Below are 55920 nucleotides of genomic sequence, written 5' to 3' on the forward strand. Positions count from 1 at the left end.
GAAAGACAATCGATGTACGTCTCAAGCAGTCAATCTTTACGTAACAGTTATGAACAATTATTGTTTGAACTGACGAATGCGGTTCGTGTTCGCGAAGGGAAAAGCATTTTGCGCTTTCATGATGCGTTAGCTTCCACAGCGCGAAAACATAGTATCGATATGGCGAAAAATGATTATTTCAACCATACGAATTTACAAGGAGAATCTCCTTTCGAACGCATGCGAAAAGATCGCATTCATTATACGCAAGCAGGAGAAAACTTAGCTTACGGACAGTTTAGTCCCATTTTCGCTCATGAAGGACTGATGAACTCTTACGATCACCGTATGAATACGTTAACACCGAAATATACGACTGCTGGCATCGGTGTCGCCTTTAATGATGATGAAATCCCCTATTTCACACAACTATTTTTGAAAGAATAAAAAGACGAGTTTCCTTTCGATGAGCTGCTCTAAAAACAGCTTAGAAAGAATTCTCGTCTTTTTTTAACGGATTTCCGAAAGAAGTCTCCCATCCTCAAGGAGTGTGAAGGTGCGAATAGCACCAATGAATAGGTGGGAGATGAATTTCGGTTGGCTTTAGCCAAAGAATTTGGTAAAATATAGACATAATGTTCTTTGACAACTGGATATATGGAGTTGCATACGGAAATAAGAGCGAAAACCAAGCCCCTCGTATGCGTAAAATATCCAAGGTACTCAAAACATTGCGTATCAGTAGGGTTGGAATGCCCCGAATTCACGCTCGTGGAGAACACATAAGACTTGCTTGCAAGCTATGTTCGTGGAAGCGAGAAGCCCCCACTTCAAGTAGACCGTAAGGTTAACTAAGTGGTGGGTAGTTCACTGATTAAGCTAACATTAGTTTTTCGAGTTGGAGTGGCTCGACATAACCGTCTTTTCCGTAAGCGCGCATATTTCCACCAGAAATTTCATCGATGAGCATGAGCGCTCCTTCTGAATCACGACCGAATTCCAATTTAATATCGTACAATTCGAGCTGACGCTTCGCTAATTCTTCTTTGACGATTCCGGAAATTTGTTTCGTCATTTGTTCTAGTTCATCATATTCTTCCGCTGTTAAAAGTCCGAGCATGACGAGTCCATCTTTTGAAATCGGTGGGTCATTGCGCTCGTCATCTTTTAAAGTCACTTCTACGAAAGCGTCGAGTGTTTGGCCTTCTTCGCAGTATTGACCGTAACGACGGTAGAAACTTCCGACTGCGCGATAACGACAAATCACTTCGAGTCCGTTGCCAAACATCGTCGCTTTTTTCACCGTCATCGTCGCTTCTTCAATATTCGAAGATACGAAATGTGTCGCTACCCCGTGCTCCGCCATTTTCTCGAAGAAAAATGTCGTCATACGTAAACCAGATTGACCCATCCCATCGATTGTCAAACCGACTGTATTCGCTCCTGGATCAAAGACACCGTCCGTTCCTGTCACATCATCTTTAAATTTCAAAACGACTGTGTCGCCTTCTCCTTCATACACGTCTTTCGTTTTTCCAGCGTACAATAAGTTCATCTTCACTCGTGCTCCTTTTTCGACTTTTCTTCAGTATAAGCTATATTTGACGTGATAAAAAGAGATATCGTTCGTTTTTTATGAATATTTTATAAAGTTTTTTTAGGAATGTACGTTTTTAAAAACTAAGGAGGCACTCCGCTCTTCAATTTTCGATAACATATGCTATGCTTAAATGAGCAAATTGTATAGATTCACATAACCATTAGGGGAATCCTTTATAAAGGACTGAGAGAAAAGTGAAACTTTGATACCCTTATCACCTGAACAAGTTCGAACTTGCGGAGGGAAGTGGCTTATTTTCTGCATGCTTTTTTTGAAAATAGACCGTACCTCGAAATTCGAGGTGCGGTTTTTTTACGATTAAGTAAAGGATGAAATGATGATGAAATTAATTGCTGTAACGACCGACACATATGATTTTAGTCAATTAGGTGTAACAATTGTTGCCCTTGCTCCTTTTGTGGACGAATTCGTCATTCGTGAAAAATCGAAGACAGCTGCCGAGCTTTGTGAGTTATTTGATTTTATTTTAGAAAATGGTGTAAAACCTGAACAACTCGTCGTTCATGAACGCGTTGATTTAGCGCATGCTTATAAAATCCCAACGGTTCAATTACCGTATTACAGTATGCCTTTACACTATGCGACGGATGTGTTTCCACATATTCATTTTCGCAAGTCTGTTCATAGTTTAGAAGAAGCAGTTGAAGCGGAAAGAGCAGGTGCGCATTCCGTCACATTCGGACATCTCTTTGCGACACAAAGTAAAGACACACCGCCTCGAGGATTACAATCTATTGAAAAAATAAAAGAACAACTTACAATTCCACTCTATGTCATCGGTGGCATTCGAGTGGAACATGTTGAGACACTACATGAGCTACAAGTAGATGGCATCGCAGTCATGTCTTCCATTTTCCATGCACCTTCGCCTGTCGACTGTGCGATACAATTTGCAACTACGATTAAAGGAGAGACGAATATGAAATCAATTCAACTAAACGGTCAATTGTATGAACTTCCAGAGACAGTGACGACAATCGACCAACTCATTCAACATTTGCAGCTCGAACAACGTATTTTCGTCGTTGAGCACAATGAGGAAATCGTCGATCAAGAAGCTTTTAATACACCTATTTTAGACCGCGACAAAATTGAAATCATTCATTTCGTCGGAGGAGGATAATATGTTAAAAGTCGGAAATCACACATTCCAATCACGTTTATTTTTAGGTACAGGAAAATATCCATCGTTTGAAATTCAAAAAGAAGCGGTCGCGGTTTCAGAAGCGGAAGTACTAACATTCGCTGTACGTCGTATGAATATTTTTGAAGCGAGTCAGCCGAACTTTTTGGAACAATTGGATTTAACGAAATATACATTACTCCCAAACACAGCGGGTGCGAAAACAGCTGAAGAAGCAGTGCGCATTGCGAAACTAGCGAAAGCTTCAGGTCTATGCGACATGGTTAAAGTTGAAATTATCGGGTGCGACCGCTCTCTCTTACCTGACCCGGTGGAAACATTACGCGCCACTGAAATGTTGTTAGCGGAAGGTTTTACTGTTCTTCCTTACACGTCTGACGATGTCGTCTTAGCACGTCGACTAGAAGAACTCGGCGCACATGCGATCATGCCTGGCGCTTCACCGATCGGCTCAGGTCGAGGCATTTTAAATGAATTAAATTTGAAATTTATCATCGAACAATCAAAAATACCCGTCATTATCGATGCGGGAATCGGTTCACCTGCAGATGCGGCACTCGCAATGGAGCTTGGAGCAGATGGGGTTCTTTTAAATACAGCCGTTTCAGGTGCGAAAGATCCTGTAAAAATGGCAAAAGCGATGAAGCTCGCAATCGAAGCAGGTCGACTCGGATTTGAAGCAGGACGCATCGAGAAAAAAGATTATGCGGTCGCAAGCAGTCCGATAGAAGGGTTGTTCGTCGAGTGATTCACCGCTATGACCGCCAACAACGATTCGAACCGTTCGGCAAAATTGGACAAGAGAAATTGCGAAATGTTCGCATTTTCATATTAGGAGCAGGTGCTCTCGGATCTGCATCGAGCGATTTACTCGTACGAGCAGGCGTCGGACACGTAACGATTGTCGACCGCGATGTGATCGAATGGACGAATTTGCATCGCCAAACATTGTATACGGAAGAAGACGTCATTCAACAAATGCCGAAAGCAATCGCGGCGAAACAACATTTAGAAAAAGTGAATCGCGATGTGACGATTGATGCACACGTCGTCGACATTACGAAACATAATATCGAAACACTCATCGAAGGGCACGACGCTGTACTCGATGCGACTGATAATTTAGAGACGCGCTTACTGGCGAACGATTGTTGTCATAAGCTCGGCATTCCTTTCTTTATGGGAGCTTGTGTCGGCAGTTACGGTCTCACTTTTCCAATCGGTGTTCAAGAAGACGAGCCTTGCCTTCATTGCTTACTTGAAACACTACCTCCTGAGTCCGCAACTTGTGACACAGTAGGCGTCATCAGTCCAATTGTGACGACTGTCGCTGCAAGGCAAACAGCGCAATTGTTAAAATGGCTGCGAGAAGGAACGTTGACACCGAAATTACAATCGACAAACTTATGGACAGATGAACATGCGTCGATTCGAGCGACTGCGCTTCGAAAAGAAAATTGTCCATGTTGTGGGACGAAAAACTATCCGTATTTACACGCAGGACGTGAAACAGACGGTGCCGTACTGTGTGGACGCGAAACGGTACAATTGTTCATGCCAAAACAACGGACACTCGAACTCGAACAATTACAAACGCTCGGTGAACGACTGAAAGCACCGACTGTCGCTAATCCATTTCTCGTCTCGATTGAGTGGGACGAATATCGAGTCGTCTTTTTTAAAGATCGACGTATTTTTGTCCATGGGACGAATGATATTGTAAAAGCACGTGCTGTCGTTGCGAATATGATCGGTTAATTTAAAAAACAGCTTGAGCAAATGCTTAAGCTGTTTTTCGTTTAGTTTTTCAATTGTAAAATTAACACTTTTAAATAATCGAATTCACGGAATGAACGAGGCGTTCTAAAATCACTCGGTAAATGGAACTCTTCTACAATTTTATAATTGCGCCCTGCTTTTCGCATGCCTTCTTCTATTAGCTTTTTAAACTTTTTCATATCTAAGCTCGCCGTGTTTGTTGAAGCGATAATTGTCCCTTTACGCGCTGTCACATTCGCTGCGCGTTCTATCAACATATCATAATCTTTCGACGTGCTAAAACTCATTTTTTTAGAACGTGCAAAACTCGGTGGATCTAAGACGACGACGTCCCATTTCATCTGGTGACGTTCCGCATAATTAAAGTAATTAAACACATCCATAACACGAATTTCTTGAGCTTCAAAATCGATCCCGTTAATGCTCATCTGTTCGATCGTTTTCGCTTCACTACGTTTCGCTAAGTCAACGCTCGTCGTACTTTTTGCACCCCCTAATAGTGCAGCGACCGAAAATGCTCCCGTGTAAGAAAACGTATTTAAAACCGTTTTTTCTTCTGCAAGCTCGTCGCGTAAATAGCGACGCACCTCTCTTTGATCTAAGAAAACACCCGTCATTGGTCCGTCATTTAAATCAATCGCATATTGAATCCCATCTTGCTTCACCATTTGTGGGAATGTCGTCGTTTCACCCATGACGAAATCGTCTTGTTCGATATACTCGCCTCCACGGTCAAAACGCTTCTTTTCATAAACTGAACGTGGTTGCACTACTTCCATTAACACATCGTAAATGATGCGGCGGAATGAATAAGCACCTTCGCTATACCATTGCAACAATAATTGATCATTGTACAAGTCTACCGTCAAACCACCAAAATGGTCGCCTTCGCCATTCATAATACGATATGCATTCGTATTCGGGTCATCGTGTAAATCTTGGCGTAACTGATATGCCTTTTTAAATAACTTCATAAAATACGCACGGTCTAATTGAGTGACTGGATCTTTTGATACGATCCAACCGATTCCTTTATTTTGCACTCCATAATAAGCGGTTCCGTAATAAGTGCCTTGCGCACCTACTAAATCGAAGAGCTCCCCTTCTTGTAATTCGGGTAATCTCTCAATATAATCTTGAAGAATGAGCGGGTATCCCTTTTGGAATCGCTTCTCTTCTGACATGCGGAGACGTACTTGTTGATTCGTCATCTAACTCTCTCCTTCACGCAATACATTGCGTTTTCTTCGCTGTTCGTAATCCTTTTAAGTAAGCTTCTATTGTACCACAATATTCACGTTTAAACGAAGGGACGTGACAAAAGTGTTGTGGTTGTACGAAGAGTGGTTTCACTTTGAATAATCGAGATCCCCCTTCTTCAAATACTGTGGCAACAAACTGTGAACAAAAATAAGCATTTTTTCGTTCGATCTCAATATTGAAAGCTACGCCAAACAAACCTATGAAATTGTAGCGATAATGCGGAGCATTTTGTTCAAAATAACGAATCTTCTCGCGCATCGTATAGTATTGTTCTTCGGATACTTCAACAGAATAAATGAGACATTGCGCTTTTTGTAATAGTTTATGTGTCGTATTTTCCTTTACGAAACCACCGATAAAAGGATTATACATTTGTTTACGTCCGAAACTATACATCTCTTGTAGTTCGGAATCGAAAGCAATCGAAATATGATTGTATGTAGAGCGAGTGTAATAGCGAATCGCACGCGATAACATCGTATTCGTATTCGTGAGCACAATATAAATCGTCCGACTGTTCATTTCCATCACCCCTTTTTCATTAAAAAAGGCATTCTACGAGATTCATAGAATGCCTACGCTCTTTTCTCGTCTAATTGTATACGTTCTGACGAGAAGAAAGGTTTCTTATTTAATTGAAGTTGGTGCTAATTTTGCACGACGAGCATTTTGATTCATATAAATGACTGAATACGGCAATACGATTGTTGCAATCGCTGCCAATCCCAATCCGAAGCCTTCTGCTGTTAAGTGTCCTGTCGCCCAACCTAAACTCGTTCCGAACAAAATTCCCGTCATCATAGCTACGATAATTAAACGAATCATGTTACTCCACTCCTTCTCCGATTTCTTTCCTTATCTCCATCTTAATTGATAAGGATTATCAATGTCAATGATAAACTGGAGAATAATGTTTAAAGTTTCTGAAAAAGGTTACGTATAACAATACATATTAACGAAGGAGGAAGTATGATGACATATTATTCAATTCCAAATGTCATCGTTTTTTCAAACACGAAGGCTGTGCCAATTATGAAAGGACAAGAAAAATTAATTGGACATCTCACCCGTCCACAACAAACTCCTTTCGAAAGGTATGCCTCTTTTCAATTCGAACGTTTCGATCAAACGGTGACACGTACGATGGGCATTATGGAAAATGGTTGGAAACGTCTTTGGATTACAGAGTATGGTATTCAAACAGCGAAACAACGAGTTCATTTAAAAGAAAAAGCAGGTCACCATTTACTTTATTTTTGTGTAGAAGGCCAACTTGGTAACGATACGATTCAAATTTCTGAAAACTGGTCTGGGCAATTACATGTCACATTCAATCAAACGAAAATTGCGTACGTTGAGTTAAGTGACGATAAAAAACATATCGTGTTTTACTTTCATCAACCGATTAACGAAAACCATCCCTTTTTTGCATTCATTTTATGCGCACCTTATTTTTACCGCATTTATAAAAAAGAACATGACTTTATAGAAGAATGGGCAGATGAACGCTCTTTCTCTTAAAAAAACACGAACTCTCACTTTGAGAATTCGTGTTTTTTATTATTTGTTTTTTCTTCTTCCCCATAAACTTCCGAGAACGAACGCTCCTGCCACTGTTGCGAGTACTGTGTTCGTTTTTTTATTAAATACTTTTTTCGTAATATTTTGAGGACGTTCTGCTAAGCGATTCATAAAATAACTGTACCATTCTTCACCATACGGCACGTAAACCGAACAAGCATATCCCTCTCCGACGAGTTGTTCTTGAAGTTGTTGATCGAATCCATAAAGAAATTGAAATTCGAAAGCATCTAAAGGAATTTCTCGTTGTTGTACGAACTGCTTCACTTCTGCGATGATTTCTTGATCATGTGTCGCAATTGAAGTGAAAATACCGTTTTGTAATTGTTCAAACAATAATTTTTTATAGTTCGTATAAATTTCCTCTTTCGTTTGATAAGCGACAGAAATCGGTTCGTCATATGCCCCTTTCACTAAGCGAATCGGAACATCTTTATACTTTTTAATATCTTCTTCTGCACGATAAAAATACGCTTGAATGACCGTTCCTACATTATCGTATTCTTCTTTTAATTGTTCTAACATAAGAAATGACGGTTGGACATGCCCGTAATCTTCCATTTCAATCGTCACTTGCACACCGTAATTATACGCTTCTGAGACAATTTCCTTTACGTTTTCATAACAAAAATCAAAATCGATATCGAGACCGAGTTGTGTTAATTGTAAAGTGACCGTTGCATCGAGCGCCTTTTCTTGAATGAGGTGGATGAGGTCGAGATACTGTTCTTTCACATCTAGCGCTCCCGCTTTCTCATACAATCCATCTCCTAAATAAACGATCGTCGTACTTAACCCTGCATAGTTTAATTTTTGAACGACGGGGGTTAGTTCTGTCATTGTCGTTCCTGCTGTAATCGCACGGGCTCCAATTTTCGTTCCCCAACGCTTCGCATTTTCATTTAGCCAATCATTTTCAGCTAAATACGTGATCACATCTTTTCCTACACTCATGATATTATTCCTCCAATATCTTTCTTATCGTTCATTCCTATCTCTATTTATAATAACCGATATTCAAAAACTTGTATATGTACGATATTTTGACAAAAAGTAAAAGAGCTAGCTCAAACTCCATTTTGATATGGGTTTTAACTAGCTTTTTTCACTCTATTATTCTTTTGATGCTGGAGCATGGCGATGGACGACTTCAAATTTCGTCAACTTCGCACCGAGCATCGGGCTATCTTCTTGTTGTTTTTTTGCAGTTGGACTTTCATCATGCATTTTGCGTGTCGCACGGCTATTCGCCCAATTTTGGAAGGCATCTTCATTTTCCCATGTCGTACACACTTTAATTTCGTCATACTCTTCTTCGTTTAAACTTTTTAATACTTCCATCCAAACGAATCCTTCATACGTATGAACGGCTTTCGGTTGTGCGAAGCGCGCAAGCACCTCATCTGCACGTCCTTTTTTAATTTTAATTGTGTTTACTGCCATAATCATCATAAATCTCCTCCTTTCTTGTCATTATGCCACAAAATTTCAAACAATCGTTACATTCTGTTTTTACGTAAACGCACATCTCGTCGTCATTTTCGTCGGTGTGAAAAATGTCGTTCCCGCTTCTTCATAAATGGAAGCATCAATTTCAAAAATTTTTTGGAACATTTCTCGACAAAGGACGCATTGAGGTGTGCCATCATATTGAACTTTCCCTTTTTTCATGACGATGAGACGATCGCTGTAACGCGCCGCTTGATTAATGTCATGTAACACCATCACGATTGTCATACCGAGCTGTGCATTTAACGCTTTTACAAGTTCCATCACTTCTAACTGATGGGATATGTCTAGGTACGTCGTCGGTTCATCTAAAAGTAACACTTTCGGACGTTGAGCGATCGCCATCGCAATCCAAGCACGTTGACGTTCCCCTCCAGACAAGGAAGGTAAGACTCGGTCGCGATATTTTGTTAAATTCGTCACTTCTAACGCCCATTCCACGATGTCATAATCTTCTTCTTTCATACGTCCATACTTGTTCACATGAGGACTACGCCCAAATTCAATTAATTCACCGACCGTCAAGTCGAGTTGATGGTCATTCATTTGCGGAAGCATCGCTAATTGTTGAGCGAGCTTTTTTCGTTCAATCGATTGAATCGACTGTCCTTCCAATAAAACGGTTCCAGCATCTGGCTTTAGCAAGCGAGCAATTAAACGTAAAAAAGTCGACTTCCCCGAACCATTTGGACCGATTAAACTAACAATTTCACCTTTTTCAATCGTTAAATCAATCGCATCAATTTCAAAATGAGTAGAGTGTTGAAATTGTAAATTAGTCGTTTTGAGCAATAGGACCTCTCCCTTTCTGAATAATGTATAAGAAAAATGGACCTCCTAAAAAGGCGAGTAGTATACCGACAGGAAGTTCAAGCGGGGCAAATGCCGTTCTCGCGACCATGTCCGCAATGACGACGAGCACGCCTCCGCCGAGTGCAGAGGCAGGCAATAAATATCGATAGTCTCCGCCGATCATCATGCGTAAAATATGCGGCACGACGAGTCCGACAAACCCGATTAATCCTGCTACGCTAACCGCAATTCCAGCGAGTAACGTACTTAAAACGATGAGTAAAAAACGACTTCGTTCCACATTGTGACCGAGCAATTGAGCCATTTCATCTCCGAGGCGTAAAATTCGAATATGTCGAATGAAAAACAAAGATAAAATGAGTGCGATCATCGCATACGGGGCAATCATTTTAAACTGAACCCAACCGACTCCTACAATGCCGCCACTTAACCACGGGAGCGCCGCTTGAACACGGTCGCTATACAATAACATGAGCGCACTTAAAAAAGCTCCTAAAATTGCATTGATCGCGACACCGACTAAAATAATGCGTACGGGCGATGTTCCGGATTTCCATGACATCGCATAAATAATCATTGCGGTAATAAATGCTCCTGCAAAAGCTGCGAAAGGCAAAAATGCAATGTAGGCAGGCATGACGATCATAATAAATGTAGCCGCAAGCCCCGCTCCAGACGTGACTCCGATAATGCCTGGGTCCGCAAGAGGGTTGCGCATGACACCTTGTAAAATAGCCCCTGCAACAGCTAAACACATTCCGACAATCGCACCGATGAGCATTCGAGGCAGTCGCAATTCCCAAACGATGCGACGGCCGAGTGTATCTTCTTCTGAAATTAAACTTTGCCACACTTCTGAGATTGAAAATGGCACAGGACCGACCATTAAACTCGTAATACCACCTACAATAAGAATTGCAATTAAGCTAATCATCGTCCATTTTCTTTTACGCGCATAAGGGTGTTCATGTCTTTTACGCTTCGTTGCAACTGGTACTGAAAGGTCCATCTCACTGAACCTCTTGCAGTTGATTTTTCATTTCTTCTAAAGCATCGACAATTTTCGTACCTGGATTCGTTCCGAATAGATGAGAAGGCAATACTGTAACATTTCCTGCTTTTACAGCATCTAAGTTTTTCCATGCAGGATTTTTCATCATTTCGTTTTCAAAAGCGCCCCGAACCGCTTCTGGGTCTCCGTGCGTAATGAGCATGACAGCTTCTGGGTTACGTTCGATAATTTTTTCAACACTTAAACTCGCATATTGCGGATATTGATCTTCTTTCGGGAAATCGGCTGCGATATTTTCACCGCCTACTTTTTCTAAAATATCTCCAGAAAGAGAGGTCGGCAATGCTGCTAAATACGTACCTGGTGCACCGTATACGAGCAATGTACGAACTGGTTGAACTTTCTCAATCGCTGCGATATCCGCATCGATTCGATCGATTATTTTTTGCGCCTCCTCTACTTTATTCAACATGACACCATAATTTTTTAATGTCTTTTGAATATCTGCAACACTATTCGCTTCTGTATAGACAACTTTCATTCCTTGATTTTGCAAGTTGTTCGCACATTGTTGAAAGCTTGGTGGAACGATTAAAACATCCGGATTCGCTTCCGCAATTTTTTCGAAGTTCGGATTGTGTGGATTTCCTAATTCATGGGCTTCTTCCGTACCTGGAATAGCAGGTCCATGAGTTGTCGGGCGTCCGACAACATTCGCTCCTAATGCAACGAGCATTTCGATTTCTCCTGGATTTAAAGCCGCGAATGATTCCGGTGTTTTTTCAAAAGTGATTTCATTTCCTAACGCATCTGTTATCTTATTCGTTTGCTCGATTTCTGCTGTTGCATCTTCTTTCTCTTCCTCTTGCTTCGATACATCTGAACTTTCAGCACTGCACCCTACGATGATGAAGACGGTCAATAAAGCGAGCACTAGCATTAAACGATTCCATTTCATAATTCCCTCTCCTTTGCGAGCTCTTTTCTTTATTGTTCATATTAATTGATAATCGTTATCACTGTACATTACATTTTCCACTATCATTCTTCCGGCATTCGGGAAGAAATGCATTTTCAAAATGAAAAAAGACGCCCTACTGGACGTCTTTTATCCTTTATATTGTTGCATCGCATCACGCATAAATTGCGCTACTCCATCTCCTAATTGATCGAGATTTGCTTTAAATCGTTCATCTTGTACGTACATTTCTCCGAGTGCATGAAATGTCGAGAGCGGATAATCACCGAGCGTGTTTAATAATTCATACCATTCTTTCGTCACTGCTTGCGCTTCTTCTCCTTGTGGCTCTGTTCCAACGAGGGACGCATAACGTTTAAAAATCGCTTGCATTTGTCCTTTCACTTCTTGTTCTCGTCCTGCTACGGACTGGCGAGCCCAATCGACTGCGCTCTTTCCCCATTTTTGTTCCGCCTCTTCTCGATACGGGTCGTCGCTGAAGTTCATTCCTTCAAAACGTTCTTCATTTGTCATCGTATTCTCTCCTTCATATGTTTCAATCGTCTTTTCAATCGTCGCAATTAATTCATCATACGCATCGCGTTGCTTGATCAATTTCTCGCGTTGTTGTTGTAATGTTTCTAACTCGTTTTGTTCCTCATTTAACAATCGTTGAATTTGTTCAAGTGGCACGTGAAGTGCTCTGTAAAACAAAATTCTTTGCAGACGTGCGATATGTTTATCATCATAATGGCGATATCCATTCGCTAAACGATTCGGACGAAGCAAACCGATCTCGTCATAATGATGCAATGTGCGCACGCTCACATTCGCTAATGCGGCTACTTGTTGAATATACATCATGTTCTCCTTTCTATTATACTGTAAAGGATGACGTAGCGTGAACGTCAACCGTTTTGTTAAAAAGTTTTCACGTGAAACATATTAAGTGAATCTTTTATCATCGTTCGAACGTATAGAGGATAACGAAGAAAAGGAGTGATTGTATGTTAGTAACAACAACGCCAACAATTCAAGGACGCGAAATTACTGATTATCTCGGCGTCGTCTCGGGTGAAACGATTATGGGAGCCAATATCGTACGCGACATTTTCGCAAGCTTTACAGATGTCGTCGGAGGTCGCAGCGGTGCATATGAAGAAAAATTGACTGAAGCTCGAGAAACAGCACTCGCTGAAATGGAAGCTCACGCTAAAGCGCTCGGTGCGAATGCAGTCGTCGGAGTCGATCTCGACTTTGAAACATTGCGTGAAGGTATGCTCATGTGTGTCGCAACAGGCACAGCGGTTATTTACCGTTAATTTATACAAAAAAAGCTATGACCACTCACAAATGTGAATTGTCATAGCTTTTCGTTTTTAAACTTCTGGCACAGGATGTGCTTTTTCGTATTGCGACACATCTTCTTCTAACGGAATTTCTTTTTGACGCGCTTGTTTCGCTCCGACGAAGAATACCGCTGTCAATGTAATCGTTGTAATGATTGCTCCGATGTACGAAATGTTCATCGGTAAGTTAAAGCCGATTTTCGCATTTAAAATGTACGTCGTCGTTGCCATTAACATAAATATTCCCGGTATGAGCGCAATCCAGTAGTTTTTCTTACTAATGAATAAATACATCGCGCCGACATAAAGTGCGATGACCGCTGTCGATTGGTTCGCCCATGAGAAGTAACGCCATAAAATATTGAAGTCAATTTGTGTTAAAGCGATTGAAATAACGAACATCGGTAAAGCGATCATTAAACGTTTGCCAATTTTCACTTGTCCAATTTTGAAATAATCTGCGATGATCATACGCGCACTACGGAATGCTGTATCTCCTGAAGTGATTGGTAAAATGATAACTCCTAAAATCGCGATCGTTCCTCCAACTGCCCCTAACATCGTTGTCGCTACTTCACTAACGACTACCGCTGGTCCGCCTGCTGCTAACAATTCATTTAACTTATCTCCTGAGAATAAACTCATTCCTGCTGCTGCCCAAATCATTGCGATAATACCTTCTGCGATCATCATACCGTAGAAAATTTTACGACCTTGTCCTTCTTTTTCAGTCGTACGTGAAATGATTGGTGACTGCGTTGCGTGGAATCCTGAAAGAGCTCCACATGAAATCGTTAAGAATAATAATGGAAAAATCGGAATATTGTCCGGGTGTAAATTTTGAAGTGTTAACTCTGGAATCGGCGCTCCTTTTAAAATGAGTCCGCCTCCGATTCCGATTGCACTAATGACGAGTAACATTCCAAAAATAGGATAAAAACGTCCGATAATTTTATCGATCGGTAACAATGTCGCTAAAATATAATAAGCAAAAATAAGTACTAAAATAATTGTTAAAGCGACTTTTCCGTCCATTAAATTGTAAAGTAAATCAGCTGGTGCTGAAACGAATACCGTTCCGACTAACACTAATAATAAAAGTGAAAATGCGTTGACGACGTGCTTCATCACATTCCCTAAAAACTTCCCTGCTAATTCTGGTAAGTGAGCACCACGGTTACGAATCGAAATCATCCCCGTTAAATAGTCGTGTACGCCCCCTGCGAAAATTGCCCCAAGTACGATCCAAATGAATGCGACTGGACCGTAAAGCGCTCCCATAATTGGACCGAAAATAGGCCCAACTCCTGCGATATTTAATAATTGAATTAATGAGTTCTTTTTCGTATCCATCGGCACGTAATCGACGCCATCACTGCTCGTATAAGCTGGTGTTGGGCGATCTTTCGGACCGAAGACACGCTCGACATATTTACCATATGTTAAATAACCTACTACTAATAAAATAATACTGACGATAAATGTAATCATGCCATACTCCCCTTTCGAACGTCTTATTGTAGCTTTATTATAAAAGACTTTTTATGAAAAGAGAGCGTTTTCATGCATCATGTCGTTTCTGAACATTAAGATGTCGTTTTAAAGCGTTTACTTACAATGCTAGTCGCTCTTTTAGCTGCTTGACGTAGTTGCGACTGACAGGTAACTGTTCGCTGCGCCCCGTCACTTCTAGTTGAAATGCCCCGTTAAACCAAGGGGTTAGTTTCGTCACCTCATTTAAATTGACGAGATAACTTTTATGAATGCGGAAAAAAGGATACGCTTCTAAACGCTCTTCTAATTGCTTCAATGACATTTTCACTTCGTATGTCGCCTGTGACGTTACAATCATTGTCGCTTGCTCTTCTCGAAAAGCGTATAAAATGGTCGAAATGGAAATGTATTTAATTTCACCTTCGTTTTCAATCGCTAATTTATGAAGTGCACGTTTCGATTCGACTGGTGTCATTTTGCTTTTCACTTTCGAAATCGCTCGTGTTACCTCTTCGATGTTATACGGCTTTAATAAATAGTCTGTCGCTTGAACGCGAAAGGCATCGACGGCATATTGCGCGTATGCCGTCGCAAACACAATTTGCGGTGGATTTTTCAACGCTTGAATCGCTTCAGCCGTTTCGATTCCACCCATCTTTCCCATAGAAACATCTAAAAATAAAACATCTGGTTCATGTTGGACAGCTTGCACAATCGCCTCTTCGCCACTGCTCGCTTCAGCGACGACATCGACATGTAATTGTTCCGTTAATAAATATACTAACTCTTCTCGAGCATATCGTTCATCATCGACGACAATCGCTCGTACTTTCTCTGTTAACATGTTGTTCCCCCTATGCATCAATGACAAATTGTACTTTCGTTCCTTGATCAAGTTCACTGTGAAACTGTAAAGCTGCCGTCGGACCATACGTCATCATTAAGCGACGATTAACATTGTACAAACCAACGCCTGTACTTTCTGTCTCTTTATCTTTTTGTTGTCCGACTTTTTGTAATTTTTCTTCCGTCATTCCTAAGCCGTTGTCTGAAACTTCTACTTTCACTTTATCTCCTAAACAGTCAATCGCAATCGTCACATAACAATGGCCTTCACATCCTTGCATCCCATAGCGAATCGCATTTTCAACGAGTGGCTGAATCGACAGTGGCGGTATTTTCGTTTCTAATGCCGCTTCATCAATTTGTTGGACGACCGTTAATTGGTCGACAAAACGCGCTTCTTCAATCGCGACATACGCTTGTACATGGGCGAGCTCTTCTCGAATCGTAATGAAAGGCGCTTTCGTTCGCTCGACATTTTGTCTTAAAAAATAAGAAAGCGACGTCAATAAAGAGCGCGCTTCATCCGGTCTCGTCCGAATGAGTGAGATGATGACATTCAACGAGTTAAATAAAAAGTGTGGGCTAATTTGCGCTTGCAACGCTTGAATTTCCGCTTCTTTCGCTAACTGGTGAAGTCGCTCTGCATCCGCCAGTTCCAATTGATCATTTAATAAGCTCGCAAGTCCACGAATCATTTGAATCGTCACTTCATTAATATCTTTTTTAGACGGGTAATACAATTTCAACGTTCCTACTGCTTCACCGCGAAGTTTTAGTGGCGTGATGACTGCAGCTTGGAGCGGACAGTCGGGGCGTTGACAATGAATCCGTGGCCCATCTGCGACGACTAATTCCCCTTGCTGCAACACTTCTCGCGTTAAATGTGTTTGAATTTCACTAAGTGGCTGATGGTGATCGCTCGCGATGCCGACATGGGCTAAAATTCGCGACTCATCCGTAATCGCAACAGCGACCGGATTTAATTCTTTATATAAAATGTGACACACTTGCTCTGCCGTATGCGGTGTCATCCCTTGGCGCATGTACCCAATCGTTTGATTGGCGATGCGCAACGTTTTCTCCGCTTGCATAGCACTCGCTTTCTCCTCTTCATCAGACACGCTATAAATGATCAACATGAATAAAGCCGTACCGATTCCGTTTGCGATAATCATCGGCAATCCGATGACAGAAACGAGTGCCCATGCTTGATCGAACGGTTTCGAAATGAGTAAGATGAACGACATTTGGAACGCTTCCGCGAGAGCTCCTACTAAAAAAGCAATCGGTGTCGATATGCGTTTATTTTTTCGATGTAGACGACTTGCGACTCCTCCTGAAATAACGGTCGACACACTACAAGCGACTGCAGTAAATCCTCCGAGCATAAACCGGTGCGCCCCTGCGATTAATCCCGCTCCGATTCCGAGTCGCGAGCCCCCGAGAAGCCCTGCCACGACGACCCCAATGACGCGCGAATTCGCAATCGCTTCTTCTTGCGCTAAATTGTTGGACACACTTTCGAAGTGAGCAGTCGACGTATTGAACGATACCCCAAAATACGTACCGATAATGCCGAATAAACCGAATAAAATAATGGCGGATATATTTTGTTTCCGACTCAATTTATGATGTTGCGTCATCATTTTAAAAAAGCGAAAACGTGTTAAAACGAAAGCCATCGCCACAATAATGCTCACGCGTTCTAGCATAATAATAAATAAATCGGCCATGCGCTCACCTCTTTCATTGCATTTAAAAAACGTGTTAGTCTCTACTAAGACTAACACGTTTTGCGAATGACTAAAATCGTTTTGTAAATTTATTACGGATGATAATCGCAGATGAATTTAACACGAGTAACGCGACGAGTAAGACGATGATCGTCGCTGCCGCTAAGTTCGCATATTCCGCTACGAGTGACGAATCGAGCGTCCAGTAATAAATTTGCATCGGCAACACAGTAAACTTATCGAAAATACTTCCTGGGAACGGAATGAGCAATGCTGGAATTCCGATGACGACGAGTGGTGCGGTCTCTCCGATCGCACGAGATAATGCTAAAATCGCCCCTGTTAAAATTCCAGGTAATGCGACAGGTAAAACGACGGCACGAATCGTTTGCCACTTCGTCGCTCCCATTCCGAGTGAACCTTCTTCTAAAAATTTAGGGACGGCTCGCAACGCTTCTTGACTTGCGACGATGACGATTGGCAAAATGAGCAATGACATCGTCAGTCCTCCAGCGAGAACGATATTTCCTAAATTCATCGCTCGGACGAATACTGTTAAGCCTAAAATTCCGTAAACGATCGAAGGAACTCCCGCTAAGTTTGCAATATTCGTCTGAATAAATTCAGTAAATTTATTTTTCTTCGCATACATTTCTAAATAAATAGCAGTTGCGACACCGAGAAACATCGTTACAGGCGCCACGACAATCATGAGCCAAAACGTACCGAGAATCGCTCCCATAATGCCTGCACGCTCTGGATTTGTAGACAATTTCCCCGTCAAAAAGTTCCAGTTAATGTAGGAGATCCCTTCAGATAAAACACGATAAAGTAAAACAGCTAATACGACAAGTCCGAACAAAGTAGAAAGAAAGAAGATGCCTTTCGACACTTTATTCAATAATAAACGACCATTTAATTTACGTTCAAATTGTTGTGCTTCTTGAACATGTTCCATCTTAATACACCTCTCTAAACTTGCGTGATACGTAGCGTGCTAACACGTTCATAAGCAATGTAAAAATGAACAATGTCATCGCGACAGCATACAAACTGTAATAAACCGTTGAGCCTGCTGGTGCATCTCCACCTGTTACTTCGACAATATACGCTGTCATCGTCTGCATCGATTGTGTCACATCGACTGTGAAGTTTTTCGTACTACCGCTCGCAATCGTCACGATCATCGTTTCACCAATCGCGCGTGAAATCCCGAGTACGAACGATGCGATAATTCCAGAAAGCGCTGCAGGAATGACCACTTTACGCGTCACTTCCAATTTCGTCGCTCCTAAACCGAGCGCTCCTTCACGCATCGATTGTGGCACAGAGCTCATCGCATCTTCTGATAAAGAAGCGATCATCGGGATGATCATCACTCCCATGACGAGACCTGGACTTAAAATATTCGTCGCTTCTAGGCCTGGAATTAAATTTTTCAAAATCGGTGTGACGAATGTGAAAGCGAAAAATCCGTAAACGATTGTCGGAATCCCTGCGAGCAGTTCCAACATCGGTTTTAAACGTTTGCGCACTTTCTCAGACGCATATTCACTTAAATAAATCGCCGTCATTAAACCGATTGGCACAGCGACGAACATCGCGATCAATGATGACAACATCGTACCCATGACGAGTGGTAACACACCGAACTCCGGGTTTTGACTCAGCGGTTTCAACACTGTGCCTGTAACGAACTCTACAATAGGGACCCGTTTAAAAAATTCTACGGTTTCCGTCAGTAACGTAATGACAATTCCAATTGTCGTCAATACCGAAATACTCGCAATGACAAAAAGTAAAGACGGAATTGATTTTTCGAAATAGTCTCGAAATGTTTTTTTCTTTTTACGTTCTTCAATCAATTGCCGTATATTTTTTTCCTGTTGTTCTTCCATCTGTTCCCACTCCTCATGGACAAAATGAGATGAGCATAAAGGGCGCTCATCTCACTTTATATCATTCTTACTTATTTTAAGCCTTCTAAAAATGTAATGTTCTCTTGTGCTTCAGCGTCTGGAATTGGAGCGAATCCAGTTTCACCAGCGAACGTGTTAACGTTATTCATCGCATAAATTGCGAAGTCTAATACTTGTGGTTTTGCTTTCGCATTGTCGACGTTTAAGTATGTGAATACAGGACGTGTGAAGTCTGCATAGTCACCATCTTCTGCGATTGTTTCTAATTTCGGTTCTACTGGACCGTTTCCGAAATCAACATGCACTGCTTGTAATTGATCTGTGTTGTTCACGTAGTAACCGAAACCGAAAAATGCGATACCGTTTTTATCTTCTGATACTAATTTTACTAATGTTGAATATTCTTGCTGTAAGTTCACATTGTCTGCTAAGTCTTGTTTATCGAGAATTTTTTCATAGAAGAATTCGTACGTTCCGTGGTTTTCGTTCGGTCCCATCGGTGCGATATCTTCTGCTGGCCATTCTGGATTAATGTCTGACCATTGTTTCACTTCACCTTTGAAAATAGAGATTAATTGTTCTGGTGTCATTTCATTTGCCCAATCGTTATCTTTATTAATAACGAATGTTAAACCGTCCAATGCGACTTTCAATTCTTTCACTTCGATCCCTAATTTATCTGCTTCTTCTTTTTCTTCATCTTTAATTTCGCGTGATGCGTCGTTAAAGTCTGTTCCATTTTCTACGAGGAACTTTTTAAATCCTGCGCTCGTTCCTGCACGGCTCACTTCAACTGAAACGCCTTCTTGTTCGTTTAACATATATTCTTCTGCAACGCGTGACATTAATGGGAATACTGTACCTGATCCATCGATGACGACACTTCCTTCTAACTCTTCTGCTGAAGGTTTGTCTCCTTCGTCTCCGCCTGTTGCGCCTTCATTATCTTCTTTCTTGTCATCGCCTCCACAAGCAACGAGTACGACTGCTAATGCTGCCATGACGACTGTAAGTAACCATTTTTTAAAATTCATTCGAATTGTCCTCCCTTGAACATTCATCTTCTTTTTGAAGTAAGTATGTATCAACTTCACTTATGAGTATACGAGTGAATTATTAATGTGATTTGCGATATTTGTAAACTATAAGTAAATTTAGGTTATTTTAGAAAATAAAAAAGCTACATCCTATTAAAGATGTAGCTTTTTACAATTAACCGAATCGGCCATTAATATAGTCATGCGTTAGTTGATCGGCTGGTTCATTAAAGATTGTTGACGTACGGTCATATTCAATCACTTCTCCATTTAAGAAAAATGCCGTGCGGTCTGAAATTCGTGCCGCCTGTTGCATATTGTGTGTGACGATAACAATCGTTACGTCATTTTTAATTTCTTTAATCAGTTCTTCTACTTTATTCGTCGAAACAGGGTCGAGCGCTGATGTTGGCTCATCCATTAAAATAACTTCAGGTTCAACAGCTAGTGCGCGAGCGATACAGAGACGTTGCTGTTGTCCTCCCGATAAGCCGTATGCATTTTCATGGAGACGGTCTTTCACTTCATCCCATAACGCCGCTTTTTTCAAGCTATTTTCAACGACTTGCTCTAAAATTGCTCTGTTTTTAATTCCGTGAATTTTCGGTCCGAATGCGACGTTTTCGTAGATTGATTTTGGGAATGGGTTCGGCTTTTGGAACACCATTCCGACTTTTGAACGCAACATTTCAACCGGCATCGAACGATCTAAAATATTATCTCCTTGAAACGTGACATTTCCTGAGATTGAAACGTTCCCTGCAAGTTCTACCATGCGATTCAACGTTTTTAAATACGTTGACTTCCCGCATCCAGATGGTCCGATAATCGCCGTCACTTCTTTTTCATGAATTGTTAAATTAATATTTTTTAACGCATGTGACGTTCCGTACCATAAGTTTAATCCATTCGTTTCGTATACTGGCTTATTCCACTGAGCATTTTCCATGACGCGCAACTTCACTGCTTCTGTTCGTTCAATGACTTGTGTCATTTATAAGTCCCCTCTCATCGATTCATCAACCGTTACATTTTACTTACGATAAGCGTATCAAATGAATGTTGAGAGACTATCAAGACTATGTAAAGAAAACGTAAAAAAGTGGAACGCTTTAAACGTTCCACTTTTTAGGATTAATCGATTCCCATTTCAGCACGTACCACTTCTGCGATACGCTCGACTTGACGATTACATTCGTCTTCGCTCGGCGCTTCTACCATGACGCGTACAAGTGGCTCAGTTCCCGAAGGACGTACGAGTACACGCCCATTTTTACCGAGTTCTTCTTCCACTGTACGAATGACTTCTGCTACTGCTTCATTGTCTGTCACATGATGTTTATCCGCAACACGAATGTTGACGAGACGCTGTGGATACACCGTCATTTCTGAAGCGAGTTCTGATAATGGTAAACCTGTTTCTTTCATAATATTGACGAGTTGAACAGCTGTTAACAAGCCGTCGCCTGTCGTATTGTAATCGAGGAATACGATATGACCGGATTGTTCTCCACCGAAGTTTAACGTTTGTTCACGCATCGCCTCGACGACGTAACGGTCACCTACTGCTGTTTGAACACTTTCAATACCTTGTTGTTCCAACGCTTTGTAGAAACCGATATTGCTCATCACAGTTGATACGACAGTCGATTTCGCTAATTTTCCTTTTTCATTCAAGTACTTTGCGATGATGAACATAATTTGGTCACCGTCGACGATTTTACCGTTTTCGTCTACTGCGATTAAACGATCGCCGTCGCCATCAAATGCTAAACCAAGTGCCGCTTCTTTCTCTACGACGAATTGTGCAAGTGCTTCTGGATGTGTCGAGCCGACGCCTTCGTTAATGTTCAAACCGTCCGGTGATGCACCCATCGTCGATAAATCAGCTTCTAAATCGGCGAATACGTGAGTCGCAAGAGATGACGTTGCACCGTGTGCACAGTCAATCGCAACGTGAATATCCATAAAGTCTGAGTCTACCGTTTGTTTCAAGTATTGAATATATTTCTGTCCGCCTTCGAAGTACTCGGTAATCGTACCAATATTGCCTCCGACTGGACGTGGCAATTCATCTTGCTCTGCATTTAATAAACGTTCGATTTCATCTTCTTGCTCGTCTGTCAGTTTGAAACCATCTCCAGCAAAAAACTTAATGCCATTATCTTGAACAGGGTTATGTGACGCTGAAATCATGACACCTGCTTGGGCATTCATCGCACGTGTTAAGTAAGAGACACCCGGTGTACTAATGACACCTAATGTCATCACTTCAACGCCGACTGATAGTAAGCCAGCAATGAGGGCACTCTCTAACATCGGCCCTGAAATACGCGTATCGCGACCTACAAGTACTTGTGGTTTTGTCGTTGCATCTTTCGTCAACACGTAACCACCTATACGCCCTAATTGAAATGCTAATTCTGGCGTTAACTCCTTGTTCGCTACACCGCGAACTCCATCGGTTCCGAAATATTTCGTCATATCATTTTCTCCCTTTCAAACTTTTCATCTCGTTTTAAGATACATTTGTTTCTTCTACAGTGATCATGAGCTCTTGTACATCAAGTGCCCATTTCACATCATTCGGTCCTTGTACTTGGACAGGTAAGCGAGATTGTCCAACTCTATGGATGCTAGATGCATCAACATATAATTTAAAATTTGAATTGTTTAAACGATCCAGTTTTGACTTTTGACCTGTTATCGTTAATGTTGCCGTAGATGGCGAAATCACATTTGCTTCATAGTGCTCATCTAACCCTTCGATTTGAACGGGTAATTGTGAGAGTTTTTTGGATGTTTCTTGTTCCTTATCTGACTCTACATCACTTTCTACTTCAGCCTCTACTTCTTCATTTGTTTCAGGTTCCATGATCGTCTCATTGACATCCACTTGAACATTCACTTGTACAGTTTCAGGATCTACGCGTGATGCTCCTTCTGGTATGCGAATTGGCATTTTCACAGCACCTGAATTTTTCACTTTACTCAAATCAACTTCCACTAACAATTCATTTAAACGCTCAAGATCTTTTTTAGAACCAAACACAGTAGCAGATGCCGCATCTAGCGTCATCGAACGAATCATCACGCCTGGTACAGCCTCGCCCACTTGTGTCATTTTCAAAGGTAAACTTTTACTAAATTGTTCGATTTCTACTTGCACTGATACTTCTTGTGGCTCAATGGAAACATCTAATTTATTTAAGTCTTTATCTAATACACGAACTCTCGCTTTTTGTTCGAATGATTTTGTTACACCTTTTTCTACGTCGATACTTACTTTCACATATTCAATCGATTCAATGATGCTTTTCGCGCCTGTCACTTGAACTTGTTTCGGATTGACATCAATTGTAGATACATAATGCTCTTCGCCAATCGATTGTTCATTTAGTTCTGCTTCTACCGAAAACGTCGCGGTAATCATTTCTTCAATCTTCACTTTAATGCGACTTGGGTCAGAACGAACAGACAATTTGTCAGAAATATTTTCATATTGAATCATGACATAATGTTCACCGAGTGGCAAGTTCGTCAAGTCAACAAGCGCTGTGAAATCCTTTGAAAGTCTCGTCGATTGGACGATATTTTGGGGTCCTTCAATCTCGACATCTATCGTTTCTGGAACTCCCGTAACGACTAAGTTTTGTTGATCATAAAACACTTCAACAGGCACGTCTCGAATGACGTCAATCGTCTCTCCGCTTGCTGAACGCATTTTCTTTTCTTGCTCTGCTTGTACTGAGAAAAATAAGATGAGAGCGAGAACGAGCGCAGTGAGGCGAAGAAACCATGGACTATCCATAAATTTATCCATCTTTCTTCTTCCCCCATTTCCATACATTTGACTCAACGAGAGCAGTTTCATCCGCTCCGAACCACAATTCAGTCAAACGCTCTTCAAATTCATCAATTGTTAAGTTTCGCATAATATCGCCCGCTACCGTTAAACTAATAGCTCCTGTTTCTTCAGACACGATGATTGTGACGGCATCTGTCTCTTCACTAATCCCTAATGCAGCACGATGTCGTGTTCCTAAGTCTTTTGAAATGAACGGACTTTCAGACAAAGGTAAATAACAACTCGCCGCCGCAATTTTATTTTTTTGAACGATGACCGCTCCGTCATGTAACGGTGTGTTCGGGATGAATATATTAATAATTAGCTCTGACGTAATCGTCGCATCAAGCGGTGTTCCTGTTTCGATGTATTCGCTTAATCCCGTTTCTTTTTCAATCGAAATAAGAGCTCCAATTCGACGCTTCGCCATATAGCTAACTGACTTTTTCATCGCTTCAATTAAACGTTTTTGCTCTTCATCTTCTTGAAGAGAAGAACGTGTGAAAATCTTTCCTCGCCCTAATTGTTCAAGCGCTCGGCGCAATTCTGGTTGGAAAATAATAATGACAGCTAAAAATCCAAAGGTTAATACTTGCTCCATCATCCAACCGAGCGTGCTCAAGCCGAAAACTTCCGTTAGGAAACGCACGATTAAAATAACAAAAATTCCTTTTAACAATTGGACAGCTTTCGTCCCTTTAATAATAGTAATTAATTTATAAAATACGAACCAAACGAGCAAAATATCAATGATGTTTCGAATCCATTCACTCGCTTTCATCGTCATTAAGAAATCTAAATTACTCATGCGCTTCACCTCAATTCCATTCCGAAATAGTATCTATTTATTATAGCATACACTGTAACAGATTCCTTCTATTTTCAGACGTCCTATCGCTGAAGAGGTTTCCATTTCCAGTAAAAGATAAAACGAAATTTAAATATTTTTTGGCTTATTTGAAAAATATTTAAAAGAAACTCATTGACACATATTCATTCAAAAAAAAACTGCGCTTCCTTTATTGAATAGTGACAACAAAGGAAGTGCAGTTCATCAATTTTACTTTTAATTATTCTTCAGAAGAAGAGAATATATTTTGAACAGTCGTTTTAATTTTGTACCATAACCAATCAAACGCTTGATCAATTTCTTCTACTTCACCTGTAATGACAGCTGTAGAAGCCATATATTTCGTACCTTTAATGACGGTGACATCACCTTGAACTTCTCCTTCGATGCGCAAGTCCCCATTTTTTACGACGAGGTTACCATCGACAACAGTTCCTGCTGGCACGATGACCGTATTCCCATCGACAACTAAATTAGGTTGTTTCGTATACGATAACTGCTGATCGTTTCCGTAAGAAGAAAACAATGTCACACTCATTAAGACGAGGAACATCGCCGCAGCTGTTAACATCGGATACTTTCTTAAAAATTTTCCGATATGCAGCTTACGCTTTTGCTTTGGCAATTGTGCCATCACATTTGCTGTGAAATTCGCTGACGGTGCGACCGGCTCTAATTGTGAAAAAAGAAAGACGGTTTCTTTTAATTCGTTCATATGTTTTCGACACTCTTCGCATGATGACAAATGTTCACGCAAATTTGCTTCTTCTTCAATAGTAATATCGCCATCTAAATAGTTATGCATTTGTTCTACGATATGTTCTGGACAACGTTTCATTTGCTTCACCCTCCTACCAATTTCCCATCATTTGTTGTCGAAGAGCTTCTCTTCCTCTATGCAACCTCGTCTTGACAGTTCCGAGAGGTAAATCTAAAATTTCCGCAATATCTTTCAATGATAATTCCTCCATATAACGTAGAACGATCACTGGCCGATACGTTTCAGATAGTCGACTAATTTCATATTGAACGCGCTCTTGCGTCTCCATTTTTTCTAATTCTTCTTCCGGTAAATCTTCCGCTGACTCCAACTGAGAATACATGTCTAACCCTTCTGTTCCAGGCACTTCCGCATCTAATGAATAATCTGGCTTCTTCTTTCTTAATCGATCGATACATAAATTCGTCGCAATTCGAAATATCCAAGTGGAAAACTTTCGTTTTTGGTCAAACTTATGTAAATTCGTATAAGCCCGAACGAACGCTTCTTGAGCGATATCCTCAGACTCTTCGCGGCTCCCTAACATCCGGTAGCAAACATAATACACTCGATTTTGATATAGCATAACGATCTCTTCAAATGCTTCTTGTTTACCGTCTAATACTTCGTTTATTCGTTTATTTACTAATTCATCCACGTGCGCCTCACCCTCCGCTCTGTGCGGCTGTCTCTACTTTACGTTCGACAATGCATTAAGTTTCATTTACAGTGAATTTTTGTCGACTCGATCAAATCGCAGTTGTGAATGGGAGCTACGATTTCTCGTTTAGAACATTAAATGAGTGTTTCTCCTAATAAAGAACCCATTAATGTGACAGCGACATCGGCTGTTTTATTTTTTTCGTCTAAAATTGGATTCACTTCTACAAATTCTGCTGACGTAATACATTCGGCTTCTTGTAACATTTCTAATGCTAAATGACTTTCACGATACGTCATTCCTCCATCGACCGGTGTCCCTACTCCTGGTGTGTATAGAGGATCTAAACCATCTAAATCTAATGAAAGGTGCACACCGTCCACTGCACGTTCTTTCAAATGGTCGAGCGTCTTCTCCATGACAGCCGTCATCCCATACTTATCAATTTCATGCATCGTAAATACAGTAATGCCTAACTTTTGGATTAATTCACGTTCCCCTGGATCAACCGAGCGCGCACCGATAATAATTAAATTTTCAGGTTGGATGAAGTTTCCATTATGAAACAATGTCGTTAAACGTTCATGTCCATATCCCATACTGACAGCGAGGGGCATGCCATGAATGTTTCCAGATGGTGATGTTTCAGCTGTGTTCATGTCCGCATGTGCATCGAACCAAATGACACCTAAATTGCGATACGTTTGAGTTAAACCTGCTAAAGTTCCGATAGCGATACTATGATCTCCCCCTAAGACGAGTGGAAATCGCCCTGCTTTTACAATATCGGCAACTTTTTGCGCAAGTGCTTCATTCGCTTCTACTACTTCGTCTAAATTTTTCAAACGTTCAGCTGGATTTGGCTTCTTTTCAACCGCGCTTACTTGTATATCCCCTTCATCACATACTTCATGTCCTAAAGCCTTTAAACGTTCTACCGCTCCCGCATAACGGATTGCACTCGGCCCCATATCTACCCCACGCCGACTTTGTCCGTAATCTAATGGAACCCCTACGATTGAAATATTTAATTCTCTCATTCACCATTTCCCCTTTTTTCTTCATTGTAGCTTGAATAGAGAAACTTTTTCAATATGAAAAACCGAACTGCATGATTACAGTTCGGTTCGCATTCATTTATTGAATACCGACGATGCGATTTTCCAAAAAGAACACACATTCTACTGGTGCAATCGGACGACTGTAATAATAGCCTTGCCCTTCATGACAACCGAGCGATGCTAATATTTCTCCATGTTGCTTCGTCTCTACCCCTTCAGCAACGATGTTTAAACCGACCGTATTTGCCAATGTGACAATCGCACTAACAATCGCCTTACTATCTTCATTTTCATCAAGATCTTGAATGAAAGCACGATCAATTTTTACTGTGTCAACAGGAAGTTCTTTAATGTAACTAAATGAGCTGTATCCTGTTCCGAAATCATCGATTGCTACTGTCGCACCTAAATCTCGAATTTGTTGAATTTTTTTGCTCATCTCATCTTTATTCACAAATGTGCTTTCGGTCAATTCCACTTCTAATTGAGTAGGGGAAATATGATGACATTGTAGTGCTTGCTGAATCATTTCTACAATATTCTCTTCTTCGATTTGAATCGTTGAGAAGTTCACAGCCATACGTAAATTAGTATGCCCCATCTCTTCCCACTCACGCAATTGTGCGAGCGCTTCGTTCAAAATCCACTCTCCAAGGGGAACGATAACTTTTGTCTCTTCTGCCAATGGAATGAACCGATCTGGTGGAATGCGTCCGAGATCTGGATGATTCCATCGAACGAGTGCTTCAAAGCCAGTCAATTCTAATGTTTTTAAATCAACTTTCGGTTGATATTCTAATTGGAAATACTCTTGCTCAACACTGCGTTTTAACTCGTTTTCCAGTAAGATACGCTCCAAAGTTTTAGATACCGTTCCCAGTTCATATAGCGCTAAAGAGCCGCCACCTTCTACTTTGACTTTCTGCAATGCTTTTTCAGCTCGAGTTACTAAGTCCGATGCTTTCGTAGCGTGCTCAGGGAATAAAGACATCCCGCTACTAACGGATAACTCGTACTCTTTATCATCAATTGCGATTGGCTCTTGTAGATAAAGGCGAATTCCCTCAGCTAATTGCATCGCATCTTCTTCATTCTGAATACGACTTAAAGTGAAAGCAAACTCATCGCCAGAAATACGACCGATAATATCTTCTTCTCCAAGCACTTCTTTTAAACGATTGGCGACGACTGATAATAAATAGTCACCCGCTTGATGTCCTAAAGAATCATTTACATAGCGAAAACGATCAATATTTAAATGAACGAGTGCTAAGCATTGTTCATTCGCAATCGTATGTTCTAATTTTTTATATAAATGACGACGAAAAGCGGTGCGATTCAATAAAGTCGTTAACTGATCATTCGATGCTAAATCTAAAATGCGTTGCTCGGAAATTTTCTGTTCTGTAATATCGTGCATGACGATAATATGATCTCCTAAATATTTTCCTTCATCTTGGATTTGATACATATTTGCACGCATATAGGCTACGGTCTGATCACTTTTTAACACACGAAACTGTAAGACTCGTTGTGACTTTGCATACTGCACGACATTACGCAAAGTGCTCGTCCGATCACTTTCATAAATAATATCGCTAAAGTCTGTACGCTCTAATTGCTCTGACGGATACCCTAACAATTTTCTAAATGAAGGAGATGCATATTTAAATTTAGATTCATTATCAATGACAGCGATAAACTCTGATGCATTTTCTGTAATGAGACGATACAACTCCGCATTATCGCGAATCGATTCTTCCATCTGCTTCTTTTCAGTAATATCCCAACGAATTGAAATATATTGAATCGGCTTACCTTTCTCATTTAAAAATGGCACGATTACTGTATCTACCCAATAATAAGTTCCATCTTTCGCTCTATTTTTAACTTCACCACGCCAAATCTTTCCTTGTCCAATTGTGCGCCACATTTCTTTAAAGTATTCTTTTGAGTGATGTCCCGAATTAACAATATTATGATTTTTCCCAATTAATTCATGAGGTTCATATTTAGACATGCTGACAAAATGCTCGTTCGCATATATCACTTTTCCTGTTGGGTCAGTAATTGCTAAAATAGCTGATTGATTAACGGCGGAAGCCACATCTTTCGCCATTTTCTCTGGGTCTCGATCGCCACTTTCACCTATTACTTCTGTTATATTATCTATCAAACTTTTCACGAGACGATCCCTTCCTCTCAACAGTCATTCGATTGATTAGACATTCTGCCTAAATCGAACACTAACTATCCCTTTATAATTACGTTCTATTTTCCTAGTGTAAATATTGTAAACTATTCTTCTCTCTTCATTTTATCATTTTTTTAACATTGTATAAATAGCTTTACTTCATTTCTCTTGGAAAGTCAGTTATATTTATTCACAATTACATCTGAATGTCACGATTATATTTTATTTTATTACAAATTACAAAAAAGTTGCAGAACAAGTATATTCTGCAACTTTTTTAAGTATTATAAGGACTGGGGTAGCTGGATTCGAACCAACGAATGACGGAGTCAAAGTCCGTTGCCTTACCGCTTGGCTATACCCCATAATGGTGGTGGGGGACGGATTCGAACCGCCGAACCCTGAGGGAGCGGATTTACAGTCCGCCGCGTTTAGCCACTTCGCTACCCCACCTTAGGTTATTTGATTTTAAACATAAAAATGGTGACCCCTACGGGACTCGAACCCGTGTTACCGCCGTGAAAGGGCGGTGTCTTAACCGCTTGACCAAGGGGCCACATAAAATATTATTTTGACATCCATTTAGTACTTTAACAAATCTCTTACAATATTGCAAGCTTTTATTAAATATATAGTAAAGCTTCCAGCCGGGATCGAACCGACGACCTCATCCTTACCATGGATGCACTCTACCTACTGAGCTATGGAAGCAAAGTAGACATAAAAATGGCTCCGCAGGCAAGGCTCGAACTTGCGACCGATCGGTTAACAGCCGATTGCTCTACCACTGAGCTACTGCGGATTCATCCTAGTTGTCTTCCTCAAGACAAAATTAATTATAGCATAAGTAAAACAGTTGTCAACGTTATTTATAAAAAATCTTTTAAAACGAAGAAAAGATGCCGAACCTCTTCTTATCCCGAAGTTTCTCAACATCTTTTCTTTTATTATGCTTTTTTCTTTTCTTGTTTCTTCGCTTTTCTTTCTTCGCGACGAGCTTCTAACTTCGCTTGGTCTTCATCTGACTGGCGATTGTATTTCGGCAAAATTAACAATTGATAACTGTTAACCGCAACGAGCGGGAAAAGTAAAATTGTCGACCATTGTTCGATGTTCCCTGTCTTGACCATTAAAGCAGGTAACCATTCTAACGTCGTAACAGCGATCATAAAGAACAATGCCGGAATAAATGTATGTTTTTTCGTCCATTGTGCTTTCAAATATGCTGTGACGAAAGCCGTTCCTAATAAAACGATCATCCAAAAGACGTAAAGTCCAACATAATCAGAATTCCCTTTCATAAAACGGAAATAAATTAAATCAAAAATGACGAATCCGATAATGACGACTTGAACCCAGTTCCATAACGTAAGAGAACGGAACATATTGACACCGAACTGATGAATCGTTAAATACGCAAAGAAACCCATTTGCGCGACGACACTCATCGTAAACCCTAAAAAGATCATCCATAAAAATGCACCTAAAAACTGAAAGTATTCGCCGTCTGCCCACATACTCGAGAAAAATTCCCAACGTACAACGAGACCGACGACCGCTGTAATGGCTCCACCAATGAGTAGCGCATTAAAGAAAAACTTCACCCAATTTCGTATTGTCACAATGTATTCCTCCATTGTTTATCATTAGTTATTAGTCTAACAACTGATTTTTAAAAAATCTATTCATTTTCTCACTGTTCACCGATTGTTCTTGTTTAAACATAGTGAAAATCACAAGTAAACTTGCATATTGCTGTGCGAAGTTCACTTGTGATTCAATTAAACTTACTTATGCTTCTGTTTTCTCGATAACTTTTTGTGCTACTTCATGATAAATTTCACCGATCGGGTGATTTTTCGCATAAACAGAAGGTGCGAAGTCTTCTTCGTTCCAATCTGGTTGTCCGAGTGGAATTTGTCCGAGTAATTCGGTACGTAACTCTTCTGCTAAGCGTGGACCGCCTCCGCTACCGAACACGTACTCTTTCTGGTTTGAAACTTCTGATTGGAACCATGCCATATTTTCAATAACACCTAAAATTTCATGGTCTGTTTGTAACGCCATCGCTCCAGCGCGCGCTGCGACGAATGCCGCTGTCGGATGCGGTGTTGTGACGACGATTTCTTTCGATGCTGGCAACATTTGGTGAATGTCTAATGCGACGTCTCCAGTACCTGGTGGTAAGTCGAGAATTAAGTAATCTAAGTCTCCCCACGCGACGTCTCGGAAGAACTGATCGAGCACTTTACCGAGCATAGGACCACGCCATACGACAGGCGCATTATCTTCCACGAAGAAGCCCATTGAAATGACTTTTACTCCGAAGCGGTCAACCGGTTGAATAATACCGTCTTCCACTTTCGGTAAATCGCGAATTCCCATCATATCTGGAATACTGAATCCGTAAATATCTGCGTCAATTAAGCCTACTTTTTTGCCAGCACGTGCAAGTGCTACAGCTAAGTTGACCGATACTGTCGACTTCCCTACCCCACCTTTACCTGAAGCGATTGAAATAAATTGCACTTTGCTAAGCGGTGACAAAATATCTTGCGCTTCCGCTGCTGTCGCAGAACCACGGAATTTTTCAAGCGTTTCTTTCGGCAATTCTTCAAAACGAATTCCGACAGTAGCCGCTCCCGCTTCTTTTAATACTTCAACGACTTTCATTTGGAAAGCCATTTGCTCTGGTGTATTTAACACCGCTAATGCAACTTTCACACTGACGTGTTGTTTCTCTTCTTTAATTGACACTTCAACGAGCCCATCTGTTTCCGCTAAAGTTTTATGTAAAAACGGATCTTCTAAAGCTCCGACAACTTCTCGAACTGTCTGTTCAGTTAACACGATGAAACACTCCCTGTTTGTATATATTTATCAAATTTTAGTATATCATATTCAACTCTTTGTACACGATGAAAGCGACTTAAAAAATCGAGAGTACGTTGAAACATATACTCTCGACTTTCCACTCACTCGTCTAAACCTGTTGGAATAACGACTTCCCCGCGCCACTCAATCATACCGCCTGTCATATGAGCAACCTTGAAACCTCGTGCCGCCATATAATCCCCTAAAGCACGCGTACGGTTCGCCGCACGGCAAATTAAAACATATTCCGTTTCAGGATCGAACTCCCCTAAACGAGCAGGTACCGTGTTCATCGGGATGTGTACAGCTCCTGGAATCATGCCCGTCGCCACTTCAAAATCTTCTCGAATATCGATTAAATGAAATTGCTCTCCCTCGTCCATACGACGCAATAATTCATCGGTTGAAATTTCTTGTAATACATTCATTTGACAAACTCCTATCTCAATTAACTTTGTTTGTTATAAGTATATCGATGAATTGTTTAATTAACGATAAATTTGTTTGAAATTAATGATTTCCTCCTAAAAAATAAAAATGCGCTAGCTCACAGAACTAACGCATTGTAAAACGTATTTAATTTTTAATCGTATTGATAGAAACCGCGACCTGATTTGCGGCCGAGCCAACCTGCGCTCACGTACTTGCGCAATAATGGGCATGGACGATACTTGCTATCTCCTAATCCTTCGTGTAACACTTCCATAATAGATAAGCATGTGTCGAGTCCGATAAAGTCAGCAAGTGTTAATGGTCCCATCGGATGGTTCATTCCGAGTTTCATGACAGCATCAACGTCTTCTACCGATGCAACGCCTTCATATACCGTGTATACCGCTTCGTTAATCATCGGCATTAAAATACGGTTCGCTACGAAACCAGGGAAGTCATTTACTTCTACCGATGTTTTATTTAATTTTATGCACATGTCTGCAATTTGTTGGTACACGTCATCGCTCGTTTGTAACCCGCGAATTACTTCTACTAATTGCATGACGGGTACCGGATTCATAAAGTGCATGCCGATCACTTGCTCAGGACGATTTGTCGCTGCACAAATGTCTGTAATCGGTAATGATGATGTATTCGATGCTAAAATCGCATGTTTCGGTGCAATCTCATCGAGCTGTTTAAAGACTGATGTTTTCACGTCCATATTTTCTACAACTGCTTCGATGACGAGATCGCAATCTTGCGCATCATTTAAAGTAGATGAAGCTGTCAGACGCCCCATCGTCGCTTGCTTCTCTTCTTCCGTCATTCGTTCTTTTTCAACCGCACGTGCGAGCAATCCTTCAATGCGACTCATCCCTTTACTGAGTGCATCTTCATTCATATCGTTTAACAATACGTCATATCCTGCTTGCGCACATACTTGAGCGATGCCAGAACCCATCTGTCCCGCTCCTACAACCATTACTTTTTGAATAGCCATTCCATTCCCTCCCATGTTAGAAACCGCTTACAATTATTCGTAAACGCTTATGTAAAAATACGTTCTCTTTTAGTTTAAACATTATTTAGGAGATTTGCAAGAGAGGAAAAAAGGTTCTCCATATGAAAAACCAGTCACTTCAAAATGAGTGACTGATTTCTTTTAAGGCAAACAATGTTTCGAATTGTGCATCAGGAAAAGCTGAAAAATGAGGACTATCCGGACCAAATGTATGTGTTAAATCGACCCATTTCCGACTTTTCAAATAATTCATCGCTTCTGCTAACCGTTCTGCCATAAAGCACTCCCCCCTTTGTATTATGATTCATTATACAAAAAAGATTCACCTTCGCATCAATCTCTTTCGACTAATGTCGCAATCCCTTGCCCGACTCCGATACACATCGTTGCAAGGCCGAGCTTCGCGTCACGACGCTTCATCTCATGAAGCAATGTCGTTAAAATGCGTGCGCCACTTGCGCCAAGCGGGTGACCGAGAGCGATCGCACCACCGTTCACATTCACTTTATCAACTGGAAGTTGTAAGCCATCTATACAAGCGAGTGCTTGCGCTGCAAATGCTTCATTCAACTCGATTAAATCGAGTTCTTCCACTGTTCGATTTGCACGTCGCAATAACTTTTCTGTCGCTGCGATCGGTCCAATGCCCATCACACGTGGCTCCACTCCTGCTGTCGCAGACATCGTATAATAGCCGAGCACGTCGACTCCGAGCTCTTTCGCTCGCTCTTCACTCATTAATAGTAAAGCGCTCGCTCCGTCGTTCACGCCTGAAGCATTGCCTGCTGTAATCGTTCCGTTTGGGAAAAGCGCACGTAATTTTTGAAGTCCTTCAATTGTCGAATCGGGACGTGGATGTTCATCGACAGAAACGACTACTTCTTCCCCTTTTCGTGTCTTATACGATACAGGAACAATTTCATCCGCAAAGCGGTCTGACTGTTGTGCCTCTTTCGTTTTCAATTGCGATTGAAGCGAAAATTCATCTTGTCGTTCACGTGAAATATTATAATCTGTCGCGACATTTTCAGCGGTTTGAGGCATCGTGTCAACACCGTACATTTCTTCCATTTTCGGATTGACGAAACGCCAACCGATCGTCGTATCTTGCAGTTGCATTTCTCCTCGTGGGAATGCTCTGCCTGGTTTCGCCATGACAAAAGGTGCGCGAGACATACTTTCCGTACCGCCGGCAATCATCACATCCGCTTCTCCTGCTAAAATCGTACGCGCCGCAAAGTTAACCGCATCTAACCCTGAGCCACATAAACGATTCAACGTCGTGCCACCAACTTCAATCGGCAATCCTGCCAGCAAAGCGGACATTCGTGCCACGTTGCGATTTTCTTCTCCTGCACCGTTTGCATTTCCAAAAATGACATCGTCAATCGTAATCGGATCAAGCGCTTCATTTCTTTGTAACAACGCTTGAATGACGATCGCTCCTAAGTCATCTGGTCGAATCGAACTTAATTCTCCTGCATATCTTCCAATCGGTGTACGTACTGCATCTACAATCGCTACTCTTGTCATCGTCGTCACTCCTTTAATAATGGTGAAATTGTATATTGTAAAGATGTGGATTGTTCAATATCTTGTAATGTATAACCTTCTGACACTTCGATGAGTTCATAATGATCTTCTTGCCACTTGAATGTTGCGCGTTCTGTAATAATTAAATCCGCTACTCGTTCTGACGTAATGGGAAATGTACATTCATCCAATAACTTTTGATCGCCGTCTTTTGACGTATGCAACATCGTAACGATCACTTGTTTCGCCCCTTCTAGTAAGTCCATCGCTCCTCCGACACCGACGATATCTTTTCCAGGAATCGCCCAGTTGGCAATGCGTCCTTTCGAATCAACTTGCAAAGCACCGAGTATCGCTACATCGATATGTCCGCCTCGAATCATGGCGAACGAGTCGGCACTATGGAAATACGAAGCACCGATATCTTCACCGACAGGGAGTTTACCTGCATTGACGAGTTGTGGATCGACATTTGCTTCGTCTAACTCTGCCACCCCAAGCAAACCGTTCTCCGTATGGAAGTAATAGTCCCCCTCTTCCAAATAATTCGGCACGAGTGTCGGGATACCGATTCCGAGGTTAATGACCGCATATGGTTCAATATGAGACGCTACTTTTTGTGCAATAATTTGTTTAGGATTCATAACGTACTTGCCCCCCTTCTAACAATGTCGCTTTGCTCAAAACGAGATGATCGACGTATAAGTGCGGTGTTGCGATCGCTTCTGGATCTAATTCGCCGACTGGTACAATTTCATCGACTTCCACGATCACTTTTTTACCTGCTGTCGCCATCATCGGATTGAAGTTGCGCGCTGTTTTGTAGTACGTTAAATTTCCGAGCTCGTCCGCTTGATGCGCTTTAATGAGTGCGACATCCGCGTGTAAAGCTTCCTGTAACACATATGTCTTCCCACCGAACTGTTTCACTTCTTTTCCTTCTGCGAGTTTCGTTCCCGCACTCGTACTCGTATAAAACGCTGGAATCCCTGCTCCTCCTGCGCGAAGTGCTTCCGCTAACGTTCCTTGTGGGATGAGTTGCAGCTGCAATTTCCCTTCGTTATACATACGAACCGCCTCACGATTACTCGTAAAATACGAACCGATCGCTTTTGAAATTTTGCCTTGCTGTAAAATCCGGCCGAGCCCTCTGCCTTCTTCCCCTACGTTATTACTAATAACGGTTAGTTCATCCACTGCACGACTTTCCAACGCTTTTAAAATCGTCAGCGGGCTTCCAATTAATCCGAAACCGCCGACCATCATCGTTTGACCTGAGTGAATCATATCGGCCGCTTCTTCAGGCGTAATCACTTTATTTCGCATCACAATTCCTCCTTTAAAAAGTTCGTAAGTCGTTCTATCACTTCTCGTTGTTTATTAAATGCTAGTTCATAATGATTTTGATCCGTTTCGAACACTGTCACATTCGACTGCTCTTGAAAAATACGGTAATTGTCTTTCGTAAAAAGTGGTCGTTCTCCGAGAGGCCCTTCCCCTGTAATGAGGTACGTCGGTTTATCGTTCGTCTCTACATAATGCGCCACATCGTAGTCATAAAAACTATCGAAGTCTTGTTTTATTTTTTCAGGGTTCGCCACATTTCCGAATGCTCCTTCTTTCGGTCGGCATTCGTAGCGGACCGCTTCTAGCACATCTTCATCGATGGTGACTTTTAAATTTTTATAAATGGTTGTCGTTTCTTCCACATATGGCTCACACGTGTCGTACTGATTGTTCATGCGACCGAGCGACGGGTAAACGAGCGCTTTTCCTTCTTCGTCGACGTGTCCACCACCATCTACTAAAATGACGCGTTGAACACGGTCTGTTTTCGTTGCGACTGCTTGAGAAATGTAAGCTCCCATCGAATAACCGAACAACGTCACATTCGTTAACTGAAGTTGATCCAGCAATTCTAAAACATCGTCCACATGCGTCGGAATGCCACTATCTTCTGTTTGCGCTGAACTGTCGCCACGACCTCGTAAATCGATCGCAATCACTTCATACTGCATTTGAAATGCTTTGCGATATTTCGTTAGTTGATGACGGTTACCTGTAAGTCCGTGAATCATGACGATCGTGCCATTTGTTGCATGCTCTTCTCCGTACACCGCGTAATGAAGATGCCCACCGTCTCGCAATAATATATTCATATTCGTTCCTCCTCATTTCACTGTAAAAATCGCATATTGTACGCCGCTCGGTAATCGTTCTCCTGTCGCGACGAATAAATGTTTATTCATCCAGTCATATTTCGGACTGTCCGTTTCAAAAATCGGCGCATGGCGGAAATAATAATCTTCTTTCGGCACATGCTCTCCTCGCCCAAGTCGCTCTAACACTTCTTTCGGACCTGTCCGAATGCCGCGATACGTCATTAAAATCGTTGCGCCATCATCTGTTTCAAGCACGATTTTCACATCTTGAATGATCGTGCCATCTTCACGAACGACGATCCAATCCGACCCTCCTGGACGCACATTCGCTTTAAAGTCTGGACCTTCTAACACGCCTCCTGTTACGCCAATAATGCGACGAGCTGCTCCGTTGTATGTCTTACCTGTCGTCGGAAATTCAGTTTCTACTTCTAATGTCATATTGCATAAAAATTGTAAAGTTGGTGCTTCGTATAATTGCATGGAACTCTCTCCTTTAAGTATGATAAAAAACAAAAAACGGCATTAATCAAAGGTCTACAAAGACCTAAGATTAATGCCGTTATTTACTAAGGTGTAGAGGTAGGGTAATACCTCCTGTTAGCAAAAAGGCGTTCTTATTTTTTTATCACTTCATCAACGAATCGTTGATGAGCGTTTTTTAATGCGACGATAATTGATTGCTGCGACGGTGCGAGAAAATGTTGTTGGATGCGTTCGATAAGGAGGTCGAGATCCGTATGAAAATTCGCTCCTACTACTAATTGCTCCAAGTACTGTTGCGCAAGCTTCGTCACAAATGTAAATTCGACATTACGAATGAGATGCGTCTCTTTCTCAATCTGTAACACGATACCAGAATGTTTAAAACGCTCATACATTGCAGAACCTTGAGGGGCTTTTGAATAAGCCGTTACTAATATCGTATCCATAACATGAGCCACCCTTTCAATCATTCTGAATGTATCATTATCGTATCAACGTCTTCATTTTTTGTCAACTATGAAAGCGCAAGCAATTGCCTAATACCAATCTTTTTAGCACTTGTTATTGACAACGATAAACAACGTCTGATACGATTATCTTACAATTCTGATAAAATGAATGCAATTTCTTTTTTATAAAAAAGAAAGCAACTTGCCTTCACTCTAACTGAAAAATATACCCTATTTTTCAACCATTAGACTGATCACGGCATGAAATGAAGAGACTGTTCTCTTCGTTTCATGCCGTTTTTTATTTTGTCAGAAAAGCTAAAATATAGAGAAGGAAGTGAACGTATGAACATTCAATCAGTTCAAATTGATATCGTTGATTTGCCGACGATTCGTCCGCATCAATTATCGATGCACACGATTACGATGCAAACGATCGTTGTTGCACAAGTACGTGACACAGAAGGGCTTGTCGGTTGGTCAGAAGTCGCAACGATCGGAGGGGCTTCTTATGGTGAATCGACACCAGAAGCGATAAAAGCGAATGCCGAAGTATACATCGTCCCGCATTTAATCGGCAAAGATCCAAAACAGTTCAACCGCATTATGCATGATGTTTCAAAGTTTGTATCAGGCAACACGTTCGCCAAAGCACTCATTGAAGGAGCTTTGATCGATTTAGCCGCGAAACAACGACAGTTACCTGCCTATGATTTACTCGGAGGGAAAATTCATGACGCTTTGCCGATCGCTTGGACTTTAGCGAGCGGAGATACAGGAAGCGACATCGAAGAAGCGAAAGAACTGCTCCATCAAAAACGCCACAATATTTTCAAGTTAAAAATCGGTGTTGGAGATGCGATGAAAAACGTCGAACATGTGTTAAAGATTAAAGAAGCGGTTGGAGATCAAGCGCGCCTCACTGTCGATGTCAATCAAGCATGGGATGAACGTACGGCCTATTATGCAATCGAAGCGCTGCAAGATGGCGGTGTTTCCATGATTGAACAGCCGTTACCGAAATGGGATTTCGAAGGAATGCAACGATTGACGGAGCGTTTCCACGTTTCTATTATGGCAGATGAAGGAGCGAACGATGCTCATGAAATTTTCCAAATCGCGAAACATCGCGCAGGAAGCAGTATCGCCCTTAAAATTTGTAAGGCAGGTGGCTTACTCGCAACGAAAGAAGTCGCAAGTATCGCACGAGCAGCGGGTCTTGAGCTTTACGGCGGAACGATGATTGAATCCTCTCTCGGATCAGCGATCGGCTTACACGTATATGCTACATTGCCAGAGCTACAATTCGGTACAGAGCTATTCGGTCCGTTATTATTCCAAGATACACTCACGACAAACGACATCGAATACCGCGACTTCCAAGTACACATTCCAGAAGGCATTGGATTTGGTATGACAATCGATGAAGAAAAATTAAAGCACTATAAACGTCAATAACACGTATGAAAGAGCGAGTTTATTTCAAAGACTCGCTCTATTTTTTTACGCAAAAAACCCTTCAACTGTTTGAGAGCGGAACAGTTGAAGGGTTAAAAGGTCGGTTTCGTTTCCATGTTTGTTTCAAGCGAGTGTTCGTCTATTCAGCATGTTCTAACTTTGAAAATTGTCCTGCATAATACGTCAACGCTGGCGCAGTCGTATAGGTGAAATCTTGTACTTCTCCTAAAAAGAGCACGTGATCCCCACCGTCATATTCTGCCCACGGTGTACATTCGATATGTGCCAATGCTCGGTCTAGTTTTACCGTATGCACACTTTCATGCCAATCGAATAATTGATTTTCGTTCGGGCGACCAGCGAAATGCATCGCCACAGCATGTTGATCTTCCTGCAAAATATTGACCGCAAAAGAGTTATTACGCAAATATTCAGCAGCCTTCGTTTTTTTATCGACTGACACTAAAATTAAAGGTGGATCTAATGACACCGATGTGAAAGAGTTCGCTGTGAATCCGTGATACCCGTCTTCCGTTTTACACGTTACGACAGTCACCCCTGTCGCAAAGCGTCCCATACAATTTCTAAATTCTCGTACGTCCATATTATTTCCCCCTTATCATCGCTACCGCTTCTCGATTTAATAAATCGTTCGCTAAAGCTTGTTGATTTTTTTCTAACAATTCTCGAATACGTGAAGAAGAGATACGTAAACCAGCACGACATGTAATCTCTTCAAATTCATGCGTACAAAAATGTTCTCGAAGCATGTGAGCTGTTCCTCGTTGATCTTTTCCGAACTTGAAATCATCGCCGACCCAAACTTCCATCGGGCGAAGTCTTTGCAGTTCTTCAATGAACTTCTCAGCTGAACGCGTTGCGTAATTCTCATCAAAACGCGCGAAAATTGTATAGTCTACTTGCATATTTCTTAAAAACTGACATTTCTCCTCAAGCGGCGTCAACAATTGTTTATTTTGAAAGAATACTTTAGGTGGTGGATCGAATGTGTATACGACTAACGGAACTCCCCAAAGTTCAGCTCGCTGTTGCGCTTTTTGAATCAACTGTTGATGGCCACGATGTAAACCATCAAAAGCACCGATCGTCACAATCGCACCGTCTAAATCGAGTTCATTTTCTCCGTATACTTTCATTTTCGCACCTCCTTGTATTCAAAATAGGAAAAGAAGAGGCATTCTCGCAAATGCCTCCTTTTCTATCATTTATTGTTCACGCATGACGAAATCGAGTTTCGCTTCTTTACGTCCGTTATTTTCTTCAATTTTCGTCATTAAGTCTAGACGTACACCGTCCGCAACGTCTGTTTCTAACCATTCATCACCTTCAAAGAATACTTGTGTAATGAGTGTTTCGTGTCCGTCCGCTTCAAACATGAAGTGTAAGTGAGCTGGACGCATCGGATGTTGATCCGTATATTCTAAAAACTCTCCAGTCGGTCCGTCTGTCGGAATCGAGTATGGTAAAGGTACGATGTGACGCACTTCGAAATTACCGTTCTCATCCGTGTAGAAATGTCCGCGGAAGTTGTAACGTGGCGCATCTGAATCGAATGCTGAGTACTTCCCTGACGCATCGTTTTGCCACATTTCAACACGGCAATTTGCGATTGGTTGACCGTTAACGCTGCTGACATTCCCTTTAAAGTACATTTTTTCTCCCGCTTCATCTGGTCGTTGCGTTAAGATGAGTGCATCTCCATCCTTCTCTGTTAATTCCGGTGATCCTTCGATGAAGTATGGTCCTAAAAGTGACGGCTGTGTACCTGGCTTGTCCGTGTACATTGCACGCAATACGTGTGTTTCTAAAAAGACGTCTGCGAAAAGTGGCAATTCGCCTTTACGACCGAGACGATCTGCCCAGTTTACGAAGTTTGTATACTCTTCGTGGTTTAATTTAGCTTCTTTTAAAAACTCCTGAATGTGTTTAATGAATAAACCGAATACCTCTACTACGCGTTCATTTTGTTTGCTCATTGTAATTCCCCCTAAATTTTTATGTTTTATTTTTCTTCAATGTTGAATGTTACGTTCATATCATCTGGGTTAATCCACGTATCGTTCACCCATCCGTTCATGTCGTAATCATCCATACATTGTTGTGCGAAATCTTCAAAATACTGCGCCTGGCCGCGTTCTTGTGCCATAAATAAGTTTTCCATACGGATGTTTTCGTTATTTCCTGAATAGTTTCGTTCGTACAATTCATGTCGACCTCCGTACTCAGTACCGATGACATCCCATAACAATTTAATCACTTTAATTTTCTCTTCCGCTTCAATCCCATTCGATCCACGATATAGCTGATCGATGTACGGACGAAGCTCTTCATTTTGGAAATCTTTCACGCTAGATGGCTGTACAATTAAGCTACCTGCGACGACTGTTTCAATAATGTCTTTAATGCGTGGCCAACCGTCCGACATAAACACACGGTACGCTAAACCGTAATCGATATTCGGAATAACGGTGCCGTTCGCGCTCGGCTGTGGATTTAATGCCATCGCATCACTTAACGCCCAGAACATGTTACGATAAGCGATCACTTCTCCGATTTGCGCTTGTACGCCACGGAACTTATCCGTTCCATTGCCACGTAAAGCTTTCATTAATAAACCGGATACGAAGTCGAGCTTCACTGCTAAACGTGTAACTCCGTGGAATGTGAAACGGTTTAAGAAACCACTTTCTGCGAAGAAGCTATTCGCTTTGTCGACATCGCCATTGACGAGAACGTTTTGCCACGGGATGAGTACTTTATCAAAGATGATGACCGTGTCGTTTTCATCGAAGCGGCTACTTAATGGGAAATCAAATGGACTTCCTGTCACCGCTGCGTTCAACTCGTAAGATGGACGACTAATTAATTTAATCCCTAGTGATGCCATATCTGCGACGAATACGAGCGCAAATTCTGGACTCGGAATCGCAAGTGCACCGTAATGCGCGATAAAGTTATAATTCGTTAATGCCGAACCTGTCGCAACCATTTTGGCACCGCTTACAATAATCCCTTCATCTGTCTCGCCCACTTTATGAATGAAAATATCTTTCACTTCGTCGATTGGCTTATCGCGATCGACTGGCGGGTTAATAATCGCATGGTTGAAGAACCAGTTTTTCTCTTGTGCTTCTTTATACCAGTATCGGGCGTTATCCGCATATTCCCCATAATATTCAGGATTCGCTCCGAGTGTCGCTAAGAAAGAAGCTTTATAATCAGGTGAACGACCCATTTGGCCATATGTGAGACGTGACCATGCAGCAATCGCATCACGCGTTTTAAACAAATCTTCCGGAGAAGTATCGGGTTGGAAGAAACGTTGCGTATATCCTCCATTCCCTGTGTCTGTCGGACGTGTTAAAATATCTTTCGTTTCTGGGTCATGCAGTGCATCGTACAGTCTTGCAATCGAGCGAGCACTATTTCGGAAAGCAGGATGCGTTGTAACATCCTTTACTTTCTTCCCATGCAACCAAATCTCTCGACCGTCCTTCAAACTTTCTAAATACTCAGCTCCCGTAAGTGGTAACCTTGAATCTTGACTCATACAAAAACCCCCTTCGAATGATTTGTAATCGCTTACTTGTCTATTATGTTACATTTCACTGACAATTCTGTGAACTGTAAAAAAGTATAGACTGTTCGTAAGAAACTACATCTTTTTAAAGGGGGGGAGCGTGAATTCCTCTATTTTTACTAAATTATTTGCAATAAGAAGTGAATTTGAATAGCAAATTGATATTGGAACCGATCATGTCCTGATTTTAAATCCATTTTACTCAATTTTTCAATGCGATCGAGACGATAACGGAGTCCGGCAATCGATAAATGCAATTCATCGGCCGTCTGTTGCAAATTGCCATTGTAATCGAGAAAAATCTTCAACGTAATGAGCAACTCTGTTTCATTGTCGCGGTCGTACTCGATAATCTCTCCGATGACCGACTCATAAAATTCGATCATTTCATCATGGTTCGTATTGTTAATGAACATCATGACCGATTGAACCGAACTGTAATTCGTCATATGGTTTTGATGTGGATAGACGAGTGACAAAAAATCACATAATCGTTTCGCATCTATATAGCTTTTGCTAATGTCACGCAATTTCTCTACTTCACGCCCGACCCCGATATAAATACGACTGCGAGGAAATTGATCGGTCATCTCTTGCAAAATCGTCGTCGCAAATAAACGATAACGCTCCTCCATCTGTTCGGAAATGAGCATCGTCACATATCCTTCTCGCATAAATGTTTGAAACTCTTCGTAATGGTGAGATAAATAAGCGACCGCTTCTTCACTATCTTCTTTGCGTGACAGTTTAAAGCTAACGACCATGTACGACGCATCCGCATCGAGTTCGAACAGTGCCGCTTGATGTCTTAACGTTAAGTCACTCGTGAAACGACCATTCATGATATCATCGATAAAGTTCGAGCGCTTCGTCCAAATGGACTCCATCATTTTCAATTCGTGATACATTTGAATTTTTAACACGACGAGCGCTTGTTGGACGAGTAACTCTTCTCGCTGTGTCAACGGCTCTTCCACATCAATTAATAACGACCCGAGCAATTCATCTTTCGACACGATCGGATAGCGAATCTCTTCTCGCTGTTCGAGTGGCGACTCGACTGTTGAAGATGCAAGAATGGCTCCGTACTTTTCAACCCGTACTGTTTTTTGTAAACAATCTCGCAGTAAAGATAAAGTCGTTTCAATATTTTCATCCGATAAAAAATGCTCCGTTAATAAATCACGAAACTGTTTCGCTTCATCGATATGTTGATGCAACAATTCCATTTGACGATACGTATCTTCTAAAATGTCATTCATCGATTCTTCTTTATAATATTTCAAATCTTTTTGGTGACATGCATCTAAATGCTCCACCGTACGCGCTTCAAAATAACAAGCTTCGTCCCCTTTCGCACGACAAGTGAGCTCGTACGCTAACACTTTATGACCGAAACTAGCAGACAAATAACCGCTCGCATAACCGAGTAAAGACCAACACGAAAACTCTTCACGCACGCCATGCTTTAACAAATGAAGATCCGCTTCATACGAATTGCGCCAATATCCAGAGAAAAACAAGGCATCGTCTGTTATTTCGATTTGATTCGGTTCTACAGTGACGACACCCGCAATCGTATGCATGACAGGCCCTGCTAACAACAGCTCCTTGAGCGACGTCCAATCATATTTCGCTTGTAACGTCTCCGCATCTCGATATCCCCACGACCAACCGAAACGCATTAAAAAACCTTTCGCTCGCTCAATGCCAAGCGTATGAATGAGATCCGCACTTAAAATTCCGAGCGCCTCATTCGAAAACAACACGACGCGCTCTTCATGCAATCGAATGACCCCAGTACGTCGATTCACGTCGAGCACCTCTTCTAAAAACAACTGATTCGCTTTCATCCAAACTCCCCCTTCATTTCCCTAATGTACAATTGTTTCTATCGTAAACGATTTTGTAACATTTTGTTTACTTTTTGCATTAAGAGCACGATAAATAACCTTCCTCGCATAAGGAAGGTTAGATAAAGGAAGGATGAAATTTAAAATTAAAAAATCCTTCCCCACTGATGTGAGAAAGGATTGAACGTGTAATGTGAAATTAACGTTTTGAGAATTGTGGTTTACGACGTGCGCCGCGAAGACCTGGTTTTTTACGCTCTTTCATACGTGGGTCACGTGTTAAGAAGCCTTCCGCTTTTAATACTTTGCGGTATTCAGGATCTACGTTTAAAAGTGCACGAGCGATTCCGTGACGGATTGCTCCTGCTTGTCCTGTGAATCCACCACCGTTAACGTTAACGTGAACGTCATAGCTACCTAATGTTTCTGTAACTACGAGTGGTTGTTTCATTAATTCACGAAGTGTTTCAAATGCGAAGTAGTCATCCGCGCTACGTTTGTTAACGATGATTTGTCCATCACCAGGAACTAAACGTACACGAGCTACTGAACTTTTACGACGGCCAGTGCCGATATATTGTACTTGTGCCAAAGGTTTTCCTCCTCTTTAATTAACCGCGAAGTGTGTATACTTCTGGTTGTTGTGCTGCGTGTGGGTGATTCTCGCCAGCGTAAACGTGAAGTTTACGGTAGTTTGCACTTCCGAGTGGACCGCGTGGAAGCATACCTTTTACTGCGAGTTCGATTACGCGTTCTGGGTGACGATTGATCATCTCTTCTGCAGAACGTTCTTTAATGCTACCTGTGTAACCTGAGTGACGGTAGTATTTTTTGTCTTTCATTTTGTTACCTGTTAAATGAATTTTTTCAGCGTTGATGACGATTACGTTATCGCCTGTATCAACATGTGGTGTAAACGTTGGTTTATGTTTTCCACGTAAGAGTGCAGCGACTTCTGTTGCTAAACGACCTAAAGTTTGACCTTCAGCGTCTACAACTAACCACTTGCGCTCCACTTCGTTAGCTTTTGCCATGAATGTTGTACGCATTTTCGTTCCTCCTAAATATAAACTACGAATCTCGTTTTCTCTATCCCTAAACACAAATGAGCTTTCCGGGGCTACTTGTGGGGTTATTGAAATACCATTTAATATCATATCTTTTATTGTTAGTAAAGTCAAGCGTTTTTAATGAAAACACACGGTAAAGTTGTATTATTCTGTATAGTGAACTTCAACTAAGTATAAACCGTGTGATGGCGCTGTTTTCGCTGCTTTTTTACGATTTTTCGCAGCGAGTATTTCTACAATCGAATCGGGATCATATTGTCCTCTTCCGACCGCTAAAAGCATACCTGCAATCGTTCGCACCATATTGTATAAAAATCCGTCGCCTTCAATCGTCATATGCAATTCATCGCCAAACTCTTCAATCGATAGCTTTTGAATCGTTCGTACACGATTTGTCGTCGCTGTTTTCGTCGAACAAAAACTCGTAAAATCATGCGTGCCAACAAAATGCTTTGCAGCTTGGCGCATTTTGTCAACATCGGGATAATGATAGCCAATATGCACCGCATAATTCCGATGAAACGGACTTTGAATGGGTGTTCGTTCCCATTTGTAAAGATACGTTTTACCCGTTGCGTCATAACGCGCATGAAAATCGCTCGCAACTTCTTCTACCGCAATAATTCGAACATCGCTCGGCAACAACGTATTCATTGCGATGCACCATCGCTCTTCTGGGATGGTGAGCGGTGTATCGAAGTGAATCACTTGCCCGAGTGCGTGAACACCTGTATCTGTTCGGCCACTCGCGACAGAAATAATCGAATCATCTTTATGAATTTTGCGCAAAGCGCGATCGATCTGTTGTTGGACTGTTCGTCCTTCATCTTGAATTTGATACCCGTTAAAGTGTGTGCCATCATATTGTACAATCGCTTTTAAACGTCGCATGCATCGTTATCCTTTCATTCGCAAATACAAAAGTACCCCTGAAAAAGCAAAAAGTACGAGTAATACGAGCGTATCACGCCCTTGCCAAGCGAGCTGACGATATCTCGTACGCCCTTCGCCTCCACGGTATCCTCTCACTTCCATCGCTACCGCTAAATCGGTCGCCCGTTTAAATGAGTTAATAAAGAGTGGAATTAAAAGAGGAACGACCGCTTGGAAACGTTCTTTTAACGTTCCGGTATTTAAATCAGAGCCTCTCGCTACTTGCGCTTTCACAATTTTATCTGTCTCGTCCATCAATGTCGGGATGAAACGTAAAGCAATCGACATCATTAACGCTAATTCGTGGACAGGAAATTTCAACGCATTTAAAGGATTCAACAATTTCTCAACACCGTCTGTCACGGAAATCGGTGACGTCGTTAATGTCAATAAAGTCGTCATGAAAATTAACGTAAAAAATCGAATCGAAATGAAAAATCCTTGTTTCAGCCCTTCTTCATAAATGTGAAAACGGCCAATTGAAAACAACACTTCTCCACCTTTTGTGAAAGCAACATGCATTAAAAATGTAAATAAAATTAAATAAAATACAATTTTCAATCCGTTAAATAAAAAGCGAAATGGAATTTGCGTCAGCCAAACAGCGAAGAAAGTGAATGCTAACAATAAGCTATATGATAAAAGGTCATTCGCCAAAAAGACAGTGAAAATAAAGAAGAAAATAAATAGTAGTTTCGAACGCGGATCTAAGCGATGAACAAAGCTTGTACCGGGCACGTACCTACCGATAATCATTTTCTCAAGCATGAACATCCCTCTCTTTCAATAGACGGCTGTATGCTCGTACAAATTGTTCTTCCGTTAAACAAACTTCTCCGAAAGAACGACCTAATTTTTCTTCAAGTTGCCGTTGGAAATGATACACTTGCGGCAACTCCAATCCGTTATCGAGTGCGATATTCGTACTAAACACTTCTTCAGGACTCGCTTGAGCGACGGACGTTCCCGCATTCATGACGACGATGTCATCCGCATAATGCGCCGCGTCTTCCATACTATGTGTCACTAAAATCGTCGTGAGATTCTGTTCTTCATGCAAGCGCAAAAATAAATTCATAATTTCTTTCTGACCACGAGGATCGAGTCCTGCTGTCGGTTCATCTAAAATGAGCACTTCTGGTTCAAAAGCTAAAACACCCGCAATCGCAACACGACGCATTTGACCTCCTGATAAATCAAACGGAGACTTTTGTAAAACATCTTCCGGTAATCCTAATAGAGCGACGAGTTCATGCGCTTTTTGTCGCGCTCGTTCTTCCTCCATTCCGAAGTTCATCGGGCCAAACATAATATCCTTTTCAACCGTCTCTTCAAACAGTTGATGTTCAGGGAACTGAAAGACAATCCCGACTTTCGAACGTAAGTCACGCAACACTTTCCCTTTCGTATGGCGCTCGACTGTCGTTTCACCAATTCGAACCGTGCCCGTCGTAGGCTTTAATAAACCGTTCATATGTAACAGAACAGTCGACTTACCAGAGCCTGTATGACCGACGAGTGCGGTGAAAGAGCCACTTTTAATATGAAGGTTGACATCTTCTAACGCTTTCGTTTCAAATGGCGTATCCGCAGCGTAGCGATACCCTACTTGTTGAAATACAATGTCCATAACTGTTCCACCAACTTTTCTTCCGTCAATTCATGCGCGACGTTAATCTCTTCTCGTTCAAGCAAATTTGCTAAACGGAGAGTGAATGGTAAATCGAGTCCGATTTCTTCTAACTGTTTTCCGTGACGGAACATCTCTTCAGGTGTCGTCTGGAAAAGTAGCTTTCCTTCATTCATGACGAGCACTTCATCGGCAAGCAAAACTTCCTCTAAGTCATGTGTGATTGAAATAACCGTCACATCGGTCGTTTCTTTTAATTCCGTTACGGTCCGCATGACATCTTCCCGTCCTTGAGGGTCGAGCATCGACGTCGCTTCATCTAAAATGAGAAGTTCGGGGTGCAATGCAATGGCACCTGCAATCGCAACACGTTGCTTTTGACCACCAGATAAATGATGAGGTTCTGCATCGAGAAACTGATCCATACTCACTTGACGCAATACTTCCATTACACGTTCACGCATTTCTTCATAAGGAACACCGCGATTTTCTAAAGAAAAAGCGACATCATCTTGTACCGTCGTTCCGACAAACTGATTGTCTGGGTTTTGAAAGACGACACCGATACGCTCTCGGATATTCCAAACATTTTCTTCAGTGTAATCTTCTCCGAACATTTTTAAACTGCCATCCGTTGGTAAATATAACCCGATCATCAGTTTAGCGAGCGTCGACTTTCCAGACCCGTTATGGCCAACGATGGCGATCCACTTGCCACGTTCAATCGTAAATGAAACATCGTGAAGTACGCGAGGGCCTTCTTCATCGTAAGAGAAGTTGATCTCTTCTCCTTGTACAATTGCCATTCCATTCCACCTCAACTTCCTATTGTTAACTAAATTATATATTAAGTTTACTAAACAGTAAATATCAAAAAATTCAAATAAAAAAGCGCGCACCTCATCCTGAGAAATGCGCACATATCTATTCATTGCCAGGGCTCAATCCGGCAAAGCGGATGAGGTACGTAGAGCTAGACCAGTTATCTTGTAACCAATCGTGACACTCTGCTTTTCATTGTCGTATAAATGAATTAATGTAAAAAAATAGTGTGACTGTGCGTACGACAGACACACCATTTTATATTAAACGAGTTCGATGATAACCATCGGTGCAGCGTCTCCGCGACGTGGACCAACTTTCATGATACGTGTGTATCCACCTTGACGCTCTGCATAGCGTGGTGCGATATCGTCGAATAATTTTTGAAGTGCGTACACTTCCTCTTCGTTACCCTCTTCGTCCGTTACGATTGCAACTTCACGACGGATAAACTCTGCAGCTTGACGGCGTGCGTGTAAATCACCGCGTTTACCAAGTGTGATCATTTTTTCAACTACTGAGCGTAACTCTTTTGCACGTGTTTCAGTCGTTTGGATGCGCTCATTGATGATGAGATCCGTTGATAAATCACGAAGTAACGCTTTACGTTGTGAACTTGTACGTCCAAGTTTTCTGTATGACATTACAGTTTCCCTCCTTACAATACCGATTGTAAATTAATCTTCTGTACGTAATTCTAGGCTGAGTTCGTCTAATTTAGACTTCACTTCTTCCAATGATTTACGTCCTAAGTTACGTACTTTCATCATCTCTTCTTCAGTTTTGTTTGTTAACTCAAGAACAGTGTTGATTCCTGCACGTTTCAAGCAGTTATATGAACGAACAGAAAGGTCTAATTCTTCAATAGTCATTTCAAGAACTTTTTCTTTCTGATCTTCTTCTTTTTCGACCATAATTTCAGCAGCCTGTGCCTCGTCAGTCAAGTTGACGAAAATATTAAGGTGCTCTGTCAAAATTTTAGCTCCGAGAGATACAGCCTCTTTTGAACCGATGCTTCCATCTGTCCAAACGTCAAATGTCAATTTATCAAAGTTAGTACTTTGACCGACACGTGTATTTTCCACTTGGAAGTTAACGCGTGAAACCGGAGTGTAAATTGAATCGACTGGGATGACACCAATCGCTAAATCTTCACGTTTATTTTGCTCAGATGGTGCATAGCCACGACCACGCATTGCGTACATACGCATACGTAAATGACCATTTTTCGCAATCGTTGCGATTGGAAGATCTGGGTTTAAGATTTCGACGTCACTGTCATGCATAATATCTGCAGCAGTTACGACACCTTCACCTTTCACATCAATCTCGATTACTTTTTCATCGTCTGAGTAAATTTTAAGCGCAAGCTTTTTAATATTTAAAATGATCGTCGCTACATCTTCAACGACACCTTCGATAGTTGAAAATTCATGGAGTACTCCGTCGATTTGGATCGATGTTACAGCAGCTCCAGGTAATGAAGATAATAAGACACGGCGTAATGAATTCCCTAAAGTATTCCCATAACCACGTTCTAAAGGTTCGATAACAAACTTACCGAATGTTCCATCTTCACTTAATTCAATCGTTTCAATCTTCGGCTTTTCAATTTCGATCATTTCGATTTACCCTCCTAAACGTCTTAGTTGATTTGTTCCATATGAAATTGCGTTCCATAGACGGCAATGATGTATCAAATGGAAAAAATCCCATTATACACGACGACGTTTTGGTGGACGGCAACCGTTATGTGGAACTGGAGTTACGTCACGGATTGCAGTTACTTCTAAACCTGCAGCTTGAAGTGAACGAATTGCAGCTTCACGACCTGCTCCTGGACCTTTAACTGTTACTTCTAAGTTTTTCAAACCATGTTCCATTGCTGTTTTAGCAGCTGTTTCAGCAGCCATTTGTGCAGCGAACGGAGTTGATTTACGTGAACCTCTAAAGCCTAATGCACCTGCACTTGACCAAGAAATTGCGTTTCCGTGTACATCTGTAATTGTTACGATCGTGTTGTTAAATGTTGAACGAATGTGTGCAATACCAGATTCGATAACCTTTTTCACACGACGTTTACGAGTTTGTTGTTTGCGTGCCATTGTATTAATAGACCTCCTTTACTTGAAAGATTATTTCTTTTTACCTGCGATTGTACGTTTCGGACCCTTACGAGTACGAGCGTTGTTTTTCGTGTTTTGACCACGAACTGGTAAACCACGACGGTGACGGATACCACGAAGGCTTCCAATCTCCATTAAACGTTTAATGTTAAGTGATGTCTCACGGCGAAGGTCTCCCTCTACTTTTAAGCCGTCGATTACTTCACGAATTTTATCGAGTTCTGCGTCAGTTAAATCACGAACACGTGTGTCCTCAGAAACACCTGCTTCTGCTAAGATTTTTTGAGCAGTCGTTTTACCGATACCGAAAATGTATGTTAAAGAAATTACAACGCGTTTTTCACGCGGAATATCTACTCCTGCAATACGTGCCATACGTTAGTGCACCTCCTTCATTATTAGCCTTGACGTTGTTTATGTTTTGGATTTTCACAAATTACCATTACTCGACCGCGTCTACGAATGATCTTGCATTTTTCACAGATCGGTTTTACGGATGGTCTTACTTTCATCTAACCCAACCTCCTTCAATTATTCCGGAGTGCAAAAGTTTACTTGAAACGGTACGTGATTCGACCACGTGTTAAATCATAAGGTGAAAGTTCAACAGTTACTTTATCTCCCGGTAAAATACGAATAAAGTGCATACGAATTTTGCCTGAAACGTGCGCAAGCACCTCATGGCCGTTCTCGAGTTCCACTTTAAAGTTCGCGTTCGGTAAAGCTTCTAATACTGTACCTTCAACTTCAATTACATCCTCTTTCGCCATCAATCTCGTCTCCCCTCTATATATTTTAAGGTATTAACTTAGAGCGGCAATGTCGCTTACGAAGCTCCTTCAACATATGTCTGGACTACAATTGAATGATGTTCGAAAGACGTAGTCACATAGTAAAATCGCGATGACCGCGAATTTTGTGGACTAGTTAGATCTCGTCGTAATCGATTACCGATACTCATTATAGAAGTTTCCTTCATAAATTGCATCGTTTTCGATTCAGAACGATCATCTATCCTAATACCGGGCACCATATGCTTTTGCAGCTCGTCATTCAAACATACTTCCCGTGCAATACAAATGGACATTTTGCCACTGTACAATGCGTGCCCGGAAAGGATTACTGTTCGCCTTGCAATACAGCGTCTAAATCTACAAATACTTCATCGATATGTTTAGCGCCATCGATTGTTGTTAACACGCCTTGTTTTTCATAAAAGTCTAACAAAGGTGCCGTTTGGTTCATATTTACTTCCAGACGATTTGCAACAGTTTCTGGATTGTCGTCAGCACGTTGATAAAGTTCTCCACCATCTTTATCACATTTGTCTGCCTCTTTCGGCGGATTGAATGTTAAGTGGTAAGATGAACCACACACTTTACAAATACGACGACCTGTTAAGCGTGAAATAAGTTCTTCTTTATCAGCTGCAATGTTGATGACATGATCGATTTTTTTACCTAAGTCTTTGAGCAACTCATTGAGCGCTTCTGCTTGTGGCACAGTTCTTGGGAAACCATCTAACAAGAACCCACGATCACAATCTGACTGACTTAAGCGCTCACGAACAATACCGATTGTTACTTCATCTGGAACGAGTGCTCCTTTGTCCATGAACGACTTTGCTTTGACTCCAAGTTCCGTGCCTTCACTAATTGCAGCACGGAACATATCGCCTGTAGAAATATGGGGGATTTCGTATTTCTCGACAATTTTGTCTGCTTGTGTACCTTTACCAGCACCTGGCAAACCCATTAATACGATATTCATACGTTGTGCCCTCCATTTCTTTGTTGACCGACATGTGCCGATCTAAACGTATTATTGTTTCATAAAGCCTTTATAATGACGTTTCACGAGTTGTGATTCGAGTTGTTTCATCGTCTCTAATGCAACACCTACTACGATGAGTAAGCTCGTTCCACCAATTTGGGCAGACTCTGGTAAGTTACCGAATTTGATGAAGACGATTGGCATAATTGCCACTGTCGCTAAGAAGATCGAACCGACAAATGTTAAGCGATATAAAGTGCTTGTTAAGTAGTCTTGCGTATTTTGACCTGGACGAATACCCGGAATGTAAGCTCCTTGCTTTTTCAAGTTCTCCGCCATGTTTTCAGGGTTTACCTGAACGAAAGCGTAGAAGTATGTGAACGCAATGATGAGCGCAACATAAATTGCTAAACCGACTAAGTTCGTGTAATCAAAAACGTACAAGATTTTTTCAGTCCAACTGTTCGGTTGCATGAAAGCGAATAGTTGTTGCGGAACCATGAAGAATGCTACCGCAAAGATGACTGGAATAACTCCTGCAGCGTTAAGTTTTAACGGCAAGTGAGTTTGTTGGCTAGCGAGTTGTGCTTGTCCTGTATTACGTTTCGCATATTGAATCGGAATCTTTCGCAATGCTTCTTGCACGTAAATAACGAGAACTGTTACAGCGATGATCACAAGTACGAGAACTGCGAGTAATGCAATATTAATAAATAAAGCATCGCCAGCATCTTCAATCGTCGTTGTGTACAACTGCATCGCAGCTCCTGGAATACCAGAAACGATACCAGCGAAGATAATGATCGAAATACCATTACCGACACCTTTAGCTGTAATTTGCTCACCTAACCAGAGTAAGAATGCAGTTCCTGCAGTTAAAATAACTGCGATAACAACATAAGTTGCTACCCCTGTATCCTTTAAAATTGTACCGCCAAACATTTGGTTGAAACCGAATGACATGACGATCGCTTGAATGAATGCGAGTACGATTGTGAAGTAACGTGTGAATTGAGCTAATTTACGGCGACCAACGTCCCCTTGCTTAGACCATTCTGTAAACTTCGGTACGACATCCATTTGTAACAATTGAGTAATGATCGACGCAGTAATGTACGGCATAATCCCTAATGCAAAGATGGAGAATTTCGCTAATGCGCCCCCACCAAACATGTTGATTAAACCGAGCACTTGGTTATCACTTGCTTGCAATGCTGATGCATCGACATACGGTACCGTTATGAACGTTCCGAGTCTAAATACGATGAGCATGAGCAAAGTGAAAATGATTTTAGACCGAATCTCTTTCACTTTAAAGAAGCTAGAGAGTGTCTGAAACATTATACCACCTCAGTTTGTCCGCCTGCATTTTCGATTGCTTCTTTAGCTGAAGCTGAGAATTTATGAGCTTTAACTGTTAACTTTTTAGTAAGTTCACCGTTACCAAGAATTTTAATTCCTGATTTCGCGTTGCTCACAACTCCTGTTTCGATAAGCAGTTCCGGTGTGACTTCCGTGCCTTCGTCGAATTTGTTTAAAGTGTCTAAGTTAACAATCGCAAATTCTTTACGGTTGATGTTCGTGAATCCACGTTTTGGTAAACGTTGGAATAATGGAGTTTGTCCACCTTCGAATCCTAAACGAGTTCCGCCGCCAGAACGAGCGTTTTGTCCTTTATGACCTTTACCTGAAGTTTTACCCCAGCCTGATCCATGTCCACGTCCAAGACGTTTACGTGATTTGCGTGAGCCTTCAGCAGGTTGTAATTCATGTAATTTCATTTCGGCACCTCCTTATTTCAAATTGTTAATTAGTTTTCAGTCACTACTACTAAGTGACTTACTTTGTTGATCATGCCGCGTACTGCTGCATTATCTTGATGTTCAACTGTTTGATTTAACTTGCGGAGTCCGAGTGCTTCAACAGTTTTACGTTGAGTCGGGTTTGAACCGATAACGCTTTTCTTAAGGGTAACTTGAATTGTGTTAGCCATTACCTATTCCCTCCCTTAACCTAAAAGCTCTTCTACAGATTTGCCGCGTAAACGAGCAACGTCCTCTGCACGCTTTAAGTTCTTTAATCCTTCAATTGTTGCACGAACCATGTTGATTGGAGTGCTTGAACCGAGTGATTTTGAAAGGATGTCAGTAACTCCTGCTAATTCGAGTACCGCACGGACTGGTCCACCTGCGATAACTCCAGTACCTGATCCAGCTGGTTTAATTAATACTTGGCCAGCTCCGAAGCGTCCAATAATTTCGTGTGGAGTAGTTCCATCAACTAA

Annotated in this window: 63 protein-coding genes, 5 tRNA genes, 1 pseudogene and 1 riboswitch (2 of these 70 only partly in view); of the genes and pseudogenes, 7 read left to right on the forward strand and 62 right to left on the reverse strand. The window is 41.5% G+C overall.

Annotation, left to right across the window (positions count from 1 at the left end; genetic code table 11):
- A protein-coding gene (locus ACFQ0V_RS09950; protein ID WP_381012918.1) for a CAP domain-containing protein crosses the window boundary here: on the forward strand, nt 1-426 show its final stretch. 711 nt of this gene lie to the left of the window's left edge; the window shows 426 of its 1137 coding nt (coding positions 712-1137); its start codon lies beyond the left edge, outside the window; it ends in the stop codon at nt 424-426.
- 427 nt (nt 427-853) lie between these two features.
- Here ACFQ0V_RS09950 and ACFQ0V_RS09955 read toward each other — a convergent pair whose 3' ends face one another.
- A complete protein-coding gene (locus ACFQ0V_RS09955) occupies nt 854-1534 on the reverse strand; it encodes a phosphoribosylaminoimidazolesuccinocarboxamide synthase (RefSeq protein ID WP_381012920.1) in 681 nt (226 codons plus the stop codon).
- A gap of 197 nt (nt 1535-1731) precedes the next feature.
- Nucleotides 1732-1841: riboswitch (TPP riboswitch) on the forward strand.
- 78 nt (nt 1842-1919) lie between these two features.
- On the opposite strand from ACFQ0V_RS09955, the gene thiS reads away from it, so the two are divergent.
- Genes thiS through ACFQ0V_RS09970 form a run of 3 tightly spaced genes read left to right on the forward strand, consistent with a single transcriptional unit; the run spans nt 1920 to nt 4502 of the window.
- Nucleotides 1920-2723, forward strand: coding sequence for a sulfur carrier protein ThiS (thiS, locus tag ACFQ0V_RS09960; protein ID WP_381012922.1), 804 nt, complete (start codon nt 1920-1922; stop codon nt 2721-2723).
- Between the two features lies 1 nt (nt 2724).
- On the forward strand, nt 2725-3492 hold the full coding sequence (locus ACFQ0V_RS09965) for a thiazole synthase (RefSeq protein WP_381012924.1): 768 nt from the start codon (nt 2725-2727) through the stop codon (nt 3490-3492).
- Nucleotides 3489-4502, forward strand: coding sequence for a ThiF family adenylyltransferase (locus tag ACFQ0V_RS09970; protein ID WP_381012927.1), 1014 nt, complete (start codon nt 3489-3491; stop codon nt 4500-4502). Before ACFQ0V_RS09965 ends, ACFQ0V_RS09970 begins: the two co-directional genes overlap by 4 nt.
- Nucleotides 4503-4543: 41 nt before the next feature.
- On the opposite strand, the gene ACFQ0V_RS09975 is transcribed toward ACFQ0V_RS09970, so the two are convergent.
- The 3 genes from ACFQ0V_RS09975 to ACFQ0V_RS09985 all read right to left on the reverse strand — a co-directional run bounded on the left by ACFQ0V_RS09975 (nt 4544) and on the right by ACFQ0V_RS09985 (nt 6611).
- Nucleotides 4544-5734, reverse strand: a complete 1191-nt coding sequence (locus ACFQ0V_RS09975; RefSeq protein WP_381012930.1) for a class I SAM-dependent rRNA methyltransferase — start codon at nt 5732-5734, stop codon at nt 4544-4546.
- 13 nt (nt 5735-5747) lie between these two features.
- Entirely contained in the window at nt 5748-6308 is a 561-nt protein-coding gene (locus ACFQ0V_RS09980) for a hypothetical protein (RefSeq protein ID WP_381012933.1), read from the reverse strand.
- Between the two features lie 105 nt (nt 6309-6413).
- Nucleotides 6414-6611, reverse strand: a complete 198-nt coding sequence (locus ACFQ0V_RS09985; RefSeq protein ID WP_381012936.1) for a hypothetical protein — start codon at nt 6609-6611, stop codon at nt 6414-6416.
- A gap of 147 nt (nt 6612-6758) precedes the next feature.
- Here ACFQ0V_RS09985 and ACFQ0V_RS09990 point away from each other — a divergent pair, with 147 nt between their 5' ends.
- A complete protein-coding gene (locus ACFQ0V_RS09990) occupies nt 6759-7307 on the forward strand; it encodes a hypothetical protein (RefSeq protein ID WP_381012939.1) in 549 nt (182 codons plus the stop codon).
- Nucleotides 7308-7346: 39 nt separating this feature from the next.
- On the opposite strand, the gene ACFQ0V_RS09995 is transcribed toward ACFQ0V_RS09990, so the two are convergent.
- The 6 genes from ACFQ0V_RS09995 to ACFQ0V_RS10020 form a co-directional block, all read right to left on the reverse strand.
- Nucleotides 7347-8321, reverse strand: coding sequence for a proline dehydrogenase family protein (locus ACFQ0V_RS09995; protein ID WP_381012942.1), 975 nt, complete (start codon nt 8319-8321; stop codon nt 7347-7349).
- A gap of 159 nt (nt 8322-8480) precedes the next feature.
- Nucleotides 8481-8816, reverse strand: a complete 336-nt coding sequence (locus ACFQ0V_RS10000; protein WP_381012944.1) for an antibiotic biosynthesis monooxygenase — start codon at nt 8814-8816, stop codon at nt 8481-8483.
- 63 nt (nt 8817-8879) lie between these two features.
- Entirely contained in the window at nt 8880-9668 is a 789-nt protein-coding gene (locus ACFQ0V_RS10005) for an ABC transporter ATP-binding protein (RefSeq protein ID WP_381012947.1), read from the reverse strand.
- Nucleotides 9652-10698, reverse strand: a complete 1047-nt coding sequence (locus ACFQ0V_RS10010; protein ID WP_381012950.1) for a FecCD family ABC transporter permease — start codon at nt 10696-10698, stop codon at nt 9652-9654. Before ACFQ0V_RS10010 ends, ACFQ0V_RS10005 begins: the two co-directional genes overlap by 17 nt.
- Before the next feature lies 1 nt (nt 10699).
- Nucleotides 10700-11659, reverse strand: a complete 960-nt coding sequence (locus ACFQ0V_RS10015) for an ABC transporter substrate-binding protein (protein ID WP_381012953.1) — start codon at nt 11657-11659, stop codon at nt 10700-10702.
- Between the two features lie 150 nt (nt 11660-11809).
- Complete coding sequence (locus tag ACFQ0V_RS10020) at nt 11810-12520, reverse strand: MerR family transcriptional regulator (RefSeq protein WP_381012955.1); 711 nt, start codon at nt 12518-12520, stop codon at nt 11810-11812.
- Nucleotides 12521-12666: 146 nt separating this feature from the next.
- Between ACFQ0V_RS10020 and ACFQ0V_RS10025 the strand changes: the two genes are divergently transcribed.
- Nucleotides 12667-12981 carry a YbjQ family protein gene (locus ACFQ0V_RS10025; protein ID WP_194562527.1) on the forward strand — a complete coding sequence of 105 codons (315 nt, stop codon included), beginning with the start codon at nt 12667-12669 and terminating at the stop codon, nt 12979-12981.
- Between the two features lie 57 nt (nt 12982-13038).
- On the opposite strand, the gene ACFQ0V_RS10030 is transcribed toward ACFQ0V_RS10025, so the two are convergent.
- From ACFQ0V_RS10030 to ACFQ0V_RS10175, 30 genes and pseudogenes are all read right to left on the reverse strand, one after another.
- Nucleotides 13039-14499: a carbon starvation CstA family protein gene (locus tag ACFQ0V_RS10030; protein ID WP_381012959.1), complete on the reverse strand. Its 1461-nt coding sequence runs from the start codon at nt 14497-14499 to the stop codon at nt 13039-13041.
- A 121-nt stretch (nt 14500-14620) separates the two neighbouring features.
- Entirely contained in the window at nt 14621-15346 is a 726-nt protein-coding gene (locus ACFQ0V_RS10035; protein ID WP_381012961.1) for a LytR/AlgR family response regulator transcription factor, read from the reverse strand.
- A gap of 10 nt (nt 15347-15356) precedes the next feature.
- Complete coding sequence (locus ACFQ0V_RS10040; RefSeq protein WP_381012964.1) at nt 15357-17081, reverse strand: LytS/YhcK type 5TM receptor domain-containing protein; 1725 nt, start codon at nt 17079-17081, stop codon at nt 15357-15359.
- A 70-nt stretch (nt 17082-17151) separates the two neighbouring features.
- The gene (gene pstA / locus ACFQ0V_RS10045; protein WP_381012967.1) at nt 17152-18039 is read right to left on the reverse strand and encodes a phosphate ABC transporter permease PstA; all 888 of its coding nucleotides are present in this window, start codon (nt 18037-18039) and stop codon (nt 17152-17154) included.
- Nucleotide 18040: 1 nt separating this feature from the next.
- Complete coding sequence (gene pstC, locus ACFQ0V_RS10050) at nt 18041-18979, reverse strand: phosphate ABC transporter permease subunit PstC (protein WP_381012969.1); 939 nt, start codon at nt 18977-18979, stop codon at nt 18041-18043.
- 71 nt (nt 18980-19050) lie between these two features.
- Entirely contained in the window at nt 19051-20034 is a 984-nt protein-coding gene (locus ACFQ0V_RS10055) for a PstS family phosphate ABC transporter substrate-binding protein (protein WP_381012972.1), read from the reverse strand.
- Between the two features lie 178 nt (nt 20035-20212).
- Complete coding sequence (gene pstB, locus ACFQ0V_RS10060; RefSeq protein ID WP_381013224.1) at nt 20213-20986, reverse strand: phosphate ABC transporter ATP-binding protein PstB; 774 nt, start codon at nt 20984-20986, stop codon at nt 20213-20215.
- 185 nt (nt 20987-21171) lie between these two features.
- A complete protein-coding gene (glmM, locus tag ACFQ0V_RS10065; protein ID WP_381012974.1) occupies nt 21172-22521 on the reverse strand; it encodes a phosphoglucosamine mutase in 1350 nt (449 codons plus the stop codon).
- A gap of 34 nt (nt 22522-22555) precedes the next feature.
- The gene (locus ACFQ0V_RS10070; protein ID WP_381012976.1) at nt 22556-23860 is read right to left on the reverse strand and encodes a CdaR family protein; all 1305 of its coding nucleotides are present in this window, start codon (nt 23858-23860) and stop codon (nt 22556-22558) included.
- Entirely contained in the window at nt 23853-24692 is an 840-nt protein-coding gene (cdaA, locus tag ACFQ0V_RS10075; protein ID WP_381012979.1) for a diadenylate cyclase CdaA, read from the reverse strand. The genes ACFQ0V_RS10070 and cdaA overlap by 8 nt, the downstream gene beginning before the upstream one ends.
- 262 nt (nt 24693-24954) lie before the next feature.
- On the reverse strand, nt 24955-25572 hold the full coding sequence (locus ACFQ0V_RS10080; RefSeq protein ID WP_381012981.1) for an anti-sigma factor family protein: 618 nt from the start codon (nt 25570-25572) through the stop codon (nt 24955-24957).
- A gap of 13 nt (nt 25573-25585) precedes the next feature.
- The gene (sigW, locus tag ACFQ0V_RS10085) at nt 25586-26152 is read right to left on the reverse strand and encodes an RNA polymerase sigma factor SigW (RefSeq protein ID WP_381012983.1); all 567 of its coding nucleotides are present in this window, start codon (nt 26150-26152) and stop codon (nt 25586-25588) included.
- A gap of 137 nt (nt 26153-26289) precedes the next feature.
- Nucleotides 26290-27195 carry an arginase gene (gene rocF, locus ACFQ0V_RS10090; RefSeq protein WP_381012985.1) on the reverse strand — a complete coding sequence of 302 codons (906 nt, stop codon included), beginning with the start codon at nt 27193-27195 and terminating at the stop codon, nt 26290-26292.
- A 97-nt stretch (nt 27196-27292) separates the two neighbouring features.
- Complete coding sequence (locus ACFQ0V_RS10095) at nt 27293-29401, reverse strand: sensor domain-containing protein (RefSeq protein ID WP_381012988.1); 2109 nt, start codon at nt 29399-29401, stop codon at nt 27293-27295.
- Between the two features lie 302 nt (nt 29402-29703).
- Nucleotides 29704-29775: transfer RNA gene (locus ACFQ0V_RS10100), tRNA-Gln, on the reverse strand.
- Between the two features lie 3 nt (nt 29776-29778).
- Nucleotides 29779-29863 (reverse strand) — tRNA-Tyr (locus ACFQ0V_RS10105).
- Nucleotides 29864-29891: 28 nt separating this feature from the next.
- Nucleotides 29892-29966, reverse strand: a tRNA-Glu gene (locus ACFQ0V_RS10110).
- An 82-nt stretch (nt 29967-30048) separates the two neighbouring features.
- Nucleotides 30049-30121 (reverse strand) — tRNA-Thr (locus ACFQ0V_RS10115).
- A gap of 16 nt (nt 30122-30137) precedes the next feature.
- Nucleotides 30138-30212, reverse strand: a tRNA-Asn gene (locus tag ACFQ0V_RS10120).
- A gap of 145 nt (nt 30213-30357) precedes the next feature.
- On the reverse strand, nt 30358-31032 hold the full coding sequence (locus ACFQ0V_RS10125) for a KinB-signaling pathway activation protein (protein ID WP_381012989.1): 675 nt from the start codon (nt 31030-31032) through the stop codon (nt 30358-30360).
- Nucleotides 31033-31201: 169 nt separating this feature from the next.
- Complete coding sequence (locus ACFQ0V_RS10130; protein ID WP_381012992.1) at nt 31202-32260, reverse strand: P-loop NTPase; 1059 nt, start codon at nt 32258-32260, stop codon at nt 31202-31204.
- Between the two features lie 125 nt (nt 32261-32385).
- Nucleotides 32386-32712 carry a rhodanese-like domain-containing protein gene (locus ACFQ0V_RS10135; RefSeq protein ID WP_381012994.1) on the reverse strand — a complete coding sequence of 109 codons (327 nt, stop codon included), beginning with the start codon at nt 32710-32712 and terminating at the stop codon, nt 32386-32388.
- Between the two features lie 155 nt (nt 32713-32867).
- A complete protein-coding gene (locus ACFQ0V_RS10140; RefSeq protein ID WP_381012997.1) occupies nt 32868-33719 on the reverse strand; it encodes a 3-hydroxybutyryl-CoA dehydrogenase in 852 nt (283 codons plus the stop codon).
- Nucleotides 33720-33888: 169 nt separating this feature from the next.
- Nucleotides 33889-34017 (reverse strand): annotated as a pseudogene (locus ACFQ0V_RS10145) (cyclase family protein); the annotation flags it as partial.
- Between the two features lie 56 nt (nt 34018-34073).
- Nucleotides 34074-35273, reverse strand: coding sequence for an acetyl-CoA C-acyltransferase (locus tag ACFQ0V_RS10150; protein ID WP_381012999.1), 1200 nt, complete (start codon nt 35271-35273; stop codon nt 34074-34076).
- A 5-nt stretch (nt 35274-35278) separates the two neighbouring features.
- On the reverse strand, nt 35279-35917 hold the full coding sequence (locus ACFQ0V_RS10155) for a 3-oxoacid CoA-transferase subunit B (protein ID WP_381013001.1): 639 nt from the start codon (nt 35915-35917) through the stop codon (nt 35279-35281).
- Nucleotides 35907-36599 (reverse strand): CoA transferase subunit A, encoded by a 693-nt coding sequence (locus ACFQ0V_RS10160; RefSeq protein ID WP_381013003.1) that lies wholly within the window; start codon nt 36597-36599, stop codon nt 35907-35909. The genes ACFQ0V_RS10155 and ACFQ0V_RS10160 overlap by 11 nt, the downstream gene beginning before the upstream one ends.
- Complete coding sequence (locus tag ACFQ0V_RS10165) at nt 36599-37432, reverse strand: alpha/beta hydrolase (RefSeq protein ID WP_381013006.1); 834 nt, start codon at nt 37430-37432, stop codon at nt 36599-36601. Before ACFQ0V_RS10165 ends, ACFQ0V_RS10160 begins: the two co-directional genes overlap by 1 nt.
- Before the next feature lie 12 nt (nt 37433-37444).
- Nucleotides 37445-37918, reverse strand: coding sequence for a DUF3237 domain-containing protein (locus ACFQ0V_RS10170; RefSeq protein ID WP_381013008.1), 474 nt, complete (start codon nt 37916-37918; stop codon nt 37445-37447).
- A 134-nt stretch (nt 37919-38052) separates the two neighbouring features.
- Nucleotides 38053-38367, reverse strand: coding sequence for a DUF3870 domain-containing protein (locus ACFQ0V_RS10175; RefSeq protein ID WP_381013010.1), 315 nt, complete (start codon nt 38365-38367; stop codon nt 38053-38055).
- Between the two features lie 348 nt (nt 38368-38715).
- Here ACFQ0V_RS10175 and ACFQ0V_RS10180 point away from each other — a divergent pair, with 348 nt between their 5' ends.
- A complete protein-coding gene (locus ACFQ0V_RS10180) occupies nt 38716-39828 on the forward strand; it encodes a muconate cycloisomerase family protein (protein ID WP_381013012.1) in 1113 nt (370 codons plus the stop codon).
- A gap of 139 nt (nt 39829-39967) precedes the next feature.
- Here ACFQ0V_RS10180 and ACFQ0V_RS10185 read toward each other — a convergent pair whose 3' ends face one another.
- From ACFQ0V_RS10185 to rpsE, 22 genes are all read right to left on the reverse strand, one after another.
- Complete coding sequence (locus tag ACFQ0V_RS10185) at nt 39968-40432, reverse strand: flavin reductase family protein (protein ID WP_381013015.1); 465 nt, start codon at nt 40430-40432, stop codon at nt 39968-39970.
- Between the two features lies 1 nt (nt 40433).
- The gene (locus tag ACFQ0V_RS10190; RefSeq protein ID WP_381013016.1) at nt 40434-40985 is read right to left on the reverse strand and encodes an adenylyltransferase/cytidyltransferase family protein; all 552 of its coding nucleotides are present in this window, start codon (nt 40983-40985) and stop codon (nt 40434-40436) included.
- Between the two features lie 69 nt (nt 40986-41054).
- Complete coding sequence (locus ACFQ0V_RS10195; protein ID WP_381013018.1) at nt 41055-41825, reverse strand: dioxygenase family protein; 771 nt, start codon at nt 41823-41825, stop codon at nt 41055-41057.
- A gap of 26 nt (nt 41826-41851) precedes the next feature.
- Entirely contained in the window at nt 41852-43399 is a 1548-nt protein-coding gene (locus ACFQ0V_RS10200; protein ID WP_381013021.1) for a 4-hydroxyphenylacetate 3-hydroxylase family protein, read from the reverse strand.
- Nucleotides 43400-43548: 149 nt separating this feature from the next.
- Nucleotides 43549-45282, reverse strand: coding sequence for a XylR N-terminal domain-containing protein (locus tag ACFQ0V_RS10205; protein ID WP_381013024.1), 1734 nt, complete (start codon nt 45280-45282; stop codon nt 43549-43551).
- A gap of 199 nt (nt 45283-45481) precedes the next feature.
- Nucleotides 45482-45874, reverse strand: a complete 393-nt coding sequence (gene rpsI, locus ACFQ0V_RS10210; RefSeq protein WP_381013027.1) for a 30S ribosomal protein S9 — start codon at nt 45872-45874, stop codon at nt 45482-45484.
- A gap of 19 nt (nt 45875-45893) precedes the next feature.
- On the reverse strand, nt 45894-46331 hold the full coding sequence (rplM, locus tag ACFQ0V_RS10215) for a 50S ribosomal protein L13 (RefSeq protein ID WP_194562480.1): 438 nt from the start codon (nt 46329-46331) through the stop codon (nt 45894-45896).
- A gap of 165 nt (nt 46332-46496) precedes the next feature.
- Entirely contained in the window at nt 46497-47243 is a 747-nt protein-coding gene (truA, locus tag ACFQ0V_RS10220; RefSeq protein ID WP_381013031.1) for a tRNA pseudouridine(38-40) synthase TruA, read from the reverse strand.
- A gap of 6 nt (nt 47244-47249) precedes the next feature.
- The gene (locus tag ACFQ0V_RS10225; protein WP_381013033.1) at nt 47250-48053 is read right to left on the reverse strand and encodes an energy-coupling factor transporter transmembrane component T family protein; all 804 of its coding nucleotides are present in this window, start codon (nt 48051-48053) and stop codon (nt 47250-47252) included.
- A complete protein-coding gene (locus ACFQ0V_RS10230; protein ID WP_381013035.1) occupies nt 48046-48915 on the reverse strand; it encodes an energy-coupling factor ABC transporter ATP-binding protein in 870 nt (289 codons plus the stop codon). The genes ACFQ0V_RS10225 and ACFQ0V_RS10230 overlap by 8 nt, the downstream gene beginning before the upstream one ends.
- Nucleotides 48891-49721 (reverse strand): energy-coupling factor ABC transporter ATP-binding protein, encoded by an 831-nt coding sequence (locus tag ACFQ0V_RS10235; RefSeq protein ID WP_381013038.1) that lies wholly within the window; start codon nt 49719-49721, stop codon nt 48891-48893. Before ACFQ0V_RS10235 ends, ACFQ0V_RS10230 begins: the two co-directional genes overlap by 25 nt.
- 279 nt (nt 49722-50000) lie before the next feature.
- On the reverse strand, nt 50001-50381 hold the full coding sequence (gene rplQ, locus ACFQ0V_RS10240; RefSeq protein ID WP_194562475.1) for a 50S ribosomal protein L17: 381 nt from the start codon (nt 50379-50381) through the stop codon (nt 50001-50003).
- A 33-nt stretch (nt 50382-50414) separates the two neighbouring features.
- Entirely contained in the window at nt 50415-51359 is a 945-nt protein-coding gene (locus ACFQ0V_RS10245) for a DNA-directed RNA polymerase subunit alpha (RefSeq protein ID WP_381013042.1), read from the reverse strand.
- A gap of 93 nt (nt 51360-51452) precedes the next feature.
- A complete protein-coding gene (gene rpsK / locus ACFQ0V_RS10250; RefSeq protein ID WP_381013045.1) occupies nt 51453-51842 on the reverse strand; it encodes a 30S ribosomal protein S11 in 390 nt (129 codons plus the stop codon).
- 30 nt (nt 51843-51872) lie between these two features.
- A complete protein-coding gene (gene rpsM, locus ACFQ0V_RS10255; RefSeq protein ID WP_194562472.1) occupies nt 51873-52238 on the reverse strand; it encodes a 30S ribosomal protein S13 in 366 nt (121 codons plus the stop codon).
- Nucleotides 52239-52261: 23 nt separating this feature from the next.
- The gene (gene rpmJ, locus ACFQ0V_RS10260; RefSeq protein ID WP_084212378.1) at nt 52262-52375 is read right to left on the reverse strand and encodes a 50S ribosomal protein L36; all 114 of its coding nucleotides are present in this window, start codon (nt 52373-52375) and stop codon (nt 52262-52264) included.
- 39 nt (nt 52376-52414) lie between these two features.
- Nucleotides 52415-52633, reverse strand: a complete 219-nt coding sequence (gene infA, locus ACFQ0V_RS10265; RefSeq protein WP_194562471.1) for a translation initiation factor IF-1 — start codon at nt 52631-52633, stop codon at nt 52415-52417.
- Between the two features lie 349 nt (nt 52634-52982).
- The gene (locus ACFQ0V_RS10270) at nt 52983-53633 is read right to left on the reverse strand and encodes an adenylate kinase (protein WP_381013050.1); all 651 of its coding nucleotides are present in this window, start codon (nt 53631-53633) and stop codon (nt 52983-52985) included.
- A gap of 51 nt (nt 53634-53684) precedes the next feature.
- Nucleotides 53685-54977, reverse strand: coding sequence for a preprotein translocase subunit SecY (secY, locus tag ACFQ0V_RS10275; protein ID WP_381013053.1), 1293 nt, complete (start codon nt 54975-54977; stop codon nt 53685-53687).
- Nucleotides 54977-55417, reverse strand: a complete 441-nt coding sequence (rplO, locus tag ACFQ0V_RS10280; protein ID WP_381013056.1) for a 50S ribosomal protein L15 — start codon at nt 55415-55417, stop codon at nt 54977-54979. Before rplO ends, secY begins: the two co-directional genes overlap by 1 nt.
- Before the next feature lie 29 nt (nt 55418-55446).
- Nucleotides 55447-55629 carry a 50S ribosomal protein L30 gene (gene rpmD / locus ACFQ0V_RS10285; RefSeq protein WP_381013059.1) on the reverse strand — a complete coding sequence of 61 codons (183 nt, stop codon included), beginning with the start codon at nt 55627-55629 and terminating at the stop codon, nt 55447-55449.
- Nucleotides 55630-55644: 15 nt separating this feature from the next.
- Nucleotides 55645-55920: the 3' portion of a 30S ribosomal protein S5 gene (rpsE, locus tag ACFQ0V_RS10290; protein ID WP_194562466.1), read on the reverse strand. 225 nt of this gene lie beyond the right edge of the window; the window shows 276 of its 501 coding nt (coding positions 226-501); its start codon lies beyond the right edge, outside the window; its stop codon occupies nt 55645-55647.

This window comes from Savagea faecisuis (assembly GCF_042675605.1).
Classification (GTDB): domain Bacteria; phylum Bacillota; class Bacilli; order Bacillales_A; family Planococcaceae; genus Savagea; species Savagea faecisuis.

Coding starts and splice junctions, on each gene's coding strand:
- ACFQ0V_RS09955 (WP_381012920.1), bottom strand. CDS start 1,534: ATGAACTTATTGTACGCTGGAAAAACGAAAGACGTGTATGAAGGAGAA.
- thiS (WP_381012922.1), top strand. CDS start 1,920: ATGAAATTAATTGCTGTAACGACCGACACATATGATTTTAGTCAATTA.
- ACFQ0V_RS09965 (WP_381012924.1), top strand. CDS start 2,725: ATGTTAAAAGTCGGAAATCACACATTCCAATCACGTTTATTTTTAGGT.
- ACFQ0V_RS09975 (WP_381012930.1), bottom strand. CDS start 5,734: ATGACGAATCAACAAGTACGTCTCCGCATGTCAGAAGAGAAGCGATTC.
- ACFQ0V_RS09980 (WP_381012933.1), bottom strand. CDS start 6,308: ATGAACAGTCGGACGATTTATATTGTGCTCACGAATACGAATACGATG.
- ACFQ0V_RS09985 (WP_381012936.1), bottom strand. CDS start 6,611: ATGATTCGTTTAATTATCGTAGCTATGATGACGGGAATTTTGTTCGGA.
- ACFQ0V_RS09990 (WP_381012939.1), top strand. CDS start 6,759: ATGACATATTATTCAATTCCAAATGTCATCGTTTTTTCAAACACGAAG.
- ACFQ0V_RS09995 (WP_381012942.1), bottom strand. CDS start 8,321: ATGAGTGTAGGAAAAGATGTGATCACGTATTTAGCTGAAAATGATTGG.
- ACFQ0V_RS10000 (WP_381012944.1), bottom strand. CDS start 8,816: ATGATTATGGCAGTAAACACAATTAAAATTAAAAAAGGACGTGCAGAT.
- ACFQ0V_RS10010 (WP_381012950.1), bottom strand. CDS start 10,698: ATGGACCTTTCAGTACCAGTTGCAACGAAGCGTAAAAGACATGAACAC.
- ACFQ0V_RS10015 (WP_381012953.1), bottom strand. CDS start 11,659: ATGAAATGGAATCGTTTAATGCTAGTGCTCGCTTTATTGACCGTCTTC.
- ACFQ0V_RS10020 (WP_381012955.1), bottom strand. CDS start 12,520: ATGTATATTCAACAAGTAGCCGCATTAGCGAATGTGAGCGTGCGCACA.
- ACFQ0V_RS10025 (WP_194562527.1), top strand. CDS start 12,667: ATGTTAGTAACAACAACGCCAACAATTCAAGGACGCGAAATTACTGAT.
- ACFQ0V_RS10030 (WP_381012959.1), bottom strand. CDS start 14,499: ATGATTACATTTATCGTCAGTATTATTTTATTAGTAGTAGGTTATTTA.
- ACFQ0V_RS10035 (WP_381012961.1), bottom strand. CDS start 15,346: ATGTTAACAGAGAAAGTACGAGCGATTGTCGTCGATGATGAACGATAT.
- ACFQ0V_RS10040 (WP_381012964.1), bottom strand. CDS start 17,081: ATGGCCGATTTATTTATTATTATGCTAGAACGCGTGAGCATTATTGTG.
- pstA (WP_381012967.1), bottom strand. CDS start 18,039: ATGGAACATGTTCAAGAAGCACAACAATTTGAACGTAAATTAAATGGT.
- pstC (WP_381012969.1), bottom strand. CDS start 18,979: ATGGAAGAACAACAGGAAAAAAATATACGGCAATTGATTGAAGAACGT.
- ACFQ0V_RS10055 (WP_381012972.1), bottom strand. CDS start 20,034: ATGAATTTTAAAAAATGGTTACTTACAGTCGTCATGGCAGCATTAGCA.
- pstB (WP_381013224.1), bottom strand. CDS start 20,986: ATGGAAAATGCTCAGTGGAATAAGCCAGTATACGAAACGAATGGATTA.
- glmM (WP_381012974.1), bottom strand. CDS start 22,521: ATGACGAAATATTTCGGAACCGATGGAGTTCGCGGTGTAGCGAACAAG.
- ACFQ0V_RS10070 (WP_381012976.1), bottom strand. CDS start 23,860: ATGGATAAATTTATGGATAGTCCATGGTTTCTTCGCCTCACTGCGCTC.
- cdaA (WP_381012979.1), bottom strand. CDS start 24,692: ATGAGTAATTTAGATTTCTTAATGACGATGAAAGCGAGTGAATGGATT.
- ACFQ0V_RS10080 (WP_381012981.1), bottom strand. CDS start 25,572: ATGAAACGTTGTCCAGAACATATCGTAGAACAAATGCATAACTATTTA.
- rocF (WP_381012985.1), bottom strand. CDS start 27,195: ATGAGAGAATTAAATATTTCAATCGTAGGGGTTCCATTAGATTACGGA.
- ACFQ0V_RS10135 (WP_381012994.1), bottom strand. CDS start 32,712: ATGAATGTATTACAAGAAATTTCAACCGATGAATTATTGCGTCGTATG.
- ACFQ0V_RS10140 (WP_381012997.1), bottom strand. CDS start 33,719: ATGGCTATTCAAAAAGTAATGGTTGTAGGAGCGGGACAGATGGGTTCT.
- ACFQ0V_RS10150 (WP_381012999.1), bottom strand. CDS start 35,273: ATGACAAGAGTAGCGATTGTAGATGCAGTACGTACACCGATTGGAAGA.
- ACFQ0V_RS10155 (WP_381013001.1), bottom strand. CDS start 35,917: ATGAATCCTAAACAAATTATTGCACAAAAAGTAGCGTCTCATATTGAA.
- ACFQ0V_RS10160 (WP_381013003.1), bottom strand. CDS start 36,599: ATGCGAAATAAAGTGATTACGCCTGAAGAAGCGGCCGATATGATTCAC.
- ACFQ0V_RS10165 (WP_381013006.1), bottom strand. CDS start 37,432: ATGAATATATTATTGCGAGACGGTGGGCATCTTCATTACGCGGTGTAC.
- ACFQ0V_RS10170 (WP_381013008.1), bottom strand. CDS start 37,918: ATGCAATTATACGAAGCACCAACTTTACAATTTTTATGCAATATGACA.
- ACFQ0V_RS10175 (WP_381013010.1), bottom strand. CDS start 38,367: ATGGATACGATATTAGTAACGGCTTATTCAAAAGCCCCTCAAGGTTCT.
- ACFQ0V_RS10180 (WP_381013012.1), top strand. CDS start 38,716: ATGAACATTCAATCAGTTCAAATTGATATCGTTGATTTGCCGACGATT.
- ACFQ0V_RS10185 (WP_381013015.1), bottom strand. CDS start 40,432: ATGGACGTACGAGAATTTAGAAATTGTATGGGACGCTTTGCGACAGGG.
- ACFQ0V_RS10190 (WP_381013016.1), bottom strand. CDS start 40,985: ATGAAAGTATACGGAGAAAATGAACTCGATTTAGACGGTGCGATTGTG.
- ACFQ0V_RS10195 (WP_381013018.1), bottom strand. CDS start 41,825: ATGAGCAAACAAAATGAACGCGTAGTAGAGGTATTCGGTTTATTCATT.
- ACFQ0V_RS10200 (WP_381013021.1), bottom strand. CDS start 43,399: ATGAGTCAAGATTCAAGGTTACCACTTACGGGAGCTGAGTATTTAGAA.
- ACFQ0V_RS10205 (WP_381013024.1), bottom strand. CDS start 45,282: ATGAAAGCGAATCAGTTGTTTTTAGAAGAGGTGCTCGACGTGAATCGA.
- rplM (WP_194562480.1), bottom strand. CDS start 46,331: ATGCGTACAACATTCATGGCAAAAGCTAACGAAGTGGAGCGCAAGTGG.
- truA (WP_381013031.1), bottom strand. CDS start 47,243: ATGCGACGTTTAAAAGCGATTGTACAATATGATGGCACACACTTTAAC.
- ACFQ0V_RS10225 (WP_381013033.1), bottom strand. CDS start 48,053: ATGCTTGAGAAAATGATTATCGGTAGGTACGTGCCCGGTACAAGCTTT.
- ACFQ0V_RS10230 (WP_381013035.1), bottom strand. CDS start 48,915: ATGGACATTGTATTTCAACAAGTAGGGTATCGCTACGCTGCGGATACG.
- ACFQ0V_RS10235 (WP_381013038.1), bottom strand. CDS start 49,721: ATGGCAATTGTACAAGGAGAAGAGATCAACTTCTCTTACGATGAAGAA.
- rplQ (WP_194562475.1), bottom strand. CDS start 50,381: ATGTCATACAGAAAACTTGGACGTACAAGTTCACAACGTAAAGCGTTA.
- ACFQ0V_RS10245 (WP_381013042.1), bottom strand. CDS start 51,359: ATGATCGAAATTGAAAAGCCGAAGATTGAAACGATTGAATTAAGTGAA.
- rpsK (WP_381013045.1), bottom strand. CDS start 51,842: ATGGCACGCAAACAACAAACTCGTAAACGTCGTGTGAAAAAGGTTATC.
- rpsM (WP_194562472.1), bottom strand. CDS start 52,238: ATGGCACGTATTGCAGGAGTAGATATTCCGCGTGAAAAACGCGTTGTA.
- rpmJ (WP_084212378.1), bottom strand. CDS start 52,375: ATGAAAGTAAGACCATCCGTAAAACCGATCTGTGAAAAATGCAAGATC.
- infA (WP_194562471.1), bottom strand. CDS start 52,633: ATGGCGAAAGAGGATGTAATTGAAGTTGAAGGTACAGTATTAGAAGCT.
- ACFQ0V_RS10270 (WP_381013050.1), bottom strand. CDS start 53,633: ATGAATATCGTATTAATGGGTTTGCCAGGTGCTGGTAAAGGTACACAA.
- secY (WP_381013053.1), bottom strand. CDS start 54,977: ATGTTTCAGACACTCTCTAGCTTCTTTAAAGTGAAAGAGATTCGGTCT.
- rplO (WP_381013056.1), bottom strand. CDS start 55,417: ATGAAATTACATGAATTACAACCTGCTGAAGGCTCACGCAAATCACGT.
- rpmD (WP_381013059.1), bottom strand. CDS start 55,629: ATGGCTAACACAATTCAAGTTACCCTTAAGAAAAGCGTTATCGGTTCA.